At 63.6% G+C, this 56,199-nt stretch carries 57 protein-coding genes and 3 pseudogenes (1 of these 60 only partly in view); 21 read left to right on the top strand and 39 right to left on the bottom strand.

Annotated features, from left to right (window positions below; all coding sequences use genetic code 11):
* From AWC27_RS24630 to AWC27_RS24600, 8 genes and pseudogenes are all read right to left on the bottom strand, one after another.
* Positions 1-319: the 5' portion of an HSP20 family small heat-shock protein gene (locus AWC27_RS24630; RefSeq protein WP_085672873.1), read on the bottom strand. Its footprint begins 113 nt before the window's first position; only the first 319 of its 432 coding nucleotides appear in the window; the start codon lies at positions 317-319; its stop codon lies off the left edge, out of view.
* A 49-nt stretch (positions 320-368) separates the two neighbouring features.
* On the bottom strand, positions 369-653 hold the full coding sequence (locus AWC27_RS24625) for a hypothetical protein (RefSeq protein ID WP_245847509.1): 285 nt from the start codon (positions 651-653) through the stop codon (positions 369-371).
* Positions 654-758: 105 nt separating this feature from the next.
* Positions 759-1,049, bottom strand: coding sequence for a cation transporting ATPase C-terminal domain-containing protein (locus tag AWC27_RS24620; protein ID WP_085672872.1), 291 nt, complete (start codon positions 1,047-1,049; stop codon positions 759-761).
* On the bottom strand, positions 977-1,255 hold the full coding sequence (locus AWC27_RS32440; RefSeq protein WP_139837198.1) for a hypothetical protein: 279 nt from the start codon (positions 1,253-1,255) through the stop codon (positions 977-979). The genes AWC27_RS24620 and AWC27_RS32440 overlap by 73 nt, the downstream gene beginning before the upstream one ends.
* Before the next feature lie 23 nt (positions 1,256-1,278).
* Positions 1,279-1,401 (bottom strand): annotated as a pseudogene (locus tag AWC27_RS33380) (cation-transporting P-type ATPase); the annotation flags it as partial.
* Positions 1,394-2,377, bottom strand: a complete 984-nt coding sequence (locus AWC27_RS24610) for an Acg family FMN-binding oxidoreductase (RefSeq protein ID WP_085672871.1) — start codon at positions 2,375-2,377, stop codon at positions 1,394-1,396. The gene AWC27_RS24610 and the pseudogene AWC27_RS33380, both read right to left, overlap by 8 nt.
* 46 nt (positions 2,378-2,423) lie before the next feature.
* Positions 2,424-3,308 (bottom strand): universal stress protein, encoded by an 885-nt coding sequence (locus AWC27_RS24605; protein WP_085672870.1) that lies wholly within the window; start codon positions 3,306-3,308, stop codon positions 2,424-2,426.
* Positions 3,305-3,907 (bottom strand): hypothetical protein, encoded by a 603-nt coding sequence (locus tag AWC27_RS24600; RefSeq protein ID WP_085672869.1) that lies wholly within the window; start codon positions 3,905-3,907, stop codon positions 3,305-3,307. The genes AWC27_RS24605 and AWC27_RS24600 overlap by 4 nt, the downstream gene beginning before the upstream one ends.
* Positions 3,908-4,106: 199 nt before the next feature.
* Between AWC27_RS24600 and acsA the strand changes: the two genes are divergently transcribed.
* From acsA to AWC27_RS24565, 7 genes are all read left to right on the top strand, one after another.
* On the top strand, positions 4,107-5,918 hold the full coding sequence (gene acsA / locus AWC27_RS24595; RefSeq protein ID WP_085672868.1) for an acetate--CoA ligase: 1,812 nt from the start codon (positions 4,107-4,109) through the stop codon (positions 5,916-5,918).
* Entirely contained in the window at positions 5,915-6,928 is a 1,014-nt protein-coding gene (pdhA, locus tag AWC27_RS24590; protein WP_085672867.1) for a pyruvate dehydrogenase (acetyl-transferring) E1 component subunit alpha, read from the top strand. The genes acsA and pdhA overlap by 4 nt, the downstream gene beginning before the upstream one ends.
* Complete coding sequence (locus tag AWC27_RS24585; RefSeq protein ID WP_085672866.1) at positions 6,925-7,902, top strand: alpha-ketoacid dehydrogenase subunit beta; 978 nt, start codon at positions 6,925-6,927, stop codon at positions 7,900-7,902. Before pdhA ends, AWC27_RS24585 begins: the two co-directional genes overlap by 4 nt.
* Complete coding sequence (locus AWC27_RS24580) at positions 7,899-9,131, top strand: dihydrolipoamide acetyltransferase family protein (RefSeq protein WP_085672865.1); 1,233 nt, start codon at positions 7,899-7,901, stop codon at positions 9,129-9,131. Before AWC27_RS24585 ends, AWC27_RS24580 begins: the two co-directional genes overlap by 4 nt.
* 6 nt (positions 9,132-9,137) lie before the next feature.
* A complete protein-coding gene (locus tag AWC27_RS24575) occupies positions 9,138-9,401 on the top strand; it encodes an acyl carrier protein (RefSeq protein WP_085672864.1) in 264 nt (87 codons plus the stop codon).
* A gap of 68 nt (positions 9,402-9,469) precedes the next feature.
* Positions 9,470-9,916 (top strand): pyridoxamine 5'-phosphate oxidase family protein, encoded by a 447-nt coding sequence (locus AWC27_RS24570; protein WP_372516934.1) that lies wholly within the window; start codon positions 9,470-9,472, stop codon positions 9,914-9,916.
* Between the two features lie 77 nt (positions 9,917-9,993).
* Entirely contained in the window at positions 9,994-10,422 is a 429-nt protein-coding gene (locus tag AWC27_RS24565) for a hypothetical protein (protein ID WP_085672907.1), read from the top strand.
* A 32-nt stretch (positions 10,423-10,454) separates the two neighbouring features.
* On the opposite strand, the gene AWC27_RS24560 is transcribed toward AWC27_RS24565, so the two are convergent.
* Complete coding sequence (locus AWC27_RS24560) at positions 10,455-11,633, bottom strand: site-2 protease family protein (protein ID WP_085672863.1); 1,179 nt, start codon at positions 11,631-11,633, stop codon at positions 10,455-10,457.
* Positions 11,626-12,252 carry a hypothetical protein gene (locus AWC27_RS24555; protein ID WP_085672862.1) on the bottom strand — a complete coding sequence of 209 codons (627 nt, stop codon included), beginning with the start codon at positions 12,250-12,252 and terminating at the stop codon, positions 11,626-11,628. Before AWC27_RS24555 ends, AWC27_RS24560 begins: the two co-directional genes overlap by 8 nt.
* Before the next feature lie 195 nt (positions 12,253-12,447).
* Here AWC27_RS24555 and AWC27_RS24550 point away from each other — a divergent pair, with 195 nt between their 5' ends.
* The gene (locus AWC27_RS24550; protein WP_085672906.1) at positions 12,448-13,845 is read left to right on the top strand and encodes a WS/DGAT/MGAT family O-acyltransferase; all 1,398 of its coding nucleotides are present in this window, start codon (positions 12,448-12,450) and stop codon (positions 13,843-13,845) included.
* Here AWC27_RS24550 and AWC27_RS24545 read toward each other — a convergent pair.
* The gene (locus tag AWC27_RS24545; protein WP_085672861.1) at positions 13,842-14,645 is read right to left on the bottom strand and encodes a sigma 54 modulation/S30EA ribosomal C-terminal domain-containing protein; all 804 of its coding nucleotides are present in this window, start codon (positions 14,643-14,645) and stop codon (positions 13,842-13,844) included. The two genes, AWC27_RS24550 and AWC27_RS24545, sit on opposite strands and share 4 nt — an antisense overlap.
* A gap of 132 nt (positions 14,646-14,777) precedes the next feature.
* On the opposite strand from AWC27_RS24545, the gene mgtA reads away from it, so the two are divergent.
* From mgtA to AWC27_RS24530, 4 genes are all read left to right on the top strand, one after another.
* Positions 14,778-17,486: a magnesium-translocating P-type ATPase gene (gene mgtA, locus AWC27_RS24540; RefSeq protein WP_085672860.1), complete on the top strand. Its 2,709-nt coding sequence runs from the start codon at positions 14,778-14,780 to the stop codon at positions 17,484-17,486.
* A gap of 196 nt (positions 17,487-17,682) precedes the next feature.
* A complete protein-coding gene (locus AWC27_RS30535; RefSeq protein WP_139837197.1) occupies positions 17,683-17,886 on the top strand; it encodes a hypothetical protein in 204 nt (67 codons plus the stop codon).
* Between the two features lie 99 nt (positions 17,887-17,985).
* On the top strand, positions 17,986-18,426 hold the full coding sequence (locus AWC27_RS24535) for a DUF4189 domain-containing protein (protein ID WP_085672859.1): 441 nt from the start codon (positions 17,986-17,988) through the stop codon (positions 18,424-18,426).
* Between the two features lie 231 nt (positions 18,427-18,657).
* Positions 18,658-19,125, top strand: a complete 468-nt coding sequence (locus tag AWC27_RS24530) for a hypothetical protein (protein ID WP_085672858.1) — start codon at positions 18,658-18,660, stop codon at positions 19,123-19,125.
* A gap of 4 nt (positions 19,126-19,129) precedes the next feature.
* On the opposite strand, the gene AWC27_RS24525 is transcribed toward AWC27_RS24530, so the two are convergent.
* Positions 19,130-20,533: a wax ester/triacylglycerol synthase family O-acyltransferase gene (locus tag AWC27_RS24525; protein WP_085672857.1), complete on the bottom strand. Its 1,404-nt coding sequence runs from the start codon at positions 20,531-20,533 to the stop codon at positions 19,130-19,132.
* A 12-nt stretch (positions 20,534-20,545) separates the two neighbouring features.
* Positions 20,546-21,796, bottom strand: coding sequence for an alpha/beta hydrolase family protein (locus AWC27_RS24520; RefSeq protein WP_085672856.1), 1,251 nt, complete (start codon positions 21,794-21,796; stop codon positions 20,546-20,548).
* 233 nt (positions 21,797-22,029) lie between these two features.
* On the opposite strand from AWC27_RS24520, the gene AWC27_RS24515 reads away from it, so the two are divergent.
* Complete coding sequence (locus tag AWC27_RS24515; protein WP_085672855.1) at positions 22,030-22,290, top strand: hypothetical protein; 261 nt, start codon at positions 22,030-22,032, stop codon at positions 22,288-22,290.
* A 70-nt stretch (positions 22,291-22,360) separates the two neighbouring features.
* On the opposite strand, the gene AWC27_RS24510 is transcribed toward AWC27_RS24515, so the two are convergent.
* Complete coding sequence (locus tag AWC27_RS24510) at positions 22,361-22,855, bottom strand: flavodoxin family protein (RefSeq protein WP_085672854.1); 495 nt, start codon at positions 22,853-22,855, stop codon at positions 22,361-22,363.
* Between the two features lie 242 nt (positions 22,856-23,097).
* Here AWC27_RS24510 and AWC27_RS24505 point away from each other — a divergent pair, with 242 nt between their 5' ends.
* From AWC27_RS24505 to AWC27_RS24495, 3 genes are all read left to right on the top strand, one after another.
* Positions 23,098-24,969 carry an AMP-dependent synthetase/ligase gene (locus tag AWC27_RS24505; RefSeq protein ID WP_085672853.1) on the top strand — a complete coding sequence of 624 codons (1,872 nt, stop codon included), beginning with the start codon at positions 23,098-23,100 and terminating at the stop codon, positions 24,967-24,969.
* 39 nt (positions 24,970-25,008) lie between these two features.
* A complete protein-coding gene (locus AWC27_RS24500) occupies positions 25,009-26,127 on the top strand; it encodes an Rv2629 family ribosome hibernation factor (protein ID WP_085672905.1) in 1,119 nt (372 codons plus the stop codon).
* Between the two features lie 82 nt (positions 26,128-26,209).
* Positions 26,210-27,547 (top strand): phosphoribosyltransferase, encoded by a 1,338-nt coding sequence (locus AWC27_RS24495; RefSeq protein ID WP_085672852.1) that lies wholly within the window; start codon positions 26,210-26,212, stop codon positions 27,545-27,547.
* Here AWC27_RS24495 and AWC27_RS24490 read toward each other — a convergent pair.
* The 9 genes from AWC27_RS24490 to AWC27_RS33375 all read right to left on the bottom strand — a co-directional run bounded on the left by AWC27_RS24490 (position 27,528) and on the right by AWC27_RS33375 (position 34,451).
* Entirely contained in the window at positions 27,528-27,806 is a 279-nt protein-coding gene (locus AWC27_RS24490) for a DUF1876 domain-containing protein (protein WP_085672851.1), read from the bottom strand. The two genes, AWC27_RS24495 and AWC27_RS24490, sit on opposite strands and share 20 nt — an antisense overlap.
* Positions 27,803-28,273, bottom strand: a complete 471-nt coding sequence (locus AWC27_RS24485) for a hydrogenase maturation protease (RefSeq protein WP_085672850.1) — start codon at positions 28,271-28,273, stop codon at positions 27,803-27,805. Before AWC27_RS24485 ends, AWC27_RS24490 begins: the two co-directional genes overlap by 4 nt.
* A complete protein-coding gene (locus tag AWC27_RS24480) occupies positions 28,270-29,562 on the bottom strand; it encodes a Ni/Fe hydrogenase subunit alpha (RefSeq protein WP_085672849.1) in 1,293 nt (430 codons plus the stop codon). Before AWC27_RS24480 ends, AWC27_RS24485 begins: the two co-directional genes overlap by 4 nt.
* Positions 29,559-30,317, bottom strand: coding sequence for an NADH-quinone oxidoreductase subunit B family protein (locus tag AWC27_RS24475; RefSeq protein WP_085672848.1), 759 nt, complete (start codon positions 30,315-30,317; stop codon positions 29,559-29,561). The genes AWC27_RS24480 and AWC27_RS24475 overlap by 4 nt, the downstream gene beginning before the upstream one ends.
* Positions 30,318-31,175, bottom strand: a complete 858-nt coding sequence (locus tag AWC27_RS24470) for an FAD/NAD(P)-binding protein (RefSeq protein WP_085672847.1) — start codon at positions 31,173-31,175, stop codon at positions 30,318-30,320.
* On the bottom strand, positions 31,168-32,292 hold the full coding sequence (locus AWC27_RS24465) for a 4Fe-4S dicluster domain-containing protein (protein WP_372516795.1): 1,125 nt from the start codon (positions 32,290-32,292) through the stop codon (positions 31,168-31,170). Before AWC27_RS24465 ends, AWC27_RS24470 begins: the two co-directional genes overlap by 8 nt.
* A 70-nt stretch (positions 32,293-32,362) precedes the next feature.
* Positions 32,363-32,968: an Rv1733c family protein gene (locus tag AWC27_RS24460; RefSeq protein WP_085672846.1), complete on the bottom strand. Its 606-nt coding sequence runs from the start codon at positions 32,966-32,968 to the stop codon at positions 32,363-32,365.
* Positions 32,958-33,959: an Acg family FMN-binding oxidoreductase gene (locus AWC27_RS24455; RefSeq protein ID WP_085672845.1), complete on the bottom strand. Its 1,002-nt coding sequence runs from the start codon at positions 33,957-33,959 to the stop codon at positions 32,958-32,960. Before AWC27_RS24455 ends, AWC27_RS24460 begins: the two co-directional genes overlap by 11 nt.
* A 132-nt stretch (positions 33,960-34,091) precedes the next feature.
* Positions 34,092-34,451: a hypothetical protein gene (locus AWC27_RS33375; RefSeq protein ID WP_372516794.1), complete on the bottom strand. Its 360-nt coding sequence runs from the start codon at positions 34,449-34,451 to the stop codon at positions 34,092-34,094.
* 250 nt (positions 34,452-34,701) lie between these two features.
* Here AWC27_RS33375 and AWC27_RS24445 point away from each other — a divergent pair, with 250 nt between their 5' ends.
* Positions 34,702-35,373, top strand: coding sequence for a TetR/AcrR family transcriptional regulator (locus AWC27_RS24445; RefSeq protein WP_085672844.1), 672 nt, complete (start codon positions 34,702-34,704; stop codon positions 35,371-35,373).
* Positions 35,374-35,392: 19 nt separating this feature from the next.
* Here the strand turns inward: AWC27_RS24445 and AWC27_RS24440 are convergent, their stop codons facing one another.
* The 14 genes from AWC27_RS24440 to AWC27_RS24375 all read right to left on the bottom strand — a co-directional run bounded on the left by AWC27_RS24440 (position 35,393) and on the right by AWC27_RS24375 (position 50,733).
* Positions 35,393-36,367: a glycoside hydrolase family 6 protein gene (locus tag AWC27_RS24440; protein ID WP_211281710.1), complete on the bottom strand. Its 975-nt coding sequence runs from the start codon at positions 36,365-36,367 to the stop codon at positions 35,393-35,395.
* A gap of 120 nt (positions 36,368-36,487) precedes the next feature.
* Entirely contained in the window at positions 36,488-36,964 is a 477-nt protein-coding gene (locus AWC27_RS24435) for a type II toxin-antitoxin system Phd/YefM family antitoxin (protein ID WP_139837195.1), read from the bottom strand.
* A 218-nt stretch (positions 36,965-37,182) separates the two neighbouring features.
* Positions 37,183-38,733 carry an MCE family protein gene (locus AWC27_RS24430; protein WP_085672841.1) on the bottom strand — a complete coding sequence of 517 codons (1,551 nt, stop codon included), beginning with the start codon at positions 38,731-38,733 and terminating at the stop codon, positions 37,183-37,185.
* Positions 38,727-39,836 carry a virulence factor Mce family protein gene (locus AWC27_RS24425; protein ID WP_085672902.1) on the bottom strand — a complete coding sequence of 370 codons (1,110 nt, stop codon included), beginning with the start codon at positions 39,834-39,836 and terminating at the stop codon, positions 38,727-38,729. The genes AWC27_RS24430 and AWC27_RS24425 overlap by 7 nt, the downstream gene beginning before the upstream one ends.
* Positions 39,837-39,898: 62 nt before the next feature.
* Complete coding sequence (locus tag AWC27_RS24420) at positions 39,899-41,464, bottom strand: virulence factor Mce family protein (protein ID WP_085672840.1); 1,566 nt, start codon at positions 41,462-41,464, stop codon at positions 39,899-39,901.
* A complete protein-coding gene (locus AWC27_RS24415) occupies positions 41,461-43,020 on the bottom strand; it encodes a virulence factor Mce family protein (protein WP_085672839.1) in 1,560 nt (519 codons plus the stop codon). The genes AWC27_RS24420 and AWC27_RS24415 overlap by 4 nt, the downstream gene beginning before the upstream one ends.
* Positions 43,017-44,057: a virulence factor Mce family protein gene (locus AWC27_RS24410; protein WP_085672838.1), complete on the bottom strand. Its 1,041-nt coding sequence runs from the start codon at positions 44,055-44,057 to the stop codon at positions 43,017-43,019. Before AWC27_RS24410 ends, AWC27_RS24415 begins: the two co-directional genes overlap by 4 nt.
* Positions 44,054-45,361, bottom strand: coding sequence for an MCE family protein (locus tag AWC27_RS24405; protein WP_085672837.1), 1,308 nt, complete (start codon positions 45,359-45,361; stop codon positions 44,054-44,056). The genes AWC27_RS24410 and AWC27_RS24405 overlap by 4 nt, the downstream gene beginning before the upstream one ends.
* Positions 45,362-45,366: 5 nt before the next feature.
* Positions 45,367-46,236, bottom strand: coding sequence for an ABC transporter permease (locus tag AWC27_RS24400; RefSeq protein WP_085672836.1), 870 nt, complete (start codon positions 46,234-46,236; stop codon positions 45,367-45,369).
* A 1-nt stretch (position 46,237) separates the two neighbouring features.
* Entirely contained in the window at positions 46,238-47,032 is a 795-nt protein-coding gene (locus tag AWC27_RS24395) for an MlaE family ABC transporter permease (protein WP_085672835.1), read from the bottom strand.
* A 564-nt stretch (positions 47,033-47,596) separates the two neighbouring features.
* Entirely contained in the window at positions 47,597-48,268 is a 672-nt protein-coding gene (locus tag AWC27_RS24390; protein WP_085672834.1) for a TetR/AcrR family transcriptional regulator, read from the bottom strand.
* Positions 48,269-48,674: 406 nt separating this feature from the next.
* On the bottom strand, positions 48,675-48,992 hold the full coding sequence (locus tag AWC27_RS24385) for a hypothetical protein (RefSeq protein ID WP_085672833.1): 318 nt from the start codon (positions 48,990-48,992) through the stop codon (positions 48,675-48,677).
* Positions 48,993-49,366: 374 nt separating this feature from the next.
* The gene (locus AWC27_RS24380; protein WP_169726859.1) at positions 49,367-50,125 is read right to left on the bottom strand and encodes a pentapeptide repeat-containing protein; all 759 of its coding nucleotides are present in this window, start codon (positions 50,123-50,125) and stop codon (positions 49,367-49,369) included.
* Positions 50,126-50,496: 371 nt separating this feature from the next.
* On the bottom strand, positions 50,497-50,733 hold the full coding sequence (locus AWC27_RS24375; protein ID WP_085672831.1) for a DUF167 domain-containing protein: 237 nt from the start codon (positions 50,731-50,733) through the stop codon (positions 50,497-50,499).
* Between the two features lie 209 nt (positions 50,734-50,942).
* Here AWC27_RS24375 and AWC27_RS30525 point away from each other — a divergent pair.
* Both AWC27_RS30525 and AWC27_RS31355 read left to right on the top strand, forming a co-directional pair.
* A pseudogene (locus tag AWC27_RS30525) lies at positions 50,943-51,125 on the top strand (hypothetical protein); the annotation flags it as partial.
* Between the two features lie 16 nt (positions 51,126-51,141).
* Entirely contained in the window at positions 51,142-51,300 is a 159-nt protein-coding gene (locus AWC27_RS31355) for a hypothetical protein (protein WP_169726858.1), read from the top strand.
* Between the two features lie 126 nt (positions 51,301-51,426).
* Here the strand turns inward: AWC27_RS31355 and AWC27_RS24370 are convergent, their stop codons facing one another.
* Positions 51,427-51,651: an FHA domain-containing protein gene (locus tag AWC27_RS24370; protein ID WP_308207042.1), complete on the bottom strand. Its 225-nt coding sequence runs from the start codon at positions 51,649-51,651 to the stop codon at positions 51,427-51,429.
* 80 nt (positions 51,652-51,731) lie between these two features.
* Positions 51,732-52,179 (bottom strand): annotated as a pseudogene (locus tag AWC27_RS24365) (PE family protein); the annotation flags it as partial.
* Between the two features lie 600 nt (positions 52,180-52,779).
* Between AWC27_RS24365 and AWC27_RS24360 the strand changes: the two are divergent.
* Complete coding sequence (locus AWC27_RS24360) at positions 52,780-55,308, top strand: beta-propeller fold lactonase family protein (protein ID WP_085672829.1); 2,529 nt, start codon at positions 52,780-52,782, stop codon at positions 55,306-55,308.
* An 815-nt stretch (positions 55,309-56,123) separates the two neighbouring features.
* A partial coding sequence (locus AWC27_RS33370) for a DUF1490 family protein (RefSeq protein ID WP_139836672.1) occupies positions 56,124-56,199 on the top strand: 76 nt, incomplete at its 3' end.

The following is a 56,199-nucleotide window of genomic DNA, read 5'->3' as shown; positions in this document are numbered from 1 at the left end:
CTCCGTCCGGCAACGAAAGAGACCGAACGAAGGAGCCGTAGGAGAATTCCGATCGGCCGTCGAAGTCCTTCTTCTCGCGGCGCTCCGCCTTAATGGTCAGCCGACCGTCGCGCACGGTGATATCGATGTCCTTTGCCGGATCGACACCTGGGATTTCAGCGCGCACCTCGTAACGGCCATCCTTCATTTCGTCCTCGAGCCGCATAGTGCGGGTATCAAAGACCGGATGCAGACCGGCAAATGACGGGAAAGCTGCGAGCAAGTCCGGGAAGTCGGGGAAGAACGACCTCGACGCACGCTGCGCGGGAACCGTACTCATGATTGGCTCCTAATAGAGTTTGGTGGATTCTCGATATCCATTCGACCAGTCAGCCGCCGTCGCCGACAGGGACCGAAGTCCCCCTCTTCGAGGCCATTAGTCGGTCACACTGCTCGCCGGCCCGCGTCCGGCGAGCTTGGCCGATGTGGGTCATGACCCGGTCAAGCAGCAGGTCGTAGGCATCGCCGTCTTCGAAGAGACGGTCGAATCCCTCGCGGCGCAGAAATCCCTCGAGCCGCCGATCCAGCGTCCAATCGATATAGGTCTTATCTGCGTATGCGGATCTGAGAAATTGGCATGCAATTGCATCAATATCGAAATCGATCAATGTCAACGGTCCACCTAGGCTGAGTGTCATATCACTTCCTTGCGCCCAGATACGCTTTGACGAACTCTGGTCAGAGCCATTGTTTCGGCGATAGACGGCTCGCCAATAGGGTCAGAAGTCACCTGTGCGCCGCAACCGCCAACGGTAGATCTCGTCGATGCCCCAGACATCCCATGGCATGGGCAACAGCATGAGCAGCATCCATGGGTCGGGAGCCGCAGTGTCGAACACGAATTGCAGTGGGGGAAGGTCGATCACTGCGGCGGCAAAGATCAACTCGAACGCGATGCCACTCAACACGAGTGGATTGGTCATGAGGCCAACCGACTTCAGCGATGCCCACGCCGTCCGTGATGCCAGCGCCGTACCGACCTGACACGCCACAATCGCCGCGAAAGACATTGTCGTCGAACACGATGGCCGTCGCGCTGAATCCAAGCCCGCTGGGGCAGATAAGCGCTCAGCGCCTCGACGGCGTGCTCGGCGTGCTCTTCCTGGACGAAGCCCACCAGTGCGTTAAGCACGATGACGGCGAAAATGGCGATCCCCAACACCATTGAGCCCGACACGAGCGCGAGAACAGCCGCCAGCCACAACAGCAGCGCCAACGGATGGATGAACTGTCGAGCAGCTCGGCCAGACGTCGTCGAGGGCCGGCCGTCGGCAGGTCGTTGGGTCCATAGACCTCGCGACGGCTTGCGGCTTCACGGGACGTGAGTCCCGTTTCAAGACAGGACTTCTGGACGCTAACGATGAATCTCCACTACATCGCTAAGCGGTCGCCGCGGCGTCGGCTGCGGGCTTTTGCCCGAAAGTTCGATGCCGACCCGAATCAAGACCTGCGGCATCGCTTCAGTGGCGCCGCTGAGCTGCCGCACCATGTCGCGGCTTGTTTCGACCTCGGTGAGGTGCGATACCGGACAGGTTGCCAATCCGGCCATGGTGCACTCCAACAGGACAGAAGACAGCGCCTGACCGCAATTCAACGCATCTAGGCGCGTGTCGGCGGGCGTGGTGAGCAGGAGGATCTTCCCCTCGTCTTGCACACCGGAGGCACCGCGCTCCTGGTACCACTTGGCCGGAAAGCGGCGCTGCACATCGACTCGGCGGGCCTGCGACTCGGATAGCAACGCGCTGTGCGGTATCCCGTCGGACTCTCTGGAAGGTTCAGTCCACCAAGTCAATTCGTGCTGATATTCGTCGTCATACCGGCGCAGCGACTCAGCGAGCCGCGACGCCTCCGCGAGCTGCGGGCGCACCTCGTCGGGCAGAACTTCGAGCGTGGCCAATTCGCTGTCATAGCAACTGAAGAGCAATGGTTCAACCGACGGCCAGTCCTTCGGCGCGCGAAACGGACGCCGATCGGTGCGGCGCTGCGATATCGCTTTGGCTCGGTCGCGCCGGGCCTCGGCCACAGAGTCCAGATGTACGAAGTCGATCGCGGCGAGGTGGTCACGATTGTTCGGGTTGGGCAGGTAGTCGACCTGGCAGTCCCAGCCGGCCGCGGCCATGGCGACCCTGAAGTGGTCCAGCACTGCCCCGCAGCTGATGATCGCTTCGCGGCCCGAGCTGTCGGCTTCGGTCACGATTCGGTGCGGGTCGGTGAACAGGTCCACACTCATGCGTCCAACGACCCACCGCCAGGGCTGACTGTTGTGCAGCGAGGGAGACCGGCACGCCAATTCCAGTGCCCTACTGATGACTTCGGTATCCACCATCGTTCGAGTCATTGCTCACGCCCCTCCCGCTGTCCGGCTCAGCTAGCGCCGACGACCCTCACAGATGTTGCCGATCGACGACCAGCACCGAGCAATCCGCCTTTTGCAGCACCGCATTGCCCGACGGCCCCACCAGTTGCTCGAGCTGCTCGCGGTTGCGGATGCCGACGACGACCAACCGCACCGTCCGCCGGTGCTCGGACAGGTAGTCGAGCAAGGTGCCATGCCACACCACGGCATCGATGCCGACATCGGGGTAGCGTCGCCGCCACCGCGCTAGCCGACGGTCCAAGTGGCACAGCATCTGGTGATCGCCGTCCTCGGTGCCGACTTGTGCGCCGAAGCCACTGCCCGACCCGTGGCGGTAGCTCACCACTACCCGAAGGGGCAACTGGCGCAGCCGCGCTTCCTGAATCGCAGACCCCATCACCGCATCGTTGTCGACCGACCCGTATGCGTCAACGACGATCCACTGCCCTTCACGCGCGTCGTGGCCGCCATGGCCGCGAATGATGGCCACCGGGCAATGCGCCGATGCCGCAAGGGCGGTGGCGGTGGAACCCGCCCGCTCCGGCCGGAAGTGGTGCAGGCCGACGGCGCCGACGCACACCATGGCCGCAGACGCCGAAGCCCGGATCAACGAGACCGTCGGGAACTCCTGGTCGATCTCGACTTCGATCTTGACCGGCTTCTCCTCGGCCTCCACGGCCATCGAGACATAGCGAACGGCGTTTTCTGCGATGGCCAGTTTGCGGGCCGCGCGTTCCACGCGGTTCTGCGGCGTATCGTCCGGTTCGATCGCGTAAACCAGGCGCAAAGGTATGTCGCGGCTCACTACTTCATCGACAGCCCACAATGCCGCTTGGATTGCCGTCCGCGAGCCATCGACGCCGACGACGATGGACGGTGAAGGTGATTCACAGCCATTTCCGGGCCACCTCACGCAGTTCGCATCAAGGTCTTGTTGATCCGCTCCTGAGCCGCGGTCATCTGCCGGTCCGCCAAGAACAGATAGGCGACGAACTCGCTGTGGTAATTGGTCTTAGCCCCGGCAACGGTGGACAGACACATGTGCGCAGCGGAATGAAAATCCTCGATGGCCCCCCGCAGCTCGGCCGTCAGCTCTGCGTCAGGAGAAGGCAATCGGGACTGCAATTTGACCTCGGCGGCGTCGTGCAGATGCAGACATGCCGGTTCCAAAGCCTCGGGAAAGCCGACCCGCGCGGCGCGCACCACATCGACGGAGGCACGCTGGACCTCGGTGAAGTCATCGCTAGCCCGCAGCCACCATTCCTGCAGCGGCGTCACCGGGGCGCTCGCCGGATGCGACGTAGCGGCACGCTTGGTCTGCCTTGCCGTCATGATGCCCGCGACAGCGCCGACGACCAGACAGATCGATACCACCGCCACCGCCACCGCGAGCCATTTGCGCCAGCGTCGCGGCCGGGGCGCGGGTGAGAGCAAATCGCCGCCGGTCCCCCACCCGTCTCCTGGATAGGGGCTTTCGGGCCCGAACTGTGGGTCGGTGTGCGTGCTCTGCATAACGCCGACCGTATAAACCCTCGACGCGCAGGAACAGGGTCGTTGGACCCAAGGTACGAGTCTTTGGTCCCAAGGAGCCCTAGCCCGTCGCGACTGATGACTTTCGTCTCTATTGCGGCACCGAGTGCGCGGAAAACGATGAAGGTCTCCCGGCGACTGCAAAGGCAGTGAACCGCCGGCCACGCCGTTAGGACCCCTAATGGAACTCATCCATAAGACAGCTCACGACCGCCGCGTGCGGCCGAACCTCACCGACTACCAGCAGACGCGAGCGCTGTTCGACTGGTCTGATGTGCCGGCCTTGTGCGAAGGAATGGGACCCGGCAAGTGCAATATCGCTTATGCCGCGGTGGAACGGCATGCGACAGGACCGGCTGCGAACCGCACCGCGCTGAGGTTTGTCACCGACAAAGGCTGGGACGGGGCGATCGCCACCCGAGACCTCAGCTACGGCGAACTCGACCGCCTCATCAAACAATTCTCGAGCGTGCTGCGCTCGCTGGGAGTCAACAAGGGCAACCGCGTCTTCACCCTCATGGGCCGCATCCCCGAGCTCTACATAACCGTGCTGGGAGCGCTGCGAAACGGCTGCGTCGTCTCTCCGTTGTTCTCGGCCTTCGGCCCGGAGCCGATTGCCACCAGGGTGAACATCGGTCAAGCCGACGTCCTGGTCACCACCAAGGCACTTTACGACCGCAAGATCACCAAGGTACGCGACCGACTGCCGTCGCTGCGGCACATCCTGATCATCGACCCGACAACCGACGGGGACAAAACCGACGGCCAGCCGCCAGGAACGCTGAACTTCTGGCATTGGATCAACGCGGCCGACGCGAACACACCGATCGAACCCACCACAGCCGATGATCCGGCGCTGCTGCATTTCACCAGCGGTACCACCGGTACGCCAAAAGGCGCTTTACACGTACACGGTGCTGTCGCAATGCATTACATGACCGGCTTGTATGCACTCGACTTACATCCCGACGACACCTATTGGTGCACAGCCGATCCCGGCTGGGTCACCGGAACGTCGTACGGCATCATCAGTCCGCTGCTGCACGGGGTCACCTCCATCGTGGACGAGGCGGAGTTCGACGCCGAACGGTGGTATGCGATTCTGCAGGAACAGGGCGTTTCGGTGTGGTACACGGCACCCACCGCGATCAGGATGCTGATCAAAACGGGATCCGAACTGCCGTCGCACTACCAGTTCCCGCGTCTTCGTTTCATTGCGAGCGTGGGAGAGCCACTCAATCCCGAAGCGGTGTGGTGGGGAAAGCGAGTGTTGGGCTTGCCAATTCACGACAACTGGTGGCAGACCGAGACTGGTGGCATCATGATCGCCAACACGCCCGCGTTCGACATCAAGCCCGGATCGATGGGCCGGCCGCTGCCCGGGGTGGACGCATATATCGTGCGGCACAACGACGATGGCACCTCGACGATCATCGACGAACCCGGGGTCGAGGGCGAACTCGCAATCAAACCGGGCTGGCCCTCCATGTTCCGCAGCTATCTCGATGCCCAGGAGCGCTATCAGAAGTGCTTCGAAAACGGGCTTTATCTGACCGGAGACCTGGCCAAGAAGGATGTAGACGGGTACTTCTGGTTCGTTGGACGCAAAGACGATGTGATCAAGTCCGCGGGACACCTCATCGGCCCCTTCGAAGTCGAAAGCGCACTCACCGATCATCCGGCAGTGGCCGAAGCCGCGGTGATCGGCAAACCCGATCCCACCGTCGGCGAACTGGTCAAGGCCTTCGTCACCCTCAAGAACGGTGTGGTCGGGGACGAAGAGCTGCGGCTGCAACTGCTCGGCCACGCACGCAAGCGCCTCGGAGCGGCGGTGGCGCCCAAAGAGATCGAGTTCGTCGAGTCGTTACCGCACACTAGTAGCGGCAAGATCATGCGGCGGCTACTGAAGGCACGCGAACTGGGGCTGCCCGAAGGCGATACATCCACAATCGAACAGCAGGCTCATCACCAGGCCGAGGGAGTTCCGTCATGACCGATGCCAAGCTTGCGCACGAACTGTTGTCGGATATGGTTCGCGTGCGCCGCATGGAGGAAAAGTGCGCAGAGCTCTACAGCGCTGCCAAGATTCGCGGATTTCTGCATCTGTACGTCGGAGAGGAAGCCGTCGCCGCCGGCTCACTGCGCGCCCTGAACGACGATGACGCGGTCGTTGCGACGTATCGCGAGCACGCGCATGCGCTGTTGCGTGGTATCCCGATGACTTCGATCATGGCCGAGATGTACGGCAAACAGGAAGGCTGCTCACGCGGACGTGGGGGGTCGATGCACCTGTTCGATGCGTCCAAGCGCTTCTACGGTGGCAACGCGATCGTCGCCGGCGGCCTGCCACTGGCGGTAGGCATTGCACTCGCGGATGCAATGCTTCAGCGTCGCCGGGTCACCGCATGCTATTTCGGCGACGGCGCAGTGGCCGAGGGCGCATTTCACGAGTCCTTAAATATGGCTGTCCTGTGGCAATTGCCGGTGCTGTTCTGTTGTGAGAACAACCTTTACGCGATGGGAACCGCATTGGACCGGGCACAGTCGCAGACCGATCTCACCCTCAAGGCGGCGGCATACCGGGTTCCGACGCTGGCTGTCGATGGAATGGATGTCCAGGCATGCCATGCCGCCGCCGAGCAGGGTGCCGAGCACGTCCGCACCACCGGCGGGCCTTTCTTCCTCGAGTTCCGCACCTATCGGTTCCGGGCGCATTCGATGTTCGACCCAGAGCTGTACCGGGACAAGGCCGAGGTCGAGCGGTGGCGCGAGCGCGACCCGATCCAGTCGTTCATCGAGCAGTGCCTGCTCGACGGCACGATATCCGAAGACGACGTGGGTGGCATCGAGGACGCCGCGGCCGAGGAGATCCAATCCGCCGTGGCGTACGCGGAGGCGGGGACCTGGGAGGACACCGACGATCTCGAGCGCGACGTGATGACACCGTCCTCCCACGACGAATGGAATACGCTCGAAGAACCGACACCGGAGCCGGCACGATGAAAACCACCTATCGAACCGCTGTACACGATGCGATCCGCGACGCCCTGCGCGAGGACGAACGTGTCGTTCTCATGGGTGAGGACGTCGGACGTTACGGCGGAACATACGCGGCGTCCAAAGGACTGCTCGAGGAGTTCGGTCCCGAACGGGTGCGCGACACCCCACTGTCGGAACTGGGCTTCGTCGGCGTCGGAATCGGTGCATCCCTCAACGGACTCCGTCCGATCGTCGAAGTGATGACGGTGAACTTCAGTCTGCTGGCACTCGATCAGATCGTCAATACCGCTGCGGCCCTGCGTCATATGTCCGGCGGGCAGTTCTCGGTCCCGCTCGTCGTCCGGATGGCGACCGGCGCCGGACGCCAGCTCGGCGCGCAGCATTCGCACAGTCTGGAGCCGTGGTACGCGCACATACCCGGCATCAAAGTGCTGTCTCCTGCCACCGTCGAGGACGCATACGGCATGCTCGGCCCAGCATTGGCCGACCCTGACCCGGTGGTGATCTTCGAACACGTTCAGCTCTACAACACCTCCTCCGACATCGATGCTCTCGCCCCTACCGATATCTCTCGGGCAGCGATCCGCCGGACCGGCGGCGACGTCACCGTGGTGGCCTACGGCGGATCGCTCCCCAAAGCGCTCGACGCCGCCAACGAGCTGTCCCTGGCCGGAATCGATTGCGAGGTAATCGATCTGCGTGTGCTGCGGCCGCTTGACGAGGACACCATTCTGGAGTCTGTCGCCAAGACACACCGCGCCGTCGTGATCGACGAAGCGTGGCGCAGCGGAAGTCTGGCGGCCGAAGTCATGGCTCGAATAATGGAAGGCGCCTTCTACGAGCTTGACGCGCCAGTTGCCCGCGTGTGCAGCACCGAAGTGCCGATGCCCTACGCCAAACACCTCGAGCAGGCGGCCCTGCCGCAAACCGCCGATATCGTGGCCACCGTGCACGGGCTATTCGGAGACCGGCGATGATCGAGTTCACCATGCCCTCGCTGGGCTCCGATATGGACGAAGGCACCTTGATCGAATGGCTGGTGAAGCCCGGCGACAAGGTGGTGCGGGGCCAGATCGTGGCGGTCGTCGACACTACCAAAGCCGCCGTCGAGATCGAATGCTGGCACGAGGGAACCGTCAGCGAGTTGATCGTGCCCGTCGGTGAAACCGTCCAAGTGGGAACGGTATTGGCCACGCTGGCAGCAGCCGGCGAAGCGGTCGCCAAGCCTCCCGCTGGGCGCACCGGCCCGGCGAAGAAGGCCGCGCCAAAGACGACAGTGGCGGCAGTGGCACCTGAGAAGACGGCGGCGGCGCCCAAGGAGCCGGCGGAGGCCGCCGCTCCCCCGACGGCCGCACGGCGGCGCCGCTGGGTCTCACCGGCGGCCCGCCGCCTGGCACAAAGTCTCAACGTCGACATCGAGGGTGTGACCGGCTCCGGGCCGCAAGGAGCGGTCACCATCAGCGACGTCGAGCATGCCGCGGCGTCCGCTGAGCAACCGGCCGCCAAGCCGAAACCCAAGTCGTCGCCGGCCGACCGCGCCGTCCAGATGCGAAAGTCGATCGCGGCGGCGATGAGTCGGTCCAAGCGGGAGATTCCGCACTACTACCTCGCCGACGAAATCCTCCTCGAGCACTCGTTGACGTGGCTGAGTGCGCGAAACGCGCAGCGCTCCATCGACGAACGGGTATTGCCCGCTGCCCTGTTGCTGAAAGCCGTCGGTGTCGCAGCACAGCGGTTCGGTGAGTTCAACGGATTCTGGCGCGAAGAAGGCTTCGAGCCTGCTGCCAAAGTCCATGTCGGCGTGGCGATCTCGTTGCGCGGCGGCGGCCTCGTGGCGCCGGCTATTCATGACGTTCCGGATAAGAAGCTCGATGAATTGATGGACGACCTCACCGATCTGGTCGCACGCGCACGTTCCTTCTCGCTGCGCAGCTCGGAGATGTCCGACCCGACCATCACGGTTACCAACCTGGGCGACAAGGGCGTCGACACCGTCTTCGGCGTCATCTACCCACCTCAGGTGGCTCTCGTCGGATTCGGCCAGCCGGCTCCGCGGGTATGCGTCATCGACGGCGGTATCCGAGTGGTCAATAGCGTGCACGCCAGTCTCGCCGCCGACCATCGGGCAAGCGACGGCCACCGCGGTGCCCTGTTCCTCACCGCAATCAACGAACTACTACAGCAACCCGACCTGCTAGAGAAGTGATGTGCCATGACTGAAAACGACACGCGCGACGTGATCTTGTCCGTATTGCAAAGCATTGCTCCGGAAGTCGAATCCGATGAGATCGAGGACGACGTGCTGCTGCGCGATCAAGTCGATCTGGATTCCATGGACTGGCTCAACTTCTTGCGCGGAATCCACAAGCGCCTGCACATCGACATCCCGGAATCGGATTACGCGACGCTGCGCACGCTGGCCGATGTGGTGTGCTACGCCGACAAGAAACTGTCCGCCGGGGTCGAACCTCAATAGCGAACGTAACTTTGGTCCCAGTGCAGCGGGACCTTTGGCCGCCGACTTTTCCAGCCTTCGCCAATAGGATGGTCACTATGAACATGCCGAACGAAGATGGCGTCACGATCCTGCCGGCGCAGGAGTGCTGGGATCTGCTGGCGGGTAGGACACTGGGCCGGCTGGTCACCAGCGTCGACGGCCGGCCCGACATTTTCCCGGTCAATTACGCGGTCCAGGACCGGACGATTCTGTTTCGCACCGCAGAAGGCACCAAGCTGGTCAGCGCCGCGATTAACAACTACGTGGTGTTCGAGGTCGATGACCACAATGTCGCCGAGGGCTGGAGCGTTGTCGTCAAGGGAACCGCTCGCACACTTCGTACCGACGAAGAGATCGAGAAGGCCGATCGCGCCCAGGTGTTGTCCTGGACGGGATACGAGAAATCGCACTATGTACGGATCCGCCCCGACATGGTCACGGGCCGGCGCTTCCACTTCAGCCCGGCGCCGACAGGGAAGTCGATCGACGCCTGACCAGCCGGCTTCACGCCTGCTAGACACCAACGGAGGTACGGCAAATGGGCACTGTGCAGCAACAGCTGCGGACGCGCATGTTCGCCCGCGTTCTCGGGCCGTTCTTTGTCATCGCCGCTGCGACGACCGTCGCTCGTCCGGATATGCGGACCTTGCTTTCCGATTTCGAGGCCAGCACCGCGTGGCCGTGGATAACGGGCACCTTTATGCTTTTGGCCGCCCTTGTCATCGTGGCGTTGCACCAGTACTGGCACGGTGCAGCGGCGATCACCGTATCCGTGGTGGGCTGGCTCCTCGTGTTGCGCGCGGTGTTCCTCATGACCTTCCCGCGGGCTTTCATGTCGGCCACTAATGCCGCATTCGAACTGACTCCGTTGTGGGTAGGTGTCGAAATCGCGGTCGGCGTGGTCGGGCTTTGGCTGACCTTCGTCGGCTGGCGTCCGGAGCCGAATCAGCCAGTGGCGCGGGCCGAAACGTCCGGCTCGGGCCTGCCACACGCCGCATAGCGCACACGCCGCATAGCGGGGGCGTTGGCCAATCAGCTGTCGTTCGAATAACCAACTGCGCCTTGCGAATTCGCGTCTAGGCCCGCAGGCCGGGCCAGGCCGTAGACATCGACCAGCCGCGCGACGTCGCCGGCCGTGACGATGCCGACTACCTCAGTGCCGTCCATGACCAAGGCACGGCTGCGGGAACCGACCGGCGCCATCCGCTGCAGCAACGCGCTTAGCGGCTCCTGGGGTGCTGCGGTCGGCACATCGCTCAGTGGCAGAGCGATCTGGCGAACGGTGGTCGCATCCCGTTGACCGGGGGCAAGGTCGCGCAGCTGCTTCAGCGTGACCAAACCCATGATCGACCCGTCCGGCTCGCTGACGGGATACGCCGAGTGCCGATCGCCCAGTAGGTAACGCTGGATGAAATCGGCCACGGTGATCCAGCCGGGCGCGGTATGCGGTCGAGCAGTCATCGCGTCGGCGACGCGAACTCCGGCAAAGAGCTGCTGATTCGTGGCCTGAAGCTCCTCCTCGCGCGCGGCGGCGAAGATGAACCAGCCGATGAACGCCAGCCAGATGCCGCCTACGAAGGCGCCCGCCAGAAACTCAATCAGTCCCAGGGTGATCAGGATGAGCGCGACCACCCGCCCGGCATGGGCAGCGCCGACGGCGGCACGCGCTCTGTCACCGTGCCGGTGCCAGAGATAGGCACGTACCAGCCGGCCCCCGTCCAATGGGGCACCCGGCAATAGGTTGAACAAACCCAGCACCAGGTTGACCCCGGCCAGCCACCAGGCAACGCTGACCGCGATCGGCGCGGCCTGGGCGATGGCCAACGCGGAGGCCAACCCGGTGAATGCCGCGGACAGGGCAAGACTGCTAGCCGGGCCTGCGACGGCGATGCGGAATGCCGCTCGGGGTGTCTTGGCTTCGTCCTGCATGCTGGTCACCCCGCCGAACAGCCACAGCGTCACGCTGGCGACGTTCACCCCCATGCGACGGGCCACGACCGCGTGCGCCAATTCGTGCGCAAGAAGCGAAGCCAGCAGCACAAGCGCACCGCATGCTCCGCTCAGCCAATACACCAGGCGCGGGTAGCCGGCCACGTCGCGGGGCAGGGTAGTTGCCAGACTCCAGGTGAACAACCACAGGATCAACACCACGCTCCAATGGACTTTTACCGGAAACCCGGCGATTCGTCCCAGCGGGATGGCCTCACGCACCATCGAACCTCCGAACCACATTGGTAGCCAAGGAGTTTCCATCAGCCAGGCGCTCCGACTGGTGCTTGACACCCAGCATCAATGCGCGGGTACCCAATGCGGTCAACGGCCTGAGCATTTCCAAGGCAATCACTTCGCCCGGGTAGCGCAAGGCGATTCGGGCGCGGACCAGAAGTCTTACCCGGTCCTCCCAGTGTGGCTGCAGATGGAACGACAACACCGCGTTCCAGCGCAGGTCCGCATGCATGACATTGAGCACCAAGTGATCTTCTGCCACGCTGTCGGCGACCGTGAATTCCACCCCATCGGCCAGCCCCAGCCAGCCTTGGGGCCACAGCCGCACAACGTCACCGATCGCAGGTTCTCGGCAATCCAGGTCCACTCGATCACCACCACTGCCCTGGCCAGCTTGGAGCAGCCTGCGCCACACCACGGCCGCGGGCGCGTCGATATTGACCGCCTCGGTCGTTTGAATCGCCGGATCGCCGACCAGTGCGTCCCCGGGCAGCTGCATCCGGTACTCGGCCTTGGTAGCACCCCAATTGCGGTAATACGCTCGCGCGCAATATAGAACGGAGAGCAGTGCGGTCACCTCAGCGATACGCCTGATATTGGCCATGGCCCCAGTCTGCGTCGGGTGTTGCACAGTTCGCGAGGGCCATTGGTCCTTGACGGCAAGCCATTGTGCTCGTATCGGGCGCCCCGGCATTCGCCGGCTGGTAAGTCCGACATCGGGTTTGGGACTTACGGCACTACCGGCCGCCGCCGGCACCGCGGATAGTGAAGCGCACGAGCGAACTCGGAGGTGGTGGTGATGACGCAGCTAACGACCATCGAGGCGAGCTTCCTGGAAGCAGAAGATGCCGACCGGCATGTGAGCATGGCGATCGGCGCAGTGGCGGTTATCGACGGACCTCTGCCGGGGCGCGACGAGCTGATGTCGGCGCTGTCGGAACGACTGGGCGCTGTCCCCCGCCTCACCCAATTGGTGCACAAGCACGCACTCGAAGTCGCCGCGCCGGAATGGATTGACGACGCCAACTTCGACATCACCCACCACCTGCGCTGGGCTGCGGTGCCGCGGCCCGGCGATGATCCCGCGCTGTTCCGCACTGTCGCCGACATCATGGAGCGCAGACTCGATCGCGATCACCCGCTGTGGGAATGCTGGGTTATCGAAGGCCTGCCGGAAGCACGGTGGGCGATTCTGATGAAGATCCATCACTGCATCGCCGACGGGATCGCAGCGATGCACATGTTGGCGAATATCTTTGACAGCGGCGCAGGTACGACGTTTGCCACCGAGATCCGCGCCGCCAAGGAAGAACCCTCACCGAAGGCCACCTCCTCGCAGCTCAGCCTCAACCCGCTCAGCTGGGCCGGCCGGTTATGGCGCACCTCGCAGACGGCGGTCAGCATTGTCACCCAAACTACAAGGGGCGCGACTCAATTCACTGCCAACCTGTTAACTCCGGCAGCTGGATCGTCATTGCACGGCTCAGTGGCCAACATGCGGCGTTACAGCGCGGCACGGGTGTCGCTCAAGGACGTCAAGACGATAAGCCAAGTTTTCGGCGTGACCCTCAACGACGTTGCCCTCGCCGCGATCACCGACAGCTTTCGCGCCGTGCTGATGCATCGCGGCGAGAAGCCGCAGCGCAATTCGCTGCGCACCTTGGTGCCGGTTTCAGTGCGTCCAGCAGACGCCATGGACCGCACCGATATTCGGGTTTCGGCGATGTTGCCTTACCTGCCGGTCGAGCAACGCGACCCGGTGAAGCGATTACGGCTGGTGCACGCGCGGCTCAACACGCTCAAAGAAAGCGGCGAGCGACAAGCGGCGAGTACCTTCGTCAAATTGAGCAGTTATGTGCCGTTCATGTTGAGCGCGTGGATAATTCGGCTGCTGGCACGGCTGCCTCAACGCAGCGTCGTCACGCTGGCCACCAATGTGCCGGGGCCGCGCCAACGGCTGCAACTATTGGGCCGGCCAGTGGAGATGCTGCTGCCCGTTCCACCCATCGCAATGCATCTGCGGACGGTTGTGAGCATGCTCAGCTATGCCGACGAACTTGCGTTCGGCATCACTGCCGATTACGACGCCACACCAGATGTCGATGAACTTGCCCGCGGCATTGAACTTGGGGTGGCACGGCTGCTGGCCCGGGCCTTGGCCCATCGCCGGCCGGCTACCAAGCGCATTAAGGCCTAGCCCGCCGGCGTGATCACCCCATAATTCCCGTCGTAGCGGTGATATAAGACCGTGGCGCGCCCTTGGGCGGCGTCGATGAAGAACAGGAACGGCAGGCCGAGCAGGCTTAACCGGTTGGCGGCCTCGTCCTCGGTCAGGCATGGCACCGGCTGTCGGCTGATGGTGACGGGCAGCGCGAAGGGGCTCAGCTGGTCGGCTAAGTCAGGTGTCACCAAGGCTAGCCGGTAGCCCGTCGGTTCGGCCCGGTATAGGACGCTCGCGGCACCGGTGCCCTGCTCGGTGAACAGGTGGAAGCCGTAGTCAAGCAGCTCCAGTTCGCGAACGGCCTCGTCGACGGTGCAGGGCCCCATCGTGAACGACTTGCGCCGGATGACGCGGCGCTCTTCTGCCGGTCGAGGCAAGTATTCGGGCCGGTGCCGCGGCTCGGAGTCGTGCGACCACTCTGAGCCGCTGACTGCGCGCTGTTCGGTGCGGCGCGCTGCCCGGTGCGCGGTCGTGCGTTCCAGACGGCGACGCAGCCGTGCCGCAAGCAGATCGACCGCTTCTCGCGCCGATTCCGCCTGGACCTGAACGCGAAGCGGACGGCCATCGACATCGAGATTCGCCTGCGCGACCACGGGCCGCCGCACGGCCGGATCGCGGTGCCTGGTCAGCCTGACCCTGGCGTGCAGCACCGGTTGGCTGGTGTATCGCCCGAGCTCGCCGATCTTGGTGCGGGTGTATTCGGCCGCTCCCGGGAACTCGTCGTGAGTTGTCACGTCGACGTCGATGATCGCTGGCGATTCTGTTCTCTGTCCCATGCTTACAGTGCTATGCGATGGAACTGGTTGCGGGCCAGGGCCAAAAGTCCCCCAGGCGCCGAGGACCTTTGGCGGCAGACCATGGCCGTTGGACGCTGACCCGAAACCGTCGCAGCGACTATCGTGACCCGCATGGGACGGCAGCGCACCCGGGATGCGCATGTCACCGGGTACTGCGCTCCGTCCCGACGGGATGTTGTCCACGCACCGGCTGCCGAAGTCCTGGGCATGCTGGGCACTTCGGCTGCCGGGCTGTCAGCGGCGCAGGCGACGGCCCGATTGGCCGCTACCGGCCCGAATTCCGTTCGCACGCACGGGGTCAGCGCGATCGCAGTGCTGGGGCGCCAGCTCAACAATGCGGTGTTGGCGCTACTGGCCGTCACCGCAGTGGTTTCGTTCTTTCTGGGCGACAGCACTCAAGCCCTCATCATCGGCGTCATCCTGCTGGTCAGCATCGGCCTCTCATTTTTCAACGAGTACCGGGCCGAGCGAGCTTCGGCCGCTCTGCACGACCGCGTCCGCCACACCGCCGTCGTTCGCCGAGATGGCGAGTTCATCCGAGTCGATGTAACGGCGTTGGTCCCCGGGGATGTCGTTCGGTTGGAACTCGGCGAATTGGTGCCGGCCGATGTCCGATTGGTCACCGTGAACGGCTTGGAGTGCAATGAAAGCATTCTCACGGGTGAATCGACGCCGTCGGAGAAACTTCCCGCGCCGGTGCCGCGGGCGGCGACGCTCACCGAATCATCCAACGTGGCGTTCATGGGCACGGTGGTCAGTGCGGGCGAAGCGACCGGAGTGATCTACGCGACCGGACCCAACGCCGAATTCGGCCGCATCGCGATCGGATTGGGCGAGCGGCATCCAGAAACCGACTTCCAGCGCGGACTGCGCCGTTTCTCCTATCTTCTGTTGAAAGTGGCGTTGACCCTCACCGCGGTCATCATCTGCACCAATCTCCTGCTACAGCGACCACTCATCGATTCGGCATTGTTCGGCCTGGCCATCGCGGTGGGGATCACCCCCCAGTTGTTGCCCGCTGTGGTCAGCACCAGCCTGGCGTCGGGTTCTCGACGGCTGGCCCGGCTCAAGGTGCTGGTGAAGCGCCTAGTCTGCATTGAAGATCTGGGCGACATCGACATCCTCATCACCGACAAGACCGGCACGCTGACCGACGGGCGGATCAAGCTCACCGCCGCCGTGGATCCCGCCGGTGAACCGGACGCCTCGGTGCTGCGAATCGGGCTTCTGGCCACCGACATCGACCCGTCGACGGGCGGGGTGAGCGCGAACGAACTCGACGGGGCCCTGTGGCGTGGTCAATCCCCGGTCCCCGGGGTGGCACGTCTGGCTACTTTGCCCTTCGATCACCTCCGGCGGGCCACCTCGGCACTCGTCGAGGTTGCCGAGGGCAGGCGGATCGTGGTGAAGGGCGCGCCCGAACAGGTGATGGCACACTGCGCAGAGATTTCCCCGAGCGCCCAGCAAACATTGACGGCGTTGTTCGCCGACGGCCGTCGCGTCGTTGCGGTGGCCAGCCGGCCGGCGGCCGCCGGGCAAACGACCCTGTGCCCCGACGACGAGGCGAATCTGACGCTCGACGGCTTCCTCGTCTTCGCAGACAAGCCCAAATCGGACGTCGGCGATTCGTTGGCGCGACTTGCGATGCTCGGCGTCGAACTGAAGGTGGCCACCGGTGATAACCCCCGAGTCGCCGAAAAGGTCTGCAGTGACATCGGATTGCTCTGCAAAGGCACCATCACCGGCGACGAGCTGGATCAGCTCGGCGACGACGAACTTTGTTCGGCGGCGCGCGATCACACCATTTTCGCGCGCATCTCACCGGAACAGAAGGCCCGCCTCATCTCCGCGCTGCGGCAAACCCGCCGATCCGTCGGGTTTCTGGGCGACGGGGTGAACGACGCGCTGGCTTTGCACGCCGCCGATGTCGGCATTTCCGTCGATACCGGCACCGATGTAGCCAAGGATGCCGCAGATGTGGTGCTGCTGGAGAAGGACCTGGGCGTGCTGGCCGAGGGCGTCGCAGAGGGCCGGCGTATCTTCGCCAACACCATCAAGTACGTACTGATGGGAACCTCGAGCAATTTCGGCAACATGTTCAGCGCCGCCGCGGCGTCGGCGGTGCTTCCTTTTCTGCCGATGCTGCCGAGCCAGATCCTGCTCAACAATCTGCTCTACGACACCTCCCAACTCGCGATCCCCTCCGATCGAGTGGACGACGATCAGCTGCACGCACCGGCACACTGGAACATCGAATTCATCCGGCGGTTCATGTTGTCGTTCGGACCGATCAGTTCGTTGTTCGACTTTCTCACCTTTGGCCTCATGCTCGGTGTGCTCCATGCCGGCGTGGTCGAGTTTCGCACCGGTTGGTTCGTGGAATCCCTTGCAACACAGACCCTTATCATCTTCGCAATCCGGACCAGGCGAGTACCGTTCTTGCGCAGCACACCGGGTTTGCTGCTCACCGCGGCAGCGCTGTCGGTCGTTGCCGCCGGGGTGGCCCTGACGATCTCGCCGCTGGCCCGAAACCTCGGCTTCATACCACTGCCCTGGCAGTTCTTCGCCGCGCTGGCCGGGCTCACGGTCGCTTACCTGGTGCTGGTTGAGATGACCAAGACTTGGTTCTACTCCGAACCGATCCACCCCGCAGTCCGGCTGAACCGGACCCGGGGACGCGTGCATCGCATCCATCGGCGCGCCGCACGCTTCAGCCACCCAGACCCGCGTTTTCGTCGACGTCGTTACGGTCCACCAAATCGTTCGGGACCAACTCAGAACCTGACTCAGTCGGGTGCGTCAAGCGGCGGCGCAACCTAGACGATTTATGGGACTTAAGTCCCTACCCCGTAGGGGTATGGACTCGCATCATTTGAGTATGCAAACGCCAGATTCCATCGAACCGCCTCCTGCGACCGACCAGCACCGCTACTCGGATCGATCTGACCGGCATGGTCGGTTGGATCAACTCTGGGCCGTGGTGGGCATTACGGCAGGTGTCGTTTTCGTTGTAGCAGTGATCTTTTTTTCGGGGTTCTTCTTGGGCCGGGCGACCGACAACCCCTATAAGAGCTTCCGGGTCTCCAACGGCGGGCGAGACGACACCTGCCCGATGATGGGATCTGACGGAGGGATGGGACCCGGCCGGATAGTTCCCGGAAAACCGATGGCCCCCGCGCAAACGGCTCCCCAGACACCCCAGCCGATCCCGCATCCGTAGCGCAGCACAACTCTTAGGACGGAGCGCAGTCACTCTCGAAGGCATCTCAAAACCCGCTCAGGCCGCTGGAATAGGACCCCTCAGAAAGCCGGTAGGAACATGATTAACAAACGAGGGCATCGAATCGCACTTGCACTCGCAAGCATAGGGGCCACAGCTGGATTGATGATCTTAGCCCTTCCCCTGATTCCCCAGGTAGGCGCGAATATCGACAATGCTGTGTTGTCCGAAATGGGTATGGCGGCCGAGATGCCCCTCCCACATATCATGCGCTACGGTGCAATCGCCTATGCCCCAAGCGGTGCTTGGGGTAGATCGCGCGGTTACGAATCTCAGTCGCTGGCTGACCAAGCCGCCTTGGAGAACTGCGCAGACAAAGATTGCAAAGTGATCGTTCGCTTTAACCTATGCGGCGCGGTCGCCTACGACGGCTCGACCTACCAAGGAGGGAGCGGCTACTCGCGCAGCATGGCAGAAGCTGACGCCTTGAATAGGCTGCCCGGCGGGAAGATCGTCAACTGGATGTGCCAGCAACACTGATGTGGCCTGGCCCGGTCGCCCGGCCGGTCAAGAAGCTACGAATCGTCTTGAACGACAAACCGTTCGCAGAAACTGGTGCTCAACCGTGCGCACTGCGGGAATCGCCGCGAAAGTGGCCCATCGGTTTTCCTCATACTTGGGGACTTCCGCCCCTATCAGCGGCGCGGGTGAAGCGATCTGATGATCTTGGGATTAGAAGTCCCGAGAACGAAGCTTGAGAGAGGTGAAGTCATGAGCTCTTCGCAACCGACCCTAGCCACCACGCGCATGTTTGCCCGCGTGATCGGCCCCTTCGTCATCATCATCACCGGCACCGCGATTGCGCGCGCCTCGGCGATGCGAACATTGCTCAACGATTTCCAGGCGAACTCCGTATGGTCCTGGGTCACTGGCGCATTCGTCTTGCTGACCGGATTGGTCGTCATCGCGCTGCATCCGTATTGGCGCGGCGCTCCGGCGATCATCGTGTCTGTATTCGGTTGGATGACGGCACTCAAAGGATTCCTTTTGATGGCTTTGCCGCAAGACTATCTATCGTTCGCCGGCACCGCGGTCAATGCCCTCGTCTGGTGGCAGGTGAGCTTTGTCGCCATGGCGATACTCGGGGGCTACCTGACCTTCGTCGGATGGATGCCGACCGCCGGCCGGCCCGCCCCACCGCAGACGAGCTCGGCAACCGACATCCGCCGTGCCGCATGACAACTCAAGAAACACCGACGGCGGATTCGAGTTCGGCCAGACACGCTTCGGTCAGGGGTATCAGGGAATCGATGTCGGGAACCACCTCGGCACCTGCGACATAGCCGAATCCGACTCGATCGGCGTATGAGCAGGTCGTCACATTGAGTCCCTGACCGTCATAGACCGTCGACACCGGGTAGATCTCTTCGACATGCGCCCCGTTCCAATACATTTCGTCAGCCGGGCCGGGAACATGGGAGATCGGGACGTTGTATCCGGTGCGGATTTTCGGGGTGAACGGCAGCATCGGAAAAATCACCGTCGCAGCGATACTGCCCGCGGCCGTCAGCAGCGATGGTGCTGATCCGCGCCGGCCCACCCAGCGCTTTCCCTCCGACATCGACCGGTGAATCAAGTCCAGCCGCGCAGCGGGGTCATCCAAGTCGGTGCCCAGCGGGCACAGCCAAAGCCCAAACATATTGCCCTGTAAGTCTTTTGACATATCGCCGGCGTGGCTACGCACGGTAATAGGGCACATGGCCACCAGCGATTGATCGGGCAGTTCCCGCCGGCCACGCAGCCATTGTCGCACCGCGCCGGCCACTAATGCCGTTATCACGTCGTTGGCGGTGACGCCGGCCGCGCGCTGCACCGCCTGGATGCGCGACTTCGGCCAGCTGCCCGCGCAGACCGCACGCTCGAGGCCCAGACGACCGTTGAACCGCGTGTAGGGCGCTCCGAAGGGCAACACGGTCGTGTGCCCGACCAGGCTGTCGATCAGGGTCGCCAGCTCGCCCGTGATGACGTGCTCGATCAGCCCGACACTTGACACGGCCTTGCCGGCCAGCGATCGAAGGGGCGCCGCCAGGCGGGTCAGCAGTCCACTGGATGGCGTTCGCGCCATTGATGCGTCGCGACGGTCCGCGTAGAAGGGCGCCATCGAACGTTGTCCCGGATCAGTGCTCAGCGCATCGGTGATCATCTGCAGACCGGCCACACCGTCCACGACGGTGTGGTGGACCTTGATGTAGAAGGCGAAGCGGCCCTGGTCAAGGCCGTCGATCAGGTACGACATCCACATCGGGCGCGACCGGTCCAGGCGGATGGCAGCGAGCTTACCGATCAGCCGCCAGAACTCGCCGTCGCCCGCAGGGACCCTCACCCGCTGGCAATGTTGGCTCAGGTCAACGGTCTCCACATCGCGCCAGACCCAGAGGCCGCCGGTGCCCACACCGTGATGTGGATGCCGGCGTAGCCGCGGATCAATCGAATCACCGGCGCCGAGTGTCGCGGAATACAGTTCGTCCACATAGTTCGGCCCGGCGTCCGCGGGCGGCGACATGACGAGCACCGCGCCGACATGCATCGGGTTGGACACCAGCTCCGCGGTCATCATCGCGGCGTCCAGCGGGTCGAGCGGGTTCATCTCGCCTCGCGGCTAAGCGGGACGGTCGCGCCGCACCGCAGGGCCGCCCAGGAGCCCGGACTGCTGCAGCGCATCCCAGACAAACCGCTGCACCGGCTGCGAGCGAAAGAACCCGGTGTGACCGCCGGGGTACCAGACGATTTCCGGTTTGCCCCAGTGCTCCCAGAGGCGGTTCACCTGCTCGCGTGGATGAACGAGACGGTCGGCGATGCCGGCGTAGATGAAACGTCCGGGCATGGCCACGAGCGGTTCGAGTGACAGCGGCGAGATCATGCGCCCGATGGGTTCGGCCAATTCCATTGTGTGACGGCGGGGATCATCGTGGCTCAGACCGGAATGGCGCGACAGGACTTCCACCAGGTTGGCCACCGGCACGCCCAGAATGGCGCAGGTGAGTCCCTTTTCGAGGCTGGCGACCAGCGACGCGATATAACCCCCGAGCGAAAGGCTGTTCAATCCGATCAGCGACTCCGGCTCCTGCAACCTGATCCAGGACAGTAGCCGGCGGATATCCCACACCGCCTGAGCCGTCGCATGTACGTCATCGAGCACGTCCTCGCCCGGAAACACAGCGCCCTTCGGCAGCCCGCGTGCACGGGGACCGTGCATGGGAAGTACCGGCATGACCACATTGAGACCGAGGTCTTCGTGTAACTTCCAGGCGCGGAACAAGGCCAGATCAACCGCAGCGCGACCCATCTCGGTGCCGTGCACACACACCAACCAAGGTCGCGGTTCGGGGTGGCGAAGCAGCAACGCGTACTCGCGGTCGTTCGCGGTGTACTCCCGCCACCGCCGCGCACCGGGCTCGCCCGGATCCGGCGTGTACCCGCTGTCGAACACCATGCGATAGAAAGAGCGTTTGCGCCCCTTCACCTTTCGGACGGTGACGTCTGAAAGCACCGGAGGAGCCGCGAAGAATTTTTGGGGCCGGTCCAGCCATCCCTTCTTGCCGTAGAAATCCAGCCCGGCGGCCACTTCAGCGGTAATGCGCTCGAACACCTCGGGCCTGCTGACCGGGCGGCGCGCCTTCAGGCCCAGCAGAACGACCTCGTCGCGAAAAGCCTGTGCCGCCAAGGCGACGGTCGGACGCGCGATCGGAAGTTCGTCCGGTGCTTGGCCAAGGTAATCGCGCCATGATTGGGCGAAGTAGCGGCCCGTATGCATGAATGGTGCGGCAGCCACCGTCAAACCGGTGACGCCGGGCACGGACCAATCAAATGCGCCCGTCCGTTGATGCTCGTGACTTGTGGGCATCGTCATGGCCGCAGGGTAACACCTCGCTGAGGCCATCCCGTAGGGACCAATGGCCCTGCCAAACTCACCAAAGTCCTTGACTGGCAAACGAAGGATCACCGCCCTATGAAAGGACGGATGACCGGGCGCAAGAGGACTTTTGTCACTCGCGCCGGCTTTGTGCCGACCGTACCGTCGATAACATCCGCCATGAACAAAAGTCCGCTGGAGACGGTGAACATGTCCGTAGGAGTGGGATTATGACCGAGGCACCCCAACAATCCATGCCACGCTGGGCCGAAATTTCTGACGACGTACTCCAATCGGTCGAGACCGGCCGGACCCAGGCCATCGAGGCGGTGCGCAAATTCGTCGACCATATGGATGATGTGATCCCCGAGCAGTCGCGGCGCAAGACCGTTGTCGACGCCGCCCTGACTCTGGCCGAGGAATTGATGACCGCACGTATCGAGTTTCTTCGCAGCGTGGTGCGTAGCGCCGGCGAAGCGATGAACACGTAACGCTTGCCAGGGCCCAAGGCCCAGGCGGTTCCCATGAATGAAACCGCCTGGGCTTTGGTGCTTTTGGAGATTACCGCGCTTCCTGGCTGCCGCTGACCTGCTTGCGAAGACGTGCGGCGAATGCCGCGGCCCGATCGAGATCGTAGTCATCGGGCCGTCCCCTGTTGATGCCGCCGATGAACCCGAACGGCCCAACGGTGTCCCATCCGCGGCAAGTGAACGAACCGATCACTTCAAAGCCTTTGGATTCGAGTTGTTTTCGAACCGGTCTGTGGTAACCCAACAGCGGAATCTCACGGGCGCCAGTGGTGAAGAAGGTGAATGCCCGGACCTGGCCGGCGGCCGGGTCGACGATTGGTAGCCGACGAATCAAGTCTCGCAGCGTCGGGTCCACCGTCATGTAATAGATGCCGGAGCCGAAGCCGACCAGGTCGTACTCGCAAAGCTTTGCGGGGTCGACCGAACCGGGCGCGACCACCTCGGCATCAAGCTCCTCCGCCATCCGATCGGCTATACGGCGGGTATTGCCGTGCGATTTCGACGCGCAGATGATGAGCGACTTCATTGCCGGACTCCTTTACCCACAAACATCGGTTTTCCAACATACTTTGGCCAATACCGGTCGTATGGTTCCCGGCTGCGGCACCCTTCAGGAAGGGCGCAAAGCCACGAAAGTCCAGGGGCGTAAGTCACTTCAGAACAATCTGGGAGTGGTGGCGATCCTTATGACTTTGGTCTCTATTTCCCGCGGCTAAGGATCCGCATGATCAGAGATGATATTCGTCTCGCGAGCAACGGATCAGCATTATGAAAGCACCACTCGCCTCATTGGAGAGGCCAGACTTCACCATAATCGAGAACCGCGCACCGTCGGTGGCGCACATGTTCGTCAACCGCGTCGCGGCCACCCCGGATGCGGAAGCATTTCGGTATCCGCGGGGCGACAGCTGGGAGAGCGTCACTTGGCAGCAGGTGGGCGACCGCGTCCACTACATCGCCGCCGGGCTGATCTCATTGGGCATCCACCCAGAAGATCGGGTGGCGCTCGCGTCCTCGACGCGATACGAGTGGGTGCTGGTCGATTTTGCCGTGATGTGCGCGGGCGCCGCCACCACCACGGTCTATCCGACGACGAACGCCACCGATGTCGCATACATCGTCGCCAACTCGGGTAGCCGGATCGTGGTCGCCGAGGATCAAACCCAAGTGGACAAGTTGGTCGAACATCGCGCGGATCTGCCCGACGTGAGCAAGGTGGTCATCATCGACGGCAAGGGTGACGGCGATTGGGTGATCACGTTGAGCGATCTCGAGCAACTGGGCAAGCAACTGCTGGCCGACTCCCCAGATGCGGTCGATGAGCGCATCGCAGCGGTCGGTCCCGACCGGCTCGCCAGCCTCATCTACACATCCGGGACCACCGGACGCCCGAAGGGCGTGCGGCTAACCCACGGATCGTGGACGTATACCGCAGCGGCCATCGATGCACTCAAAGTACTTGGACCCGAGGACCTTAACTTCCTTTGGCTGCCGTTGGCGCACTCGTTCGGCAAGGTGATGCTGGCGCTGCCGCTGCAGATCGGCTTCACCACCGCGATCGACGGTCGGGTGGACAAGATCGTCGACAACCTCGCCGCCGTGCGTCCCACTATCATGGGTGCGGCACCACGCATCTTCGAGAAGGCACATGCCCGCATCGAGGGCATGGTCGCCGAACAGGGCAGATTCACCAAGAAGATCTTCGATTGGGCACTCCGAGTCGGAATCAGGATGTCAGAGGCCCGGCAGACCGGGAAGCAACCCTCGTTAGCCGAGTCGCTGGCATACCGATTGGCAGACCGGCTGGTGTTCTCCACCATCCGGGAACGGTTCGGCGGGCGAGTCCGGTTCTTCGTGTCCGCGGCCGCCGCCCTGGATCGCAACGTTGCCCAGTGGTTCGACGCGGTCGGCATCACCGTGCTCGAAGGCTATGGCCTGACCGAGACGTCGGCGGCGTCATTCATCAACCGCCCCAACGCTTATCGGTTCGGAACGGTCGGCTGGCCGTTCCCAGCCACCGAGGTGAAGATCGCCGAGGACGGCGAGATCCTGCTCCGCGGGCCCGGCGTGATGACCTCCTACCACGACCTGCCCGACGCCACCGCCCAAGCGCTCGACCAGGATGGCTGGTTCCGCACCGGCGACATCGGCGAGATCGACGACGACGGCTACCTGCGGATCACCGACCGCAAGAAGGACATGTTCAAAACCTCGCAGGGCAAGTACGTAGCACCCTCGGCGATCGAAGTGCGATTCAAAGGACTCTGCCCCTATGCGGGCGAACTCATCGTCGTCGGTGAGACCAAGCCTTACTGCGTGGCACTGGTGAGCCTCGACGGCGAAGCAATCGCCGATTGGGCCCGCAAACATGGTCTGCCCGATCAGTCTTTCGCCGGGATAGCCCGCGACGAGCAGACGCGGGAACTGATCGCCGGGTACATCGACGCGCTGAACTCGGAGCTGAACCGCTGGGAGCAGATCAAGAAGTTCACCATCATCGATCGTGAACTTTCGGTCGAAGCAGGCGATCTCACACCGAGCATGAAACTTCGCCGCAAGGCGGTCGTCGATAAGTTCGCAGACCGCCTGACAGCACTCTACGAACAACCACCGGTGGCCAGGCCCGCCGTTGGCGAATAAACACAGGGTGCAGCCGCAATATGGATGGAGAGGAATGACATGCGATCAGAACGCCTCAGGTGGCTGACGAAGGTACAAGGCCCCTTTGCCTCGATATATTTCGACGACTCGCATGACACCGCAGACGCGGCCCAGCAACTCGAAGTCAAGTGGCGCGATATCCATACGCATCTCGAAAACCAAGGCGCTGGACAGAAAATCATCGGCCTACTCGAAAACGCAGTGCTGAATCATCGGCCGGCGGCTGGTCGGCGTGGCCGCGCGGTGATCGCGACAAGCGATCGAGTTTTGATCAACGAGCCGCTGATCAGTCCGCCACCGGCCACGGTCGTTCGCCTGTCCGATTACCCCTACCTCGTACCGTTGATCGACCTGGAAATGCGGCGACCGACGTACGTGTTTGCCGCGGTTGATCACACCGGCGCCGACGTCACTCTGTACCAAGGGACAACAAGCAGTTCAACCACCATTGCCGGCACTGGCTACCCGGTGCACAAGCCGGTCACCGCGGGCTGGAACGGCTACAGCGACCTGCAGCACACGACCGAGGAAGCGATCCGCATGAACTGCCGCGCGGTTGCCGACCATGTGACTCGGCTAGTCGACGAGGCGGATCCAGCGGTGGTCTTCGTGTCCGGAGAGGTCCGCGCCCGCACCGATCTGCTTGCCGAATTACCAAAGCGGGTGGCACAGCGGGTAAGACCACTTCATGCAGAAACACCCAGGGGCGCCATCGATTCCGACCAGATCGGCCGGCTGACGGCCGAGGAGTTCGCGCAGCGCCACCGCACGGAGATGATTGAAATCGCTGATCGCTTCGAAGCCGAAATGGAGCGCGCCTCGGGACTTGCCGCCGACGGGCTTGCCGCGGTGTGTGCAGCGTTGCGCGAAGGCGATGTCGAAACGCTGATCGTCGGCGAGATGGGCGATACCACCGTGGTTACTGGCAACGACCTGACCGCGCCCGCGCCCGATGCCGACGTGCTCTCAGACTTCGGCGAAGCGGTGGAAAGAGTCGAAAGAGCAGATGAGGCATTGCCTTTCAGCGCCCTTGCGATTGGCGCCGCTTTGGTTCGGGCCGACCAGCGAATCGCACCCACCGACGGCGTTGGTGCGCTCCTGCGATACGTTGCGACCGATCGGCGTGCCAGCGGCTAACGCGAGATTGGGGAACTTTGTCGATCGGTTTAGGGACCTGTGGCCATAACGCTGGGCGCGGAACGGGTCCCAGACTCTACACATGAGGCAATTCAACGATCGCGCCGATGCCGGAAGGCAATTGGCGTCACGCATGGACTTTTTGCGCGGTCACGACATCCTGGTGCTCGGGCTACCGCGCGGCGGAGTCCCAGTCGCCTACGAGGTCGCCAAAGCGCTGGGCGCCCCACTCGACGTGCTGCTGGTGCGCAAGCTGGGGGTGCCGTTCCACTCAGAAGTAGCCTTCGGCGCCATCGGCGCCGGCGATACGCGGGTGATCAGCGACGACGTGGTCCGAGAAGCGCGACTCAGCGAAAAGGAGATCGCTGCGGTCGAAAGCCGGGAACGGGCTGAACTGCAACGCCGTTCGAAGCGCTACCGCGGCGACGATCCCCCGGCGGCACTGAACGGACGGATTGCGCTGATCGTCGATGACGGCATCGCGACCGGAGCGACCGCACGCGCCGCATGCCAGGTGGCCCGCGCCCAAGGGGCCAGCAGAGTGGTGCTGGCGACCCCTATCGGCCCCAGCGACACCGCGGAACAATTCGCTGGATATGCCGACGACGTGGTGCTGCTGGAAACACCCGTACCCTACTTCGCGGTCGGCCAGGCATACCGCAACTTCGACCAGATCTCCGACGACGAGGTCGTTGCCCTCCTACGTAACGCCCGCAACGATTTTCGAGTGGGCGCGCAGCCGGCCTCGGATCATCCTGCGCTGCGCGACGAGGAGATCATGGTCGCGGCCGGGCCGGTCTCGGTCGCAGGCCACCTGACGATTCCCTGGCACCCAAAAGGTGTTGTGGTGTTCGCACACGGCAGCGGAAGCAGCCGGCACAGCCCGCGCAATCGATACGTCGCCGAAGTCCTCAATAGGGCCGGTTTCGCCACGTTGCTGTTGGACCTGCTGACCCCCGCCGAAGAACGAGATCGCTCCAATGTCTTCGACATCGCTTTGCTGGCCAGTCGGCTGGTCCAGGTGACAGCCTGGCTGGCCGGCCAACCCGATACCGCGTCGTTGCCCGTCGGCTACTTCGGTGCCAGCACCGGCGCGGGTGCGGCCCTGGCTGCGGCCGCCCATCCCGCCGCCAAGGTGGCGGCTGTGGTGTCCCGCGGCGGGCGGCCAGACCTTGCCGGCGAGTTGCTGGCCAACGTGCAAGCTCCGACCCTGTTGATCGTGGGTGGACGCGACGAGATGGTCTGCCGCCTCAACCTGCAGGCGCAGGCGGCGATCCCGGGCCAGTGCCAGGTCGCCGTGGTCCCGGGCGCCACCCACCTGTTCGAGGAGCCAGGCGCGCTCGAGCAGGTCGCGTTGCTGGCCCGCGACTGGTTCACCGATCACCTCGGATCTGCCTCGTTCAGTGATGCAGATGAGTGACCGTTGTGTGCGTACTGGCCTGGATATCCGTTGACGTTAAAGCAAACAGCTGATTTGCCAAATCGGACAGCGCACGAGCGATTGCCAGCTCGTCGCCGATCTGAGCCACCGGTTCGTCGGCCGGATCGAGCCGCGAAAGCCCCACGCCGACGAATGTCTTGCCCGCCCAGGCCAGCCGCGCCTTGGCGCGGGTGCGTTCGTCGCCCTCTTCGATCAGTACATCAACCTGACAAGTCTTGGTGTTATCGTCTGCGCTCATCCGATCCTCCTTGTTTCACAGTTGATTTCAGCCAGCACCAGGCCTACGACTTCGGGCACGGCGCGTTCGACCTGAGGTGTCAGTCCGATGCCATGACCGATATCGGCCACATCGACGGTGAATATCTGAAGTGCGGCGGGGGCCCGGCGAAGTGACTGGCCGAGCGCGTAGGTACGGCCGATATCGATGCTGTGCGAACTCAGGCCCTGCGCCGCGCCGGCCACATCGCCCAGGGCACAGCGACGCACTCGCCCCGCGGTTAGCGCCGTTGCCATCGCGGCATCGATGACGACGGCCAGGCGGGCACCCGACCAGGCCTCAACCAGAGCCATAGGCTCGACTACGTCGTTCACTACGCTGACACCGGGCAATCCCCGCTCATGCAGCGCTGTGGCGGCAGCAACCCCCACGCCGTCGTCGCGGCGGTAGCGATTCCCCAGGCCTATCACCACGATTCCGCCGGTCACGTGCGCCGCACTGTCAGCGTCAGGAAGTGCGTCGAGCACGAGATACACGGGTCGTAGTTGCGAATCACCCGTTCGCACAGTGCGCTCAGTGCGGCGTCTTCGAGTTCCAGGTTCTCCGAGACCACCCGCGCCAGCGCGGCCTCGATGGCAGCCTGGTTCTGCGACGTGGGCGGGATCATCGTCGCGGCCGCTACCAGCCCGTCCGCACCGATGCGGTACCGGTGATAGAGCAGACCGCGGGGTGCTTCACTGACGCCATGTCCGACGCCCGCGCGGGCCGGGACATCCACGAATGGGCGCGATGGACGCTGGTACTCGTCGATGATGCGCAATGCCTCCTCGATCGCATAGACCACTTCTACGGCGCGGACCACGATACTGCGGAACGGATTTCGGCACTGCGCCGACAGCCCAGCCTGCTCGGCGGCCTGCGCCGCCACCCGCGACAAAGCCGACGAGTTCAGCGAGTAGCGCGCCAGCGGCCCGGTTACATAGCGACCGCCATCCAGCGTCGCGTGCAGAGCCGTGGAGTACGGCACCTGAGCTTCGACGACGTGGCTGGTGAATTCGGACACCGGAAACGACTGGCCGGCGCTGCGCGCGATGGTGCCGTTTTCAATCGGGTATTGGCCGGGTGCCGTCAGCGCGAGAAACTCGTGGTCGAGCTCGAGGTCAGGGAATTCAAAGCCGGACACCCACTCGACGGTGGCCAGCGCGTTGTCCAGTGCCCGGCGCAGCTGCTCTGCTATCGGGTTCAGATCCGAACGCGTTGGCACGGAATAGAATCCGCCCAGCCGCAGGTTGACCGGATGTATGGCTCTGCCGCCGAGGAACTCCATCAGGCGATTACCCGACTTTTTCAGTTCAAGGCCGCGTTCGACAACCTCGCGATGATCTCGGGACATGCCGATGATGTCGTCGTAGCCCAGGAAATCCGGGGCGTGCAGCAGGTAGATGTGCAGGACATGGCTATGGATCCACTCGCCGCAGTACAGCAACCGGCGCAGGGCAACCAAATCGGCGTCCAGCTCGACACCGCACGCCTGTTCAATCGCGTTGCAGGCGCTCACCTGGTAGGCGACGGGGCAGATTCCGCAGACCCGAGCCGTCAGATCCGGCGGCTCGGTGTGGGCGCGGCCGCGCAGGAAGGCCTCGAAAAACCTCGGTGGCTCATAGATATTGAGCTGGACGCTTTCCAGGGCGCCGTCTTTCAACGTAACGTGCAGCGCCCCTTCACCTTCCACCCGCGTTATGGTGCCGACGCTCAGCCTACGATCCTGCGGGGTCATACCTCTCTCCGCTCGGCGGCGAATCGTGCGACGTTGAAGGTCGAGAACACCCGATCGGTGTCGCCGTCGGACATTCCGTCGCGGCGCAGCAGCGGGATCAGCGTCGCCACTTGCGGTGCGGCGGACGGACCGAAACATCCGTAGCAACCGCGGTGATGTCTGGGACACAGCGCCCCGCAGCCGGCGTGTGTCACCGGCCCCAGGCAAGGGATGCCGTCGGCGACGACAACACATGTCACGCCGCGAAGTTTGCATTCGGTGCATACCGTTTTGGCCGGTAAGCGTGGCTTGCGACCGATCAGTAAGGCCGCGAGAGTATCGAGCAACTGCCCGCGGTCGATGGGACAGCCCTGCAGCTGGTAATCGACTTTTACGTGCGCCGACGCCGGCGTCGAGGTGGCCAGCGTGTCGATGTACTCCGGCTTGGCATATACGACCGACGCGAATTCGGCGACGTCGGCGAAGTTGCGCAGCGCTTGGACTCCCCCGGACGTTGCGCAGGCGCCGATGGTGACCAATAGCTTTGACTGGTCCCGGATTTCACGGATGCGCTGCTCGTCGTGCGGGGTGGTGATCGAACCCTCGACCAAAGACACGTCGTAGGGCCCATCCAGCATTGCGCTGGAGGCTTCGGCGAAGGTGGCGATCGTCACTTGGTCAGCGAGCGTGAGTAGCTCGTCCTCACAGTCCAGCAGCGTCAGCTGACAACCGTCACAGGAGGCAAACTTCCACACCGCCAACGTAACTGGGCCCATCTAAAGCTCCTTCACCCGCAGCAGCGGTCCGGCAACGTCGTAGCCGACGACCGGACCGTCTCGGCAGAGCAACAGCGGACCCAACTGGCAATGTCCGCACCAGCCGATGCCGCACTGCATGTTGCGCTCAAGTGAAACCCGAATATCTTGGGGTTCCAGGCCTTTGGCGATCAGAGCCTCAGCGCCGAATCGCAGCATGGGCTCGGGTCCGCAGAGAAACGCGCTGGTACGGCCCGGCTCGAGCGTCAGCCGGCGTAGCGGTTCGGTGACCAGTCCCACCTCCCCGCTCCAGCCTTGCGTCGGCGCGTCGATGATCAGGTGCACGTCGATCCGTGGGTCTTCGGCCCAGGTTTGCAGTTGAGCGGCGAATACGAAGTCAGCCCGCGACCGGGCACCCACGACGAGCATCACCTGGCCGTAGCGATCGCGCTGCGCCAACGCGCCGAGGATCGCCGGACGCAGCGGACACAAGCCCACTCCGCCGGCGACCATGACCAGATCGCGGCCCTCGGCCTCGGCCAGCCCCCAGCTTGTTCCGAAGGGGCCGCGCACCCCGATGACGCTGCCCGGTTGAGCGTCGTGCAGGGCACGGCTGACCGCGCCGACCGCGCGAATGGTGTGCGTGATCGACCCGTCCGTGACCGTCGGATCGCCACTGATCGAGATAGCGGCCTCGCCGACGCCGAAGGCGTACAGCATCATGAACTCGCCGGGCTCCGGTGACCGCACCGCCTCGCCCACCGGCTCCAGGCACAGCGTCGCCGAATCCGGGCTCTCCACAACACGACTGCGCACCCGGTAAGGCAGCGGCGCCATGGCCGAGGGAGCCGACGTGGCCACCGTCGTCCATTCAGTCATCTCCGGCCATCTTGTTCATCTCGGCGGTTATGTCGATGCCGGTCGGACACCAGGCAATACATCGCCCGCAACCAACGCAGCCGGACATGCCGAACTGGTCGTGCCAGGTACCCAATTTGTGCGTCAGCCAGTGCCGATAGCGCGATGCGCCGGACTGACGGACGCTGCCGCCGCCGTGGACGTAGGTGAAGTCGAATTCGAAGCACGACGCCCAGTGTCGCCAGCGTTCGGCGTGGTCACCGGTCAGGTCGCTGACGTCTTCAGTGGTGGTGCAAAAGCAGGTGGGACACACCATCGTGCAGTTGCCGCACGTCAGGCAGCGGCTCGCCACCTCCTCCCACTGAGCAGATTCACGCGAGTCGGCCAGCAGGCTGCGCAGATCCGTGTCCGGCATGTGCCGGCCCATCTTGTTCGCGGCGTTCGCGACATCGTCACGTGCGCAGGCGATTTCGGTATCGGTCGCCTGCCGCGGCGCCAGCGCGGCCATGACGTCGGCGCCCGCTGGGCTACCGACGTCTACGACATAGGTCGGCTCCCCGCCGTCGAGGCGCTCGGTGAGCGCCAAATCGTAGCCGGGACCTACCGCTGGCCCGGTGCCCATTGAAGCACAGAAGCAGAGCCCCCCGGGTTCAGTGCAATTCACCGCGACGACGAAGATCTGTCGCCGGCGACTGACGAACGAATTGTCGGGATGAGCGCCACCGCCCAACACCCGGTCGAGGGTCGCGATCGCGGCGAGGTCGCAGCCCCGCACACCCAGGAATGCATACCGCGGCGTGTCTTGAACGGGTTCATCGTCGGCGCAACCGTTCCGGGTGCCCGCCCATAACCGCTCCCGTTGCGGGTGCAGAAACTGTTTCCAAGACTGCGGCCCGGCCGAATGCCCGAACGCCGCACGGTCGTCGCGGCCGCGCAGGCGATAATGCCCTGGGCTCACCTCCACGCCCCAGCCGTACGGAAGGTCGCGCGCGGACTCCAGTTCTGCGAGCACAATGGCGTTGCCGCGCAACGCCGGACCGACTACGCGGTAACCCCGCTCGATCAACACGTCCACCAGGCGGTGCAGGCCGGCCGAGTCCAGCAACCCAGCGACCGAGTCTTCGTCGTGTCCGGTCACCGACACATCATCCGCCCAATCCAGGTGCGCTGCATAGAACTTTTACCCGTCAATACTCGACACGTGCTCGTCAATGCCAATTCGTGCGGCCGCCATGTTCCTGCAAGCAGGCGATCTCATGCTCCCATTGCGCGTCGCGGGTTCGGTCCAGTCTCGACCCGACCACACTCCGCAGCCAGGTGATCGCCAAACCGACGATCAACAGCACCGTCATCGCGGTGAGCACGGCATCGCCCACTGCACGCCAAGCCGGGGTGGGCGGCGGGGTGAGGTTGCCTGCGGTGTCGACCCAAACCTGGATGCGGTCGCCCGGTTTGACCGGCTTGCGGTGTTCGAACGAGCCACTGCGCTCGTCGGCGCCCACCGGCCACTTTGCCTGCACAACAGCCTGGTTGGACTCCCGTTCGGCGGTCGCCCTCGCGCTGATGACTGTTGCCGTGACCGTATGACGCGTGTGCGCCTGCTGGTCGTACTGCCGCCAGCGCGCGCTGTAGACGGACGCGCCCACCACACCAGTGACCGGGATAGCGACCAGCGACACAACCAGAGCCAGCACGATGACAAAGGCTTCGATGCGGTCGGAGCGCCTGAGCAGCGGGTTGCGGCCAACGATGCGCGCGATCAGCCAGGTGTGCGGATTCAGGGTGAAGGCCTCCCTATCGGATCTATCGGACATCGCTTGGTTCCGGATCAGTCAGCCATTCAACGGTTTCGGAGAACGCACGTCGCGGCGTCGCCGGTAACGGATCGGCGTTGATCGGTGCCCAGCCCACCCGGAGCAACATCTGCGGGTAGCTCTGGTTGCCGAAAACATCGGCGCGGACGGCCGCACGTGTCTCGGGGATTTCCAGCGGTTCGGTGACCGGGCAGCTGGCCAGCCCCATCGCTGTCGCGGTGAGGAGCACGACGCTGGTGGCCTCCCCAGCGCGCAGCTGCGCCAAGCGGTCGTCGGTGTGGGTTCCGAGTGCGAGAACTACGGCGGTGTCGACGTCGACGAGTTCGTTGCGAGGCATGGCCAGCGTAGGGGCGGCAAAACGCCTACTGGGGATCGTGGCGGCCGGGTCTGTTGCCGGCGTGTTGCGGGCCGGAACACCAACCTCCGAGGCATGCCGCCCGCTCCAAGTCGCAAGCTCGCTGATGTATTCGGGATCCGCGGCGTGCGTTGTAACCGACTGTGACACAATGGCATTCAGCTTGTTCACTGCTTCGACTCGATGCAGCGCCACCCCATTGCGAGCGGCCCGCGCGGCCATTAGGGCAATGTCGGCGACCGGGACCTCCCAGAAGCCGTACTGCCGGCGATCGGTTCGGCGCCGCGGTATCGCCGCGGCCAGCATGATGTCGAGTTGATCGGGTGTTTGAGGGGACACCTCGATTGCTGCCAGGTGCTGGGGATCTGCCGGATTCGGCAGCCGGGACACCTTGGACTGCCACCCGGTGGCTGCCAGCGCGATGATGCAGTGATTCAGCGCCGCGCCACAGCTCAATAACAGGTCGCGGCCATCTGGATCGGTGTGGGGCAGTTGCAGGCTGGTATCGGAGTACAGATGCAGGCTCGACTGACCCACGCGCCAGTGCCACGGTTGCGTGTTGTGAACCGACGGCGCGCGCGAAGCCAGCGTCAACACCGTATGGATCGTGCCTGCATCTGGGAAGAGTGCGTTCATGACTTGAGTTCCTTTCGAGCCAGGAAGTCCTGCTTTCGACAATCGCCCGATCCGAGCGCCGATACGAGAGCACGGCGTCCTTTATGGACGGGACTTTGTGCCATTACCGGAAGGCTCGATTCGCTCCCCGGGCTAGGCCGCGGCGGCAAGTGTTACCTCGACGGATAGGTGCTCGCCGACGGCATAAACGGCCGGCCAGTCGCCGGCCCGCGCTGCACGCGCCAGATCCTCGACCAATGGGCTTTGGACACCGAGCTCAGCCAGCCAAGCCGAAACTGTCGGCGCGATCTGGTCAGCCGGCACGTCGGCCACGCGCCCGGCATGCAATTGATCGGTGATGTGATAAACGGTCATCGTCGGCGTGAATGGCCGATTCAGCCAGCCCAAGGTCAAATGGTTGGCCGTCTGCAGAAGGGACTGCAGGCCGGTCCGTGGGTGGTCGAAAGCGGTGGTTTCCGAGGCTGCGGCCAAGGTCCAGAACCTTGTCGTCATGATGGTTGCCTCCTCGGTCGCCCTTGGTATTGATCCGACCATTTCGGCGGTTGGGCCCCTAGGGCCGAACGAAACCGCCCGGTGGTGCTTCGGTCTTCGAGGCGTCCTGCCGAAGTCCCTGGCTCAAAGGCCTTTCGTCACAGTGACCCGATGGCCCAAAGGCCCTAGATCGACAGTGGCGGCCGTCGTTATGTTTCCGACAGCACAGGCGAATTCGCCTGGCCGGCACGACTGGTGTCAGGAGGAGACGATGACGATACAGACGGTAGCCGCTGGGCCGGATCTTTCCGGCGAACAAGAGACACGGGCGCGGATTCTTGATGCGGCGGTCGGCCATTTCGGCAAGCACGGCTTCGAAGCGGAATTGTCGGCAGTCGCCGCGGCAGCAGGTGTCGACGTTGAGCTGTTAGTGCGCGAGTTCGGGTCCAAAGAGGGCTTGCGCGAAGCGTGCGACGACTACATCGCAGAATCGATCAGATCAGCGAAATCCGAAGCTTTGCAATCGGTTTCACCCGAGGCCTGGTTCGAGCAGGTGGCGCAGATCGAGTCCTACGCGCCAATGATGGAATACCTGGTGCGCAGCATGCTTTCTGGTGGCGCGTTGGGCCGTGCTCTGATGGATCAGATGATCGACAACGCCGAGGGCTACATCGAGGATGCCGTTCGCGCCGGCACTATTCGGCCCAGCCGTGATCCCAAGGCACGAGCCAAGTTTCTGGCGATGACCGGTGGCGGCGGATTCCTGCTCTACCTGCACATGCACGAGAACCCGAGCGATATGGCTGCCGTTTTGCGCGACTACGGCAAGGACATGCTGCTGCCCGCCCTAGAGATCTACACCCACGGATTACTCGCGGACACCGCGCTATATGACTCCGTCGTGGCGAAGACAGAAGAAGAGCAACGTCACCAGGTGGGGTGAGGCCTGGGCTCGAGGTGCGCTACTGCCCCGCGTTCTGGGCCAGGTCGATGGCGTACTGGCTGACGAAGTGGCCGGCCTGGGCTCCCCCGTTGCACGAACCGTCGGATTCGCCGGGACGCTTGATCCACAGGTAGGCGTCCGCGTGCGCGCCCGCGGTAGCCGTGGTGGGCGGGGTGCCCAAGGCGCGACCGCTCGGGTTGCACCAGCTGAGCGCTCCATCGGGCGCGGGTCCGGCACCGTTGCGCCCGGTGTCGATCACGTAGTGCGATCCGCCCGTGAGCCCCGAAACCGCCTCTCCGTAGCCGGTCTCCTCATCAGTGGTGAAGAAGTTCGAGACGTTGAGGCTGAAGCCCCGGGCATGGCCGACACCGGCCTGGTTGAGCCGGTTAGCGATTTCCTCGGCGCTCAGCCAACGTGAGTGCCCGCCGTCCACGTACACCGCAGCGGCCGGGTCGCGGGTCAGCGTGTCGACCGCGTAGCGGATCAGATCGAAGCGTTCCTGGCGCTGGTCAGCCGACAGGCAGTCGGCCATGTCGAGTGCGTCGGGTTCGACGATGATCGCGGCCGGCGACCCACCCAGGCCGGATGCGACGGCGTCGATCCACTGCTTGTAGTCAGCGCCTGACGCGAATCCACCGGATGCGTAGCTGCCGCAGTCGCGATGCGGGATTCCATAGAGCGTCAGAATCGGCATGCTGCCGGCGGCCTGGGCCGCGCCGGTGTACCGCGCGACCGTGCCGCCGACCGAACCGGCCGGAAATGCCTGGTCGATCCAGTAGGCCTGCGGCGTGTTGGCGATGGCCGTGAGCTGGGCGTTACCCGGATTGGCGTTGTGCGCGGCCATGGCCGCCGACGCCGGGTCGACGTAGAAGGGCTGCCCGGCCAACGGGTTGGACGCATCGACCAGACGCATCGCCGGGGCCTGTCCGACCTGCGGCGGGTCGGCTACCAAAGCCGTGCCGGCAACGGCGGTAACCGCCATAAAGGGAACCATCCAACGTGCGAGTGCACCAGCAGCTGAGGAGATCACCCCGAAGAAGATAGTGGGACGACGCGAAAAGCGCCAACTATCTGGGATGACGGTTGCTACTCGATCGGCGGTGCAGCCACGGCACTAACCGCTGGCGGCGGACACGATGCGAGCAACCAGCTTGCCGCTGCGGATGACCTCAATCGTCTGCCCTGCCGCAACTTGGTCGAAATAGCGCCCTGCCCGCTTTCGCAGTTCGTCAAGTTCGATGGGACCGCCATCGTCCGCCGGGATCGGGGTCATCGTCGAGTCACCGGCCGACACGATCCGGGCAAGTAGCTTGCCGGCACGGACGACAAAAATCGTCTCCCCAGCCTCAACCCGATCGAAGCACCGCCCGGCCCGCGTGCGCAGTTCGTCAAGCCCGACCCACCCACCGGTGTCGCGCGCCACTTTCACAGATCGCGCGGGAATCGGGGCCACCCTCCAGTCACCGACTGACACGATGCGTGCCACCAATTTGCCGCGACGGACAACATCGATCGTCTCCCCGGCGGCAACCCGCTCAAGGTACGTGCACGCGTTGCTCCGAAGTTGGCCTAGGCCAATCACTTCCCGCATTTCGCTCCGATCGCTGCGTGCGCAGAGCCGCACAGCATCACCTCCAGTATATGACTGTACGTGCGGTCAGTGTCAACTGTTCGGGGGTTGGCTCATTACTGGGCCGACGAGACCGCGCTGTGGTGAAATTCGTTTACTGCCAACATGATTGATTGGGCCGCCGGTACTGTAACCGGTCCGGTTGCCGGAATTGCCGTCGACGCGAACATCGGGGTAGTTCAGCGCTGCGGCGCCAGCATGTCCTTCCACCCGTCGTCTCCCGTTTTGGTCGAGTTCTCGACGGAGTATCTGACGCCGTCGGGCCCCACCAGTTCGCCGCTCTGCGGGTTGTACAGCGCGGTGGCAGGGCCGCCCGGGGTATAGACACACGGGTTGGGCTGTTGCCCGTTGCAAAGCACCGTCCCCGATCCCGGCCGCGACAACGGGTCACTGATCGGTGGCGGCGTCCCCGGCACCCGGTCAGCGGGCGCCGGGTTCATGCCGTTGTTGACCGACGGGGCCGGGATGACGATGCCGGGCTTCACCGGTTGATCGCAGCGCGCCGCGGGCGCTGGACAGGTGAGGATCTGGTTGGGGTCGCCGTACCACGGGTTAGTGCCGGCCGGCTCATACGGCTGGGAGGAACGGCACTCTCGCGGCGTGGCTGCCCGCTTCCCCGGTACATCCACACACGGCAGGTTGCGCGCGCCGCGCACGGCGTTGGCCGGAGTCTCCTGTGGGATCTTGCAATATGTCCCCGAGGGCATCGGCGCCAGGCTGGTATCCGCCGGAGACCGCCACTGCGGAGCCGGCAGAAAGCCCGTCAGACAGGGTGGGGGCTGGTTGATGGTCAGCGCCGTGTCCAGCGTCGCGTAACCGGGAAACGGTGCCGTCACCGTCTGGCCTTCCGCGGCGCCCTGCGGATAGGCAACAAGCAATTGCTCGACACCCTTGTGGTAGCGCTTGAGCATGTCCAGCACGATTTCGAGATTTGCCAGCGTCTGCGGCAGCGAATCGCGGACGTCGCCGAACACCGCGTTGACCTGATCGGCCGTCGGCGCCGCCCGGGTCAGGATGCGTTGCACGTACTGGTCGTTTTCCGCGCTCTGCGCGGCCAGCACATTCAGATTGTGCGACCAGCGTTTTATCGCCTCGCTCGAGTTGACCTGGCTGTCGATGATCGGCCCGGAGTTTTGGATGATGTCGTTGACATCGCCGATATTGGTCTTGAAGTCGCCGGCGAGCGCCTGGGTGGCATCGACCAGCCGTTGCAGCGCCGGGCCCAATCCGCCGACGGCTTGGGCTGTTTCGTCGAGCAGCGTGGCGATCTTCTCCTTGGGCAGCACGGCCAGCCCGCGGTCGGCGGCGTCCAGTGCCGGCCCGATCTCAGTCGGAACCGTCGCCTTGGTGATGGTCTGTCCCGGCGAGAAGTATTTGCCCGGATTGCCTTCCGACACCAGGTCCAGGTACTGCTCGCCGACCGCGGACACCGAATGGACATTCGCCGAAGCGTCAATCGGAATCTGGTAGCGGTTAGCGATACTCATCGTCACTTCGGCACCCGTCTTGGTCGGCTCGACGGCGGTGATCGTGCCGATGGTTTCACCGCGATAAGTCACGTTGGCCGTCCGGTACAGGCCGCCTGACCTGGGCAGGTCAGCCTTGAGCGTGTATTGGCCGATGCCGAGGGCGGTGGGAATCCGCAGGTAATACCAGCCCAGTGCGATCGCTGTGACGGTGCTGATGATGCCGAACATGATCAACTGGCGCCAAACGAAACGGGTCAACATTGCCGGTCCGCCCTTTCCACCAGCGGCCCGTCCGGGACGGCGTTGGGATTCGGCGTGTACCGGACGTCGGGAATCATCGTTTCGGGGTCGCGGCCCCACGATTGCTCCAGTGCGCGCAGCGCCCCGGAGAATCCGGTCCCGGTGAGCACGGCGTTGTCGACAGCACTCAGGGTCAGGTCGAGCGTCAGCGACAGGTTGAAGTAGTCGCCGCGGAATGACTTGGGTACGGCGTCAATGTCGAACGGCCGCACGAGGATCAGCTTGAGGGCGCGGATCAGATACGGCGACGCACGTCCGAGTTCGCGCAATGGGCACTGCAGGGCCAGCAGGTCTTGGTGGATGTTGCTCCGGGAGTCGGAGAGATATTGGTCGGCGACCTGGCTGAGCCCGCCCACGGCGTTGACTGCGTCGATCAAGAGGTTCTGTTTGTCGGCGAAATGTTTGAGTAGCGGCGGGAAGTCGGTGAGCACCCGGTCCAGAACGTCGGCGCGCGAACCCACGTATGTCAACAGCCGGTTGGTGGAGTCGATGGCTCGGGTGATGTCGTTGCGTTGCTGGTCGAGTTGCGCGGTGAAGGTGTCCAGCTTGTTGAGGAACGCCCGGATCTGGTCGGCGCGCCCGTTCAGGATGTTGTACAACTCGTTCTGCAGCACTTCAAGATTCGGGATGCCGCCGCCGCGCAAGATCAGGGCCAGACTGGCCAGCGTCTGCTCGGTCGTCGGATATGTCGACGAATTCTTCAGCGGGATGGTGTCGCCGTCCTTCAGCGGCTCCGGCGAGGGGTTGGGTGGCGAGGCCAGCTCCACATGCTGAGAACCCAGCAGGCTCGTCTGCCCGATCTTGGCGGTGGCGTTCTTGGGTAACTTCACGCTCTTGTCCAAACTCACTGTCAGCGTGGCGACCCAGTTCTTCAGTTTGATTGCATGCACCGTGCCGACGAATACGTCGGCCACCCGCACCCGGCTGTTGTTGTTCAGCGCCAACGTGTCTGGCATCTGCACATAGACGGTGTAGGAGCCCGGCCCGCTGCCGGGACCGCCGGGCATCGGAACGTTCGCGATTCCGCGCCAGCTCGAGCAGGACGTCAGGGCCAGCCCGGCCATCAGTAGTGCCAGCCACTGCCAGGCCCGGTGTCTGGTGCGCGCGGTCAATCCGCGCAGTGCGCTCACGAACCCGCCTCCGCCGGTAGCGGTGATCCAGCAGGCACGGGTGTGGGGGCGACCGGTCCCGGGATCACACCGGGTCCCGGTGGCGGCGGCGGGATCGGCACCTGCGGGGCTTGCAAGCCGATCGGCGGCAACACCGGGTACTGGTCGTACGCGTTGGGCGGTCCCGGCGGGGTCTGCAGCCCCGACTCCGGGGGTGCGATATCGGGGCCGCCCATCAATTCGGCCAGGGATTCCGGCGTTAGGAGGCCACCGGTGATGGGCCCGACCTGGGTGCCCTGCATGCCCGGCGCCACAACCCATCCGGGCTGGGTGTTGCGGTGCGACAGCGGGGTGTCGGGCACCCATATCCCCGGCACCGTGGTGTCTTTATAGCCGTTCGGCGGCTGCAGCCTTGGCTCGGAGTAGGCGACTTCTTTGGGAAGCGTCTCGGCGGTGCTGAACAGGTTGAGTCCGAACGGCAGATAGTTGAACTTGATGGAGTCGAGAATCGGCGCGAGATATTGCGCACACAGTTCGGCGGATTCTTGATAACCCAGCCGGCTGCCGGCCTGAATCATGCTGCACATGAACTGCATTGGGTTGGCGAAGTTCGGGATTGCCGGAATCGACATGAGGGTCCCGTGCGATGGGTGGTAGATCTGGCTGAGGTTCGTCTCCAGCGTGGGCAGCACGTGCAGGCCGGTCTCCAAACCGTTCAGCGGTTCGGGTTGGACCAGCGTAGTGGTCAGATTGGCGAGATTGTCGATGTCGTGCGCGAGCACCTCACGGTTCTTGGTCAAGAACGGGCGCAAGGTGGAGAGCAAACCGTCGAATTGCTTTATCGCATCGGCCAGTTCGCGGTCCGACCCGGTCAGCTTGTCGGTGAATTGAGCCAGGTTCGTGTTCAACGCGACGAACTGCTGGTCGTCTTTGTGCAGGGCATCGACGAACAGCGCCAGGCTGTGCACCACCGCGAAGAAGTCGCCACGGCCCTCGTTGAGCGCAGACAATGACCGCGACAGGCTGTCCAGCGTGGTGTTGATCTGCTTGCCCTTGCCCTCCAGCCCGTCGGCGAAGCTCTCGATGAGGTCGCCGAACGGGCCTTTGGGCTGCTCGGGTGTGGGACCCAGTTTGGAGATGATGTTGGCGACGCTGTCGCGCAATTCGTCCCACTCCGTTGGCACTTGGGCGCGTTCGATGGGAATCACCGCGTTGTCGGCCATCACCGGACCACCTTTGTAAGGCGGCTCCAGCTGAATGCTCCGCGAGGCCACCAGCGTGGGGTTCACGATCACGGCGGACGCGTCGGAAGGGACCTTGTACTTGTTGCTGTAGTGGAACGTCACTTTCATTTTGTTGCCGGCGGGTTCGATCTTGTCGACCGAACCCACTCGAACACCCATGATCTGGACCTTGTCGCCGGGATAGAGCGCGTTCGCCTCGGGGAAATATGCGACCACGGTGTTGGTGGTCAACGCCTGGTAGAACTGCCAGCCGACGTAGCCGGCGACGACGACCAGGACCACCACCAGCCATCCGATGACCGTTTTCAGCCGCGGTTTGCCGATAGCGACAGTGCTCAATTCTGGTTACCTTCCGTGATGCCGCTGCCTCCCGTTCCGCCCGGGTTGATGAACGGTGCCGGCAGCTGCTGCCCGGGTCCCGGCGGCGCGGGCGGCCCGGGCGGCAGTCCCGGTGCGAACGTCGACGCCGGCGGAGTTGGTCCGGCGGGTTGCAGGCCCTCGGTGCGCGCCCCAGGCGGCGCGTTGGGCGGCAGCGGCACCGGGGTTCCGGGGACGTCCGGAGGAGGCTCGCCCGGCCGTCCGGCAATCGGGATTCCCGGTGTCGGCGGCAAACCGTTTGGGTTGGGCGGCGACGTCTGCACGTCCAGTGGTGCCGGGAAACTGCCACCGAACGGTCCGACGTCGACGCCCGCGCACGGCATCGGGTTCCACGGCCGCGGCAGCGCATCGGGGGCGGGCACGTAGGAGCACGCCGTTCCTGGCGGGACGGCCGGTCCCGGATGCTCCGGCGTGCCTTCCAGCACCGGAGGTGCCGGCGGGGGTGCCCCGTTGGGGAAGCGGGTGCCGTTGGGGTCGGGCCAACGGAACGAGGGCAGGCCGGCGCTGCGCCAGAAGTCCTCGGGGTCTATACCGCGCTTCTTGAAAGCGGCGTCGACGAACGGCTGCAGGATCCAGTAGGGCAGCAAATTGGACAGAACGATCTTGAAATACGGCCCCGACGCGACGGATTCTCCCAGCGATGCGGCGAATTGGCCTACGTACGTGAGGGTTTGAGCCAAGTCATCCTTGCGTGCCACCAATAGATCACTGAGAGAACGCAATTGCTCCAGCACGGGATTCAGGTTCGGGTTGTCGTTGATGAATCCCTGCACCTGGGCCGACAGCGCGGAGATGTTGCCCAGCAGTGCGTCGATGGCCTGCCCACGTTCGTTGAACGACGCCAGCAGCGTCTTGGCGTTGACCAGTAATCGGTTGACTTGTTCGCTGCGGTCACCCAGGACGCTGGCTACCTTGTTGGCCTGAGCCAGCAGGTGCTTGATCTCTTCGTCGCGCTTACCGATGGTGTCGGAGAACTTGGCGAGACCGTCGAGCGCGGCGCTCAAGTGCGGGTAAGTCGTATCGATGGTTTGGGAAAGCACGTTCAGTGACCGCTTGACGGTGTCGATATCCCAGCCGGTGGCCGCCTTGGTGACGTCGAAGGCCGCATCGTAGAGCTGATAAGGCGTAGTGCTTTGGCCCAGCGGCAAGATACCCCCGGGCCGCAATGTCTGGTTTCCGCGCGGCTCGATCTCAAGCACCTTCTTGCCCAGGATGGTGTCGGTCTTGATCGCGAGCCGGCTCTCGGTGCCGATTGTGTTGGCGCCCAGGGAGAACTTGACCACGACATGGTCGCCGTCGATCTCGAACGCCTCCACCTTGCCGACATTCACACCGGAGATGCGCACCTTGTCGTTCTTGTTCAGTTGGCCGGTGTCGGTGAACTGCCCGTAGTAGCTCGGGCTGGCGAACATCATCGGGACACTGGTGAAGCTCTGGCCTACGGCCACGACGAGTGAGAGCACGGTGACGCCCATAAGCCCGACCCGGCCGCGGTTGAAGTCAGTGAGTGTTCTCATTGCGGCGTGCACCTACCGGTGGGCTGCTGCCAGAGCCTGACCGTACGGACGGGGCCGCCGGGTTGCAGTCCGTTCCACTTGATCGTGAGGTCGCAAACGTAGAAGTTCACCCAGTCGCCGTAAAGGCCGATACTGCGCCCGATCAGGTTGAGGGCGGTGGGCGTCTTGTGAATGAGATCGTTGAGCTGATCGCGTTGGTCGATGAGCGGCTGCTGTAGAGCCTGCAGGTAGTTGATCTCCTTGTGCAGCAGCGTGCGGTTGTCTGCCAGCAGCTCGGCGACCGTCCCGGCGGCATTGCTGATGTGCGCGGTACCGGCGGCCAGCGGATCGGCGTGGTTTTTCAGCCCGGTGATCAGTCGTTCGAAATTGTCGACGGTCTGGTCGAATTCCTTGCGATGTCTGACCGTGGTGTCCAGCACGATGTTGAGGTTCTTGACGACTTCCCCGATCGCCTGGTCACTTTCGGCGAGGTGCGCAGTCACCCGCGCGGTCTGGTCGAGGATGTCGTTGATGGTGCCGCCCTGGCCCTGGAACACCGTGATGATGGCCGACGTGATGGTATTGACCTTCTTTGGATCCAGGGCGCGAAACAGCGGCTTGAACCCACCGATCAAGGCATCGAGATCCAGTGCCGGTGATGTCCGGGACAACGGGATGAATCCGCCGGCTGGCAGGATTCGGTCCGCACCCTCACCCTCGCCGCGCTTGAGCTCGAGAAAGCGATTGCCCAGCAGGTCGAGATAGCGGATTTGCGCGGTCGTCGACTGGTAGAGCGGAATCGAGCGGTCGACTTCGAAGTCCACCCGCACCCGGCTGCCGCCGTCGACCAGCAGCACCTTCTTCACCTTGCCGACCTCTACTCCGGCGGCGCGGACGAATTGGCCGTTGCGCAGCCCGCTGCCATTGCTGAACTCCGCGGTATAGCCGTTGGTGTCGTTGAAGCGCATCTGTGCGAACACCACGACGATCGACACAGTGATCAGTAGCAGCACCAGCGAGACGATGCCGAGTTTGATTGCGGTGCCGGTGATTTTCATGGGTTGATCGTGTTGTCCCCGACTTGACGGCCCCACACGTACTCGATTGCGTACGGCGAGCCCGTATCCACATGGTTGTAAGGCGCGAGACTGGCGCCGGTGTCGACCACCAGAGTCGGTGCCGGCCACAGATCACGGGTGAGGGGCTGCCAGCAACCCGGCGCACCGCCCGGGCCGCCGCGCGCGTTCACGCGCGGCAGATTGTCCGGGTACACATAGGGATTCGGCGCCCCACCCACCACTCCGGCAAGGCCCAGGAGTCCCTGGGTGAGCACAGTCCCGGCCAATCCCGGAAGGGTCAGCATGCCGCCCAGCCCGGACGTCAGCTCGGTCATGGTTTTCAGCGAATAGCCGTTGCCGCCGCCCGTCGTCGCATAACCCAGGGGCTCGGCGTCGTAGTAATTGCGGATGGTGCAAAAGATCTCCGGACTGTAGGTGTCCAGCAGCTGGGCGGTCGGCATCAAATCGGCGGCTCCCCGCTGCAGGTATGGCCCGCCGCGGGCGAAGATGTCTTCGCCGGTGTTGCCCAGACCGGTCGCGGCCAACAACGCGGCATCCAGCTCGGCTTCCTGCCGGTGCAGCGTGCGCGCCGTGACCACTGCATTGTTGAGCGCGTCGAACAGATCCGGTGCGGCGTTGGCGTAGGTGTCGCCCAGGGCGGCCAGCCGCTGAATGTCGTACCGTATCTGGGGCATTTGCGGATTGATGTCGTCGAGGATGGCGTTGCCGTTGACGATCGACTGCCCGAACTTGTCGCCCAGCCCGGCTAGCGCCTGCGCGGCCGCGGCCAGCGTCAGATTCACCTTGACCGGGTCCACCTTCTCGGCGATCGAGACAAGGGTCTCGAATAACGCGTTGAACTCCGTCGTCACCGTCCCCGCGTCAATCACATGCTGCGGGCTAATGCGTTCAGCAGTGGGATCTTTGGGCGAGGTCAATGACACAAACTTGTTGCCGAAAACCGTGGTCGCCTTGATGTTGGCGTCCACATTGGCCGGAATCAGATTGATGTATTTGGGACTGACGTCCAGGGTGAATTTAGCTACCGGCACGCCGTCGCGCTGAATCTCCGAAATGTTTGCCACCCGGCCGATTTCCACACCGTTGTAGGTGACCTTCGAGCCGGGGTCCATCACCAAACCGGCCCGGGGCGCCACCATCGTCAAGTGCGTCTTGGGGGTGAGCTCGCCGCGGAATTGAAACCATACGAAGGTCAACACCGCCAGGGCGACCAGGGAGAACACCACAGTCGCGGTCTTATACGGCGGGGTCCGTGGCGGGTTCTGCTTCACCGGGTTCGTCATGGCGGCTACACGGTGAGGTTGAAGTTCGGGTTTTTGCCGTAGATCGACATCGCGGTCAGGACGACCACGACGACGATGGTGATCAACGACAACCGCATCGACCGGCCGACCGCTTCACCGACGCCGACCGGGCCGCCGCTTGCGGTGTAGCCGTAGTAGCAGTGGGTGGTCATCACAACGACCGCGACGAGGATCACCTCAGCAAACGACCAGCCGACGTCGTCGAGGCGCAGGAATGTGTGGAAGTAATGGTTGTAGGTGCCCGCGGACTGCCCGTAGAACAAGACCGTGGTGGCCTGCGCGGAGAGGAAGGCAAGGGTGATCGCCAACCCGTAGAGCGGGATGATGACGACCAGGCCCGCCACCACCCGGGTGGACACCAGATAGGCGATCGACCTGATGCTCATCACCTCGAGCGCATCGATCTCTTCGCTGATGCGCATGGCACCCAGTTCGGCGGTGGCACCGGCGCCGACGGTGGCCGCCAGCGCCTGACCGGCGGCTACCGGCGCAACGAACCGGACGTTGACCATGGCGGCCAAGAAGCCGGTGAATGCCTCGACACCGATATTGCCCAGAGACGCAAAGCCTTGGATGGCAACCAATGAGCCCGCCGACAGGGTGATGAATCCGACGATGGCGGCGGTGCCACCGGCCACCGCCATTGCGCCGGTGCCCATCCCCATCTGGGCGACCATCCGGACGAACTCTCTGCGGTAGCGGTGCAGCGCGAAGGGGATCTGCGCGACGGCGCTCAGGGCAAACCAGATCATCTGCCCGACGTCGACCATTTGCCGCGCTGGCGCGTCCCCGTATCGAACGACCGTGGCGGCCGCCCGGGGGAAGCGCGCACGCAGTATGGCGGTTGTGGTCATCTCAGCGCCCCGTTCCGAACCGGACGCCGATGGTGGTCAGCGCGGCATTGACGGCGAATAACGCGATGAAGCAGAGCACCACGGTCTCGTTGACGGCGGTGCCCAGTCCTTTGGATCCGCCCCGAACGATCAGGCCTCGATAACAGCCGACCAGGCCGGCGATCAGCCCGAACGTCGCGGCCTTGATGTTCGCGATCACCACCTCGGGCAGACCGGTGAGCGCTGTCAACGTGGAGAGGTAGGCACCACTGGAGACGTTTTGTAGGTACACGCTGAAGAGGTAGCCGCCCCCCAGGCCGACGCCGATCACCAGGCCGTTGAGTAGCACCGCGACGATGGTCGAGGCGACGACGCGGGGCACCACCAGCCGGTGGATGGGGTCGATGCCGAGCACCTCGAGCGCATCGATCTCTTCGCGGATGGTGCGGGCGCCGAGGTCGGCGCAGATCGCGGTGCCCCCGGCACCGGCGACCACCAGCACCGTCACGATCGGGCCCAGTTGGGTGACCGCGCCGATCCCGGCACCGGCACCAGAGACGTCGGCGGCGCCGAACTCGGCCAACAAAACGTTGAGGGTGAAGATGAGCAGCACCGTTTCTGGGATGGACACCGCGATAGTGGGCAGCAGCGATACCCGCATCAGGAACCAGCCGTTCCAGATGAATTCGCGCCACTCGAACGGCAGCATCAACGCTTTGGCTGTCAGCACGCACATTCGGAAGAACCCGCCGGCCACTTCGGCGCCCGGCCGGACGTGGCTGCCCAATCTCCCGGCGAGCACTTTCGAGGTAGTCATCGGCCCACCCCCCACACTCTTGCGACCGACGGTTCATGCGTCGGTGAAAAATGCTTTGTCAGAAGGTATTTCGCGCCTCGCGGCAGCGGCGATGATTTTCCGGCTCTTCGCCCCAGCGTGTGGTGCATGGATCCTTGGCGGGCTTCGCGCCGTAGCGCGTTACCTCGTCCGCAACGCCGGCCGACCATGTGACCCTCCCAACCGGCAGCGTCAGTACCTGCCCGCCGGCTCCATGCCGCCCTCGTTAGCGCCACGCAGCCACTATTGCATCAGACCGTACGGTCAGTCAATCTATCTACGTCATCGCATTCCGCCGCACCGGACCGCCCCGAACATTGCGCGAGCCTCAGCCGGCATTCTGCCGAGTTATCACGCATTTTGGTGTTTGATCGGCCGCCCGCGCCGGATGTGTTGAACGTGTCCACCCGGGCGCAGCCCGCGGGGTCGAGGCTCGCAAATACTGACTACACGTACAGTCAGGATATCGCTGAATACAAGGTCAGCGTTGCCGCCTATCGCTACTGCGAATTATTCTGCAGCGCAAAGCCTTCAGCGGCTAAGCGGTCAATCCGTGGCACCCGTTACTGCGGTAAGGCATTCGTGAACCACAGAGACCACATCGGCATCGGGGTTCGCCCACTTGCTAAGCGCTAACCGATCGAGCAGCAGTCCGCCCAGGAACACGTCCACAAAGGCGGCGCCCACTTGTTCGGGTGTCCGAGAATCGTTGGGGTCGAACCACACCCACATCCACTCCAGCGAGCCCCACAGCTGAAGTGCCGCCAGCTCGACGTCCACGCTTCGGAACACACCGCTGTCCACTCCGTTGCGGATCTCGTCGACAGTGAGCGCCTGCAGCCGGTCGCGCAACTTGCGCACTTCCTGCATCGCCGGGTCGTCGGACAACTGAACCACTTCACGCTGGCTTGCCACCGTCGCATTGCGGGCGATCACCTGAAATAGCGCGGAGGTGTAAATTACTGCGGCGATGCGTTCGTGCGGTCCTGCCAAGCGTTCCCACACCAACTGCAGCACATCGAACTGGCGGGCCAGGTGGGCTTCTTCGAGCTCCCGCAACATCTGCGCCTTGGTTCCGAAGTGATGAACGATGGTGCCCTTGGACATGCCAAGCTCGTCGGCGATATCGCCGATATTCGTTCTGTCGTAACCACGTTCGGCGACATAGCGGACAAACGCGTCGAGAATCTCGCTACGCCGGCCAGGCGATCTGGGCATCTTCCACCTTCGGCATAAACTAACCGTACGAACGGTCTATCATAACCTCAGCGATGTGAGTATCCCCTATAGCGCGCGCCGCGCGAGGCGGCCGAAATCGTCGTGCGGCCGTATCGCCAAATCCGCCCTGTCTTCGCATCGCCATCACCGAGGGACACAATTTCCCGAAAGCCACTCCCCCGTAAGCATTTACGGCAGGCTGAGCCGAGCGATCGACTGGAGCAACGATGGAAACACTGGTTGCATCCGAAGCCAACAGTTCACCAAACTGATGCATTTGACGTCCGTCAACGCACATGCCGGGCCACCCGACCGCGACGGTTCACGCCCCAGCATCAGAATGCACGAAACATTCCCACACCGACACAAGGGCAGCGAACGCTGCAGCGTGGGGACTGCTCGAGAGTCAGAGGGCCTGCAACGTCCGGCAGCCGTTGGTGCCTATTGGCGCTGTTACGACATACAAGTTCGAACCGGGTGCTGACTTGATCTCACCGGCGGTGTACATGGTCATGAGTTCTCTGCCATCGCTGTCAGCGACGCAAACGTAGGTATCGGTCTCGGCGTCGTAGTCGAAGCTGTCCCAGGCCAATACGAAAGCTAAGCAGTTGCCCTCGCGGTCAGCGACGACGAGTTTGTGCACACCAGACTTTTTCAATAGCTCGGCATCCTGTGCGCGCTGCTGAGGGACGCCGTTGTTGTGGACAGTTAGGCTGTTTAACATCTACGTACTCCCTTACCGAGATTATCTCCGTCCGGGGCGCTGACAAAAACTCCGAACCTACCGGACAGTACTCGCGTGTCGGTGCGTCTGACCAGGGCATTACGGCCCCTCTCCAGACTTCGAAGGTCCCTACTGCAGCGAATCGCCGCTTGATCGCGGAGTCGGACACGAGTCTGCTATGTCCGCCGGAGACGCAACAACGCTGGCTTCAAATCTCTGGAATACCAAGCCGGCAAGGTGGGCAATCAAATCGCTTGGCAGCGTGGGCAACGCGATATTCGTGGCCGCTATCGGTGCCATTTCGCGACGGCGGTGCCGGCCGGGAACGTTAGCACGAACGGATGACCACTGACGCCATACTTCAGCGGGTCACTTTATTCCTGTGGCCGACTTGGTGGGGGGACGAAGTGTTCAGGCCAAACTGTCGACTTCTCGTAGTAGATGTTGCTCAAATTCGTGTGCGCCAGATCCGTGCCGCGGAGGTCCGCGCCCTTGAGGTCCGCCCCGCTGAGGTTCGTCCGGCCGAAGTGCGCCTCGCTGAAGTCCGTCCAACTGAGGTTCGCCTCGCTGAGGTTTGTGTTGTCGAGATATGTGTAACGCAGGTCTGTGTTGCTGAGGTCCGTCCGCCGTCCGCTGAGATTCGCCCCGTCAAGGTCTGCGTCGCGGAGGTCGGCGCCGCGGAGGTTAGCCTTGCTCAGGCGCGCGCCGTCAAGCGTCGCTCGGCGTAAGCATGTCTTGTTGAGGTCAATTTCGTCGTCGCCGTCGTCTCGCGGCATTTCACGGCGCCCTATCACCGTTAACGCGGCCTGGATGACAGTGGGCAAACGGTCCTGCTCGGGACACTTCCAGTCCGAGGAACACTTCGAGTCCCGCGGACACTCCCGCTGGGTAGCGTTGGTGCGAAGATATGCGCCCATCACTTCGAACACGACGCGGTGATACGGCGGGGCATCCCGAGCGAGCTGTTCGAGCGAGTAGATGCCGCCCAACTGGACGTCGATCTTTCCTTCACCGATCTGTCCAACCGCTTCGCGAAAGCGGTCAGCATTCTGGCTTTGCTCGGAGAGGACGGCTTGATGCTTGATTTGTTGCAGGTTTGAACCCGAAAACACCAGCCCCCCAACGGCAGCCACAGCCGTAGCCAGGGGAAGGACCTTCGACCAGCCGCTCGACGTGAATGGCTTGGCGAGGTAACTCCAAAGAACTGCTGCCAGCGGTCGTCGCTTCGCGACAGGTTGTGTCAGGCGAAGGCGGTGTTGGCGGGTCATTAGGGGGCGGGGCTCGCGTGAGGTCATAATTCGGCGCGGCGCCGAGCGGGAGGAGCGCGGTTCGCGCGACTGCGAAGAATTGGGGCTCACGCTGTTCAATGGTGACGGGACGCTTGATGCCCACGCAAGATGTGTCGATAGTGCGTTGGGCCTGCGCCTGCCCGGTGTCGGACAGAACGCGTGCGAACTGGCGGCGGGTTTCCGTAAGCCACCTTGAACCGCCGGACACCGGCATCTCAGGGCAGCACACGGAACCGCTTCAGCCGTCCAGCGGCGCCAGCCACCAGCTCTACCTGCCCACTGGTTACACCAAGATGGTGTGCGAGGAGGCGAGACACCGCAGCGTTGGCCTTGCCGTCCACCGCACGCTCGGGCACGTAGATTGTCAAATCGGTGTCGGTGCCGGCCTCGACGAGCGGCCCCTTCCGGCTGCCGGGCTTGACCCTGACGGTGATGATCTCGCTGCTGCTCACCACACTCCCCTGCTACGAATCTTCAACTCCACCAGGCTAGTACGGCCCTTCACGCGACCGTAGTCGCGCATCGGCGCCATTGCTCTTAGCGAAGGACTTGGGCCGCTGGTGGCCCCGATACTCCGAGTGATTGGCGTTGTGCGATTTCAACCGAATAGCCTTCTGCGGCAAACGGTCCGACGCAGTTCGAAAGTGACCGGCTCTACGTCACCAACCACATTAACGGCACCATGCCGATCATCAACACCAAGAAAGACACCGTCGCCGGCACCATTACGGTCGGCAGCCGGCCGCTCAACGCACGCCACCCCCAGCACCTCATCCTCAGCACCTCATCGAGAATCGAAATCAGCGTCGCGACCGCGGTGCCGGTCGGAACTTTCCGTCTATAAGAGAGACAATCGCCGTATGCCCAGCGAACCACCACATCCACCACGCGCCGCCCCGAAACCGCCGCGGATGCACGTCACGCCCGAAGACATCGAGAGGTTCGGCGACGAGGAGCAGGTGCGCGAGGTGTGGGACGAGGGCCGGCTGCGCGACGAGCAACCGCCGCATCACCTCTAGCCGGCCGCGCCCGCAGCCTGTCGTGACCGTCGGCCTCGTGGCGAGGCAACCAGTCATTTCCTTGGGTAGCAACGTATTTCATCGCCCGATACCGTCGCCGTCAGCTCCGGACCGATCTCGCTGGCGCTATCGTTGGGCGACGTCACCGTCGCAGAGCGTTGCAGAACCGCGAACACGCGGGTGCGTCAACGCGACTCCATTGGCCGACCGCAGATAATTGATCAACGAGCTGGCGCAGGTGTCGATGATCGTCGCGTGATGCGGGCTCACCTTCGGGTCGTCGAGGACGATCTCGTTGTCGCCGGTTATGCCTCGGAAGGACCCGGAAGGACTTAGCCCCGTCCCGGCCACATTATCGGCCAGCTACCCGAGGGTGCGTTGATAGCGGCGCATCCCGTCGTTCGTCACGGAGCCGCTATCCCCTAGGGGCCGCCGCCTGCGCCGCCCGTGGAGCTCGCGCCACCGTTGGCAATAGCGGCGCCGCCGCCTCCACCGCCGCCGACGCTGGCGGTGCCGCCGGCGCCGGCCGTGGGGTTCCCGTTGGCGGCGGAGACCTCACCGGGCTTACCGTCAACACCGGCGCCGCAGCGGCGAGGCGACCGCTGCCTCGGCCAGCGAATACGCGCCGCCCGCACCGCCTAAGGCCTGCACAAACTGGTCGTGAAATGCCCCCGCCTGCGCACTCACCGCTTGATACGCCTGGGCGTGGCTAGAAAACAGCGACACGACTGCCGCCGAAACTTCGTCACCAGCAGCGGCCATCATGTTGGTGGTCGAGACCGCCGCAGCCGCATTAGCCGCACCGATCATCGAGCCGACACCCGCCAGATCCGAAGCCGCCAAAGCCACCATCTCCGGTGCTGCAATCACAAACGACATTCGACACACCCCGCCAAGCCATTGGCACGGGCCGATGCACTCCGATTAAGGTCCGGCTCATCGTAACGTCGTGAAAGTCCGCGGACGTTGGCTTCTGCCAGACCGGTCGCGGCCAATCAGCTGTGTTCGACGGCGTCATTCGCGGCAGCGCAATCACGATCACCGGGCTCGGCGAACCGTGGTGGTTTCGTCCTTTTTGCTTGGCTACGAGCGATATTCGGAACCTGAAAGTACCCTTAGGTCATTCAGTGCTTGACGTTTGGTCTGCCGTTATGGACCGCAAGGCCTGGATAGTTCCGCTCTCGGCAAGTCGCTCCATGGTCGGGCAGTCGTCAACGAAGACCGCGCCAAGCGTTCCTACGCGTGCCCTGTCAGCGCGGACTGTTCGAGATACTCCGCCGTGAGTAGGCCAGCGGCGCTCTGACGTACACCTCGCGAACGAGCTCACCAAGATCGAATGGTTTGGACGCGTCGCATGTCCATCGATTTCGCCGAGATGACTTTGGTCACTAGTGCGTCGCCGGTGTCGGCGATTAGCGTCGGTCGCAGCCAAAAGAAGCCTCCGGCAAACGAGTTGGCGAATTAACGCGGGGAAAGAAAATGAGTTCATCGAAGCATTCTGGCGTTGGCATCATCAATCACGACCTCAAAGCGGTCGCGGTCCGTGCGCAACCGAAAACAGGCAGTGTCATCGATACCATTGCCGTCGGCCACGGGCCGACCGGGTTGGCGATCAAAGGTGACCACCTTTACCTCACCAACAATCTCGACAACACCGTGATGGTGATCGACATCAAGACGGACACCCTAATCGGCGCACCCATCCTTGTCGGCAACTCTCCAGGCGGTATAGCCCTCAGCGGTAACCATGGTTATGTCGCCAACTTCAACGACGGCACCGTGACGGTGATCAAGACCAAGACCAACACGGTTGAGGGCGCACCCATCACTGTCGGCGGCCAGCCAGCCGCACTGGCAATCCACGGTGACCGTCTGTACGTCACCAACCACATGAACAACACCGTGACGGTGATCAACACCAAGAAGAACACCGTCGTCGCCAACATCACCGTAGGAAGCCGCCCGCTCAATGTCGCGTTCAGCGCAGACCGCCTCTATGTCACCAACTACGGCAGCAATACGGTCTCGGTGATCGACACGAAAAAGAACACCGTCATCGCCACCATCGCCGTCGGCAATAGTCCGCACGGAGTGGCGGTGCTCAGCGGTCACCGGCTCTGCGTCGCCAACGCCGACAGCAACACGGTGTCGGTGATCGACACCACCACCAACACAGTCAGCGCCAGCATCGCGGTTGGCAACCATCCGATCGGGGTGGTCGGCAGCGGTCAACGCCTTTATGTGTCCAACTTTTTCGACGGCACCGTGACGGTCGTCAACTCCAGAAAGCACACCGTTGTCGGTGCGATCACCGTCGGCAACAACCCGATCGCGATGGCGGTCCACGCGAAGCACCTTTACGTCGCTAATTATGGCGCCAACACCGTGTCGGTGATCGATACTCACGCCACCACCCCACCCCACCCGAATCGACCGCCGGTGGTCGGGGATCCGGCTTACACGATCGGCACCGTGGACGCCGACACAGGTTTGGTGGATGGCGCACTGCATGTCACCGACCCCGACGGCGACACCCTGTTCTATACGAGCCCGGTCACCAGCGACAAGGGTGGCACCGCGGTCATCAACACCGACGGTTCGTTCGCTTACACGCCGACGGGCGTCGCTCGCCACGGCGCCGCCGCCGACGACGCCACCCCCGACCAGAAACAGGACTCATTCACCGCCGTGATCAGCGACGGACACGGCGGCACAGCCTCCGTCGCGGTCAGTGTTCCGATCAGCCCCGCCAACACCGCGCCCACCTGCACCGCCACCGTCGGTGACCCCGATCCCGACACAGGTGTCGTCGCCGGTTCGCTCACCCCCATCGATGCGGACGGCGACATGCTGACTTACACCGTCAGCGCTACGCCGTCGCGGGGCGCCCTCAGCGTCGGCCCAGCTGGCTCGTTCACCTACGTCCCGACCGCCGCCGCCCGCCTGCGCGCTGGCCAAACACCCGAACCGGAAACAGACAGCTTCACCCTCGCCATCACCGACGGCCACGGCGGCACCACCTTCCTTACCGTCTCCGTGCCCATCTCACCGGGGCAAGCCACCGTCACCCACACCATCCCCGTCGACAGCAGTCCTTACGGGGCGGCCTTCAGTCCCGACGGCACCCGCGCCTACGTGGCCGCCCAGACCGCCGGCACGGTGTTGGTGATCGACACCACCACCATCGGCGTCATCGGCACCGTCGCCGTCGGGGGCGCTCCGGCGTTCGTGGCGGTCAGCCCCGACGGCACCCATGCCTATGTAACCAACGCTGGCGGCAACTCGGTGTCGGTCATCGACACCGATCCCGCCAGCCCGACCTACCACACCGTTACCGCCACCGTCGTCGTCGGCACCGGTCCGCAGGGGGTTGCGGTAACGCCCGATGGCAGCCGTGCCTACGTCAACAACTTCAACTGGCATGGCCCGGGCTCAGTGTCGGTGATCGACACTGCCACCAACACCGTCACCGCCACCGTTCCCGTCGGCTCCAGCCCGTGGGGAATTGCGGTCAGCCCCAACGGCACCCGCGCCTACGTGGTCAATACCTTCGGCAGCTCAGTGTCGGTGATCGACACCGACCCGGCGAACCCGACTTACAACACTGTCATCGCGACCGTCGGCGTGGATTACTACTCGCACGGGGTGGCAATCAGCCCCGACAGCACCCACGTGTACGTCGCCAGCTCCAACGGCAACACGGTGTTGGTGATCGACACCGCCAGCAACACCGTCATCGCTTCCGTCGGCGCCGGCAGTTTCCCCAGCCAGGTGGCATTCAGCCCGGACGGCACCTTGGCCTATGTCGCCAACTTCGCGAGCTGCAACACCGTGACGGTCATCGACACCGACCCCACCGGTGCCACCTACAACACGGTAATCGCCACCGTGCCCGTCGGCAGCATGCCGTGGGGAGTGGCAGTTAGCCCCGACGGCACCGTCTACGTCAGCAACGTCGGTACGGGTGACGACGCCTCGCTGTCGGTGATCGCCCTCGCCACGGGGTAGAAAGCGGAACCGTGCCCGGCCGTTCCGCGTTCACGGTCACCACGTGTGTCCCGACATTGACACCGTAGACGGGACGCTGTCCTAATGGTGGAGCTGTCGGAATCGAAACCGATGCTCTCACTATGCCTTTGCCTGATGGGGTCCCTGTTCGCCTTCGTCGCTGTCAAGCGAGAATTGTGGCCACCCCCGACCATCAGCCGCACGGGTTGTGATGACTTCTGGTGCTCAGACACCTTACAGGCGACAGCAAACGTGAGCGGCTGCCCATCACATTCGAATGCAGCGACGACGACGCCTGGTCGCAATCTCAAAACCTAACAATGCCAACAGGACTGGGGTAACACCCGCTGAGAGTTAGCTCTTGGCGCGCAATGCCGAGGGCACCGCACAGTGGGCCGGCCCTCGCGATGGGCACAGCCATAGCGCAGTGCGACTTTTGGTCTGCACACCGTCTGATCATCTGCGGAACGCGAATGGCTCCGCGATGGCGACCAGCAGCATCTCGCCGAGAGCGCAACGGCTTTGGGAACGCAGCCAAGCCCGGACATCTCGCCGCTGCTAGTAAACAACGCCGCGACGGCGGCAGTTGCGGTCGTGCCCGATCTCGACGAGATCATGCAGCGGGTGGACAAGCCACGCCGAAAACGCGGGGCGTGGCGCATCGCCGCCATATACGGTAGGGGGGTAGTGTATAAATCGATCTGAGCGGCGCGGCACCTGAGCCAAACGGACGCGGAAAGCGTGTCGATGCGGACAACTAATGGCTGTGGTCGCTCGCAACCTGCGATGAGTCAACGCGAAAGGAAGTGGTCGAAATGGCTTGGCAAGGACTGTTAAGCAAGGCGGTGCCCACTGTGGTCACCGGTCTGGTAGGTGCCGCAGCGTATGAGG

Origin of the sequence: Mycobacterium szulgai (assembly GCF_002116635.1) — a bacterium.
Classification (GTDB): Bacteria; Actinomycetota; Actinomycetes; order Mycobacteriales; family Mycobacteriaceae; genus Mycobacterium; species Mycobacterium szulgai.
This window is presented reverse-complemented; position numbering and strand designations above follow the sequence as displayed.

What these genes read in the sequence shown, in the direction of transcription:
- AWC27_RS24400 (WP_085672836.1), bottom strand. Translation starts at nt 46,236, where the DNA reads ATGACCACAACCGCCATACTGCGTGCGCGCTTCCCCCGGGCGGCCGCC.
- AWC27_RS24580 (WP_085672865.1), top strand. Translation starts at nt 7,899, where the DNA reads ATGATCGAGTTCACCATGCCCTCGCTGGGCTCCGATATGGACGAAGGC.
- AWC27_RS24610 (WP_085672871.1), bottom strand. Translation starts at nt 2,377, where the DNA reads ATGACTCGAACGATGGTGGATACCGAAGTCATCAGTAGGGCACTGGAA.
- AWC27_RS24390 (WP_085672834.1), bottom strand. Translation starts at nt 48,268, where the DNA reads ATGCCCAGATCGCCTGGCCGGCGTAGCGAGATTCTCGACGCGTTTGTC.
- AWC27_RS24385 (WP_085672833.1), bottom strand. Translation starts at nt 48,992, where the DNA reads ATGTTAAACAGCCTAACTGTCCACAACAACGGCGTCCCTCAGCAGCGC.
- AWC27_RS24570 (WP_372516934.1), top strand. Translation starts at nt 9,470, where the DNA reads ATGGTCACTATGAACATGCCGAACGAAGATGGCGTCACGATCCTGCCG.
- AWC27_RS24620 (WP_085672872.1), bottom strand. Translation starts at nt 1,049, where the DNA reads ATGTCTTTCGCGGCGATTGTGGCGTGTCAGGTCGGTACGGCGCTGGCA.
- AWC27_RS24410 (WP_085672838.1), bottom strand. Translation starts at nt 44,057, where the DNA reads ATGAAAATCACCGGCACCGCAATCAAACTCGGCATCGTCTCGCTGGTG.
- AWC27_RS24535 (WP_085672859.1), top strand. Translation starts at nt 17,986, where the DNA reads ATGATTAACAAACGAGGGCATCGAATCGCACTTGCACTCGCAAGCATA.
- AWC27_RS24555 (WP_085672862.1), bottom strand. Translation starts at nt 12,252, where the DNA reads ATGGCCAATATCAGGCGTATCGCTGAGGTGACCGCACTGCTCTCCGTT.
- AWC27_RS24440 (WP_211281710.1), bottom strand. Translation starts at nt 36,367, where the DNA reads ATGGTTCCCTTTATGGCGGTTACCGCCGTTGCCGGCACGGCTTTGGTA.
- AWC27_RS24550 (WP_085672906.1), top strand. Translation starts at nt 12,448, where the DNA reads ATGACGCAGCTAACGACCATCGAGGCGAGCTTCCTGGAAGCAGAAGAT.
- pdhA (WP_085672867.1), top strand. Translation starts at nt 5,915, where the DNA reads ATGACCGATGCCAAGCTTGCGCACGAACTGTTGTCGGATATGGTTCGC.
- AWC27_RS24575 (WP_085672864.1), top strand. Translation starts at nt 9,138, where the DNA reads ATGACTGAAAACGACACGCGCGACGTGATCTTGTCCGTATTGCAAAGC.
- AWC27_RS31355 (WP_169726858.1), top strand. Translation starts at nt 51,142, where the DNA reads ATGCCCAGCGAACCACCACATCCACCACGCGCCGCCCCGAAACCGCCG.
- AWC27_RS24435 (WP_139837195.1), bottom strand. Translation starts at nt 36,964, where the DNA reads ATGCGGGAAGTGATTGGCCTAGGCCAACTTCGGAGCAACGCGTGCACG.
- AWC27_RS24470 (WP_085672847.1), bottom strand. Translation starts at nt 31,175, where the DNA reads ATGACTGAATGGACGACGGTGGCCACGTCGGCTCCCTCGGCCATGGCG.
- AWC27_RS24520 (WP_085672856.1), bottom strand. Translation starts at nt 21,796, where the DNA reads ATGACGATGCCCACAAGTCACGAGCATCAACGGACGGGCGCATTTGAT.
- AWC27_RS24565 (WP_085672907.1), top strand. Translation starts at nt 9,994, where the DNA reads ATGTTCGCCCGCGTTCTCGGGCCGTTCTTTGTCATCGCCGCTGCGACG.
- AWC27_RS24490 (WP_085672851.1), bottom strand. Translation starts at nt 27,806, where the DNA reads ATGAGCGCAGACGATAACACCAAGACTTGTCAGGTTGATGTACTGATC.
- AWC27_RS24505 (WP_085672853.1), top strand. Translation starts at nt 23,098, where the DNA reads ATGAAAGCACCACTCGCCTCATTGGAGAGGCCAGACTTCACCATAATC.
- acsA (WP_085672868.1), top strand. Translation starts at nt 4,107, where the DNA reads ATGGAACTCATCCATAAGACAGCTCACGACCGCCGCGTGCGGCCGAAC.
- AWC27_RS24495 (WP_085672852.1), top strand. Translation starts at nt 26,210, where the DNA reads ATGAGGCAATTCAACGATCGCGCCGATGCCGGAAGGCAATTGGCGTCA.
- AWC27_RS24395 (WP_085672835.1), bottom strand. Translation starts at nt 47,032, where the DNA reads ATGACTACCTCGAAAGTGCTCGCCGGGAGATTGGGCAGCCACGTCCGG.
- AWC27_RS24545 (WP_085672861.1), bottom strand. Translation starts at nt 14,645, where the DNA reads ATGGGACAGAGAACAGAATCGCCAGCGATCATCGACGTCGACGTGACA.
- AWC27_RS24430 (WP_085672841.1), bottom strand. Translation starts at nt 38,733, where the DNA reads ATGTTGACCCGTTTCGTTTGGCGCCAGTTGATCATGTTCGGCATCATC.
- AWC27_RS24415 (WP_085672839.1), bottom strand. Translation starts at nt 43,020, where the DNA reads ATGAGAACACTCACTGACTTCAACCGCGGCCGGGTCGGGCTTATGGGC.
- AWC27_RS24525 (WP_085672857.1), bottom strand. Translation starts at nt 20,533, where the DNA reads ATGAACCCGCTCGACCCGCTGGACGCCGCGATGATGACCGCGGAGCTG.
- AWC27_RS33375 (WP_372516794.1), bottom strand. Translation starts at nt 34,451, where the DNA reads ATGACGACAAGGTTCTGGACCTTGGCCGCAGCCTCGGAAACCACCGCT.
- AWC27_RS24500 (WP_085672905.1), top strand. Translation starts at nt 25,009, where the DNA reads ATGCGATCAGAACGCCTCAGGTGGCTGACGAAGGTACAAGGCCCCTTT.
- AWC27_RS24460 (WP_085672846.1), bottom strand. Translation starts at nt 32,968, where the DNA reads ATGTCCGATAGATCCGATAGGGAGGCCTTCACCCTGAATCCGCACACC.
- AWC27_RS24405 (WP_085672837.1), bottom strand. Translation starts at nt 45,361, where the DNA reads ATGACGAACCCGGTGAAGCAGAACCCGCCACGGACCCCGCCGTATAAG.
- AWC27_RS24445 (WP_085672844.1), top strand. Translation starts at nt 34,702, where the DNA reads ATGACGATACAGACGGTAGCCGCTGGGCCGGATCTTTCCGGCGAACAA.
- AWC27_RS24600 (WP_085672869.1), bottom strand. Translation starts at nt 3,907, where the DNA reads ATGCAGAGCACGCACACCGACCCACAGTTCGGGCCCGAAAGCCCCTAT.
- AWC27_RS24480 (WP_085672849.1), bottom strand. Translation starts at nt 29,562, where the DNA reads ATGACCCCGCAGGATCGTAGGCTGAGCGTCGGCACCATAACGCGGGTG.
- AWC27_RS24425 (WP_085672902.1), bottom strand. Translation starts at nt 39,836, where the DNA reads ATGGCCGGGCTGGCCCTGACGTCCTGCTCGAGCTGGCGCGGAATCGCG.
- AWC27_RS24455 (WP_085672845.1), bottom strand. Translation starts at nt 33,959, where the DNA reads ATGAACGCACTCTTCCCAGATGCAGGCACGATCCATACGGTGTTGACG.
- AWC27_RS24360 (WP_085672829.1), top strand. Translation starts at nt 52,780, where the DNA reads ATGAGTTCATCGAAGCATTCTGGCGTTGGCATCATCAATCACGACCTC.
- AWC27_RS24515 (WP_085672855.1), top strand. Translation starts at nt 22,030, where the DNA reads ATGACCGAGGCACCCCAACAATCCATGCCACGCTGGGCCGAAATTTCT.
- AWC27_RS24475 (WP_085672848.1), bottom strand. Translation starts at nt 30,317, where the DNA reads ATGGGCCCAGTTACGTTGGCGGTGTGGAAGTTTGCCTCCTGTGACGGT.
- AWC27_RS24510 (WP_085672854.1), bottom strand. Translation starts at nt 22,855, where the DNA reads ATGAAGTCGCTCATCATCTGCGCGTCGAAATCGCACGGCAATACCCGC.
- AWC27_RS24585 (WP_085672866.1), top strand. Translation starts at nt 6,925, where the DNA reads ATGAAAACCACCTATCGAACCGCTGTACACGATGCGATCCGCGACGCC.
- AWC27_RS24530 (WP_085672858.1), top strand. Translation starts at nt 18,658, where the DNA reads ATGAGCTCTTCGCAACCGACCCTAGCCACCACGCGCATGTTTGCCCGC.
- mgtA (WP_085672860.1), top strand. Translation starts at nt 14,778, where the DNA reads ATGGGACGGCAGCGCACCCGGGATGCGCATGTCACCGGGTACTGCGCT.